The sequence below is a fragment of the Ruegeria sp. THAF57 genome (assembly GCF_903914075.1).
Taxonomy (GTDB): domain Bacteria; phylum Pseudomonadota; class Alphaproteobacteria; order Rhodobacterales; family Rhodobacteraceae; genus Ruegeria.
The window spans coordinates 57,672-115,006 of the sequence record NZ_CAIWNQ010000010.1 but is presented as its reverse complement, the minus strand read 5'-3'; the positions used below and the strand labels follow the sequence as shown (position 1 = coordinate 115,006).

Sequence of the window (57,335 nt, the reverse complement as noted above, 5' to 3'; positions counted from 1 at the left end):
CACGTGATCGACTTGATACCCTTTGCCGAGCAGGAATTCACATATGTTCTCGGCGAATTCCACATCGTCGTCACAGATTAGTATCCGTTCGTTCATGCCACCGAGCTCATCTGCGACATCGCTCATTCCGTCTACTCCAAAATACGGTGTTCTTCACGGTGATCAGCTTCACCTGAATGGACCAGTCTGATTGTTAGTACATGACCGGCCTTTGGTCTATCAGGATGGGCTCTGTCGCAAACTTCTTTGAAAGCTGTAGAGACTAAACTTGAGAGGCGACTATCCCGCCAGTTGGATAAACTGTCGGAACGGGCCAGGGGGCACTGAAGCAACACTATCAGCGTCTGCAATATGGCGGGTACCTCGTTTTTGTGGAATCTTTTGCAAAAAGCTTCAAAATTGTGTACATATGCTGAGGCAGATGCAAGTGTTTGTGGATTGATGGCGGATTCTGGAAATGGCGGCTCAGAAAAAGGTAATCTCTCCAAGAGAATTGCAGCTAACAGGCGCGTTGCGCCAGTTGGGTGGTCACGCACGCAACATCGAGTTGGCAGAAATGCTGAGTGTTTCGGAAGAAACCATTCGACGCACCATTAAGTCGCTTTCCAAGTTGGGCATCGTAGAACGAAATCATGGGGTGGTACGCTTACTGGAAGAACAGGGTGAAATCGGTTTCTTCCAGCGCTTAGGCGCTTTCACCAATGAAAAACTCAAGGTTGCAAAGACGCTTTCCGCCCTGGTGCCGAACGGCGCAACTGTGTTTCTGGACGTCGGCAGCACAACGGTCTTCGTGGCCGAAGCCCTGAGAGGCAAAAGAAACCTGCTGGTTGTCACGAATTCGATGAATGTCGCGCACAAACTTCTCGAGCATAACGGGAATCGTGTGTTCGTGCTTGGCGGTGAAATGAGAAAAGACGAAATGGGGACCTTCGGCTTTGTTGCTGAAGCTCAGGCGCGTCGCTATACCTATGACAACGCCATCCTGAGCCCGGATGGATTGGACTCCAAATTTGGGTTTCAGTACCAAAGCGCGGTCGAAAGCGAGCTGGCTTCGGTTGTTGTCGAGCGGAGCAGTTCGACGACAGTCGCCATGGTCCACCAGAAATTCGAAACAACTGGACCACATCAGAGTTTTGAGCCGCAATCCGTGGACCAATTGGTGACGGATGCTGCGCCTGGAAAGAAACTGGCAGCAAGTCTTGCGCGCTGGGAAATCAAAACTTTCGTAGACCCGGAATGACATCCCCCTCAGCAAGGCGCGGGCCTAAACTGAGGATGCTTTGCAACGTACAAGCCAAATGAATGCGTGGACTGAAGAATGGCAATACTGACTTTCATAATGCAACTTGCGGGCGCGACGATGCTTTTGCTTTTTGCGGTTCGGATGGTCCGCACAGGGATCGAGCGAAGCTATGGCGCCTCGTTCCAAAGAGTTCTTACACGCAACAATGGTGTTTTGGGTGCAAGCTTTACCGGCATAGTACTTGCAGTGGTTTTGCAAAGCTCAGCGGCTGTCGCGCTGCTGGCTTCCGGTTTCGCCGCCGGTGGGTACCTTTCGTTTTCCGCTGGTCTGGCCATCGTGCTGGGCGGGGATTTGGGCTCGGCGCTTGTTATTCAGATTCTGTCTTTTCGGCTGGACTGGCTGGTCCCGCTTTTGCTGGCCGTCGGGGGGTGGCTGTTTGTCAAGACAGAACGCAAGAAACCGCGCCAGATCGGGCGCATCCTTATGGGGGTTGCGTTCATACTGATTTCTCTGCGCTTTCTCCGCGAGGCGATGGACCCGATCCGCGACAGTGCCTTCCTGCCTGCAATCGCTGATTACCTTGTCCGCGACTACGTGACAGCCTTTTTGGTCGGTGGTGCGTTGGCATTTGTCATGCACAGTTCGGTGGCGGCAATCCTGATGTGTGTGACACTGGTTCAGATCGGAGCGCTGCCATTTGCTGCTGGTTTGTCGCTGGTCTTGGGGGCCAATCTCGGCAGCGCGCTCATCCCGGTTTGGTTGACCCGAGGGATGGAGATCAGCGCCAGGCGCATTCCTTTTGCCAATCTGCTGTTGCGCGGGGTCTGGGCCGTTCTATGCCTGTTTGCCGCCAACCTGGCGATACGATCGGGTTTGCTGGGTTCAGATTACCATGGTCAGATGTTGGTTGGGGCGCACCTGGCCTTTAATGCCGTATTGCTTGTTTTGGCGCTGCCGTTTTGCCGGGCGCTTCAGGCGCCTTTCGAAAGACTGCTCCCCGAGCCCAGACCCATGGTCGAGGCGGACCCGATGGGTCGACCAATCAGCGCACTTGACGCTTCGGCCTCAGAGAATCCCATGCTGGCCGTTTCCGCTTTGAAGCGGGAACTGCTGAGGATGACAGACCTGGTGCAAATGATGTTCACCCCTTTGCTTGAACTCTATCGTTCCGGGACTGAGGAACAGATCAAGGCTGTTCAGGATGTCGATTTGGATGTCAATCAATGCCTGACAGACATCCGCGCTTTCGTGGCCGCTCTTCCTGCTGACAAGATGAATTCCAAAAGCTCGGATATTGCTAGGGATGTTCTGGAATACGCGGTTCGTCTGGAAACTGCCGGAGATGTGGTTGCAAAACGGCTTGCGGTCCTTGCGCTGGAACTCCGGGAATCCGGGAAACAGTTTTCGCGTGAAGGCTGGGCGGAACTGCAGGCAATGCACGAAAAGATTCTGGCAAACATAAAGCTGGCGAGCAATGTGATCATCTCGGAAGATCTGGAAAGTGCGCGTTTGTTGAATTCTGAAAAGACCGAGATCAAGCGCGCCGAACGAGATAGCCGAAAACGTCATTTTCGACGTTTGCAGAACGGTGCGGTTGACAGTTTTGAAACCAGTGACGTGCATCTGGAGACCTTGCGGGCCTTGCGCGAATTCAACAGTCACGTCGCCGCCATATCGACGCCAATTCTTTATTCCAGCGGACAGCTTCTGGAAACGCGCTTGATCGAAACTCTGCCCGCACGCGACCACAAAACGAGTGTTTGAACACAGTTTTTAGAACCAAAGTTCTGAACCCGCGACTGCCGCGCGCCTAAGGCGCGCGAGCCTTTGAGCACATCTCGAAAAACGGCCGTCGATAATACGGCATACGCTGCTTGGATGGGGCGTTTTTTTAGGTGCCCAGACGGTTGAATGACATATTTGCCTAAATTTTCGGCGGAATGGCCAGATGCCGCTGCATTTCCCGCGCGCTTGAAATGTATAAATACAGTTTATGATGTAGTAGAAATTATCGACTTTTCTTGTTCTAGATTTCTGTCAACATTATCCGCGCCGAGAACAGGTAAAGGAAGCGCCACGCAAGAATGGTGCCTACGTCAAAATCTACACAACAGAGGAAGACATGAAAAAAAATACGTCCAAGTTCGTCGCCACTGTCGCGGGCGCCCTGATGGCTACCGCTGCCGCTGCCGAAACTGAATTGACTGTCTATACCGCGGTTGAAGCCGAAGATCTGGCCCGCTATGCCGAAGAATTCAACGCGGTTCACCCAGATATCAAAATCAATTGGGTGCGGGATTCCACAGGCATCATTACCGCCAAGTTGCTGGCCGAGCGCGACAACCCGCAGGCTGATGTGGTTTGGGGTTTGGCCGCGACATCGCTGCTGCTGTTGAAATCCGAAGACATGCTGGAACCGTATGCACCGGTTGGTGTTGAAAAGCTGGATCCCAAATTCGTCGACAGCGGCGATGTTCCCAGTTGGGTGGGTATGGACGCTTGGGTCGCCTCGGTCTGCTACAATACGGTCGAGGCCGAAAAGGCGGGCCTAACGCCGCCGACATCGTGGAAAGACTTGACCGACGCACAGTATCAGGGTCATGTCATCATGCCGAACCCGAACTCGTCTGGGACCGGATTCCTCGACGTTTCAAGCTGGTTGCAGTTGTTCGGTGAAGAAGGTGGCTGGGAATACATGGACGCGCTGCATGGGAACATTGCGCGTTATACCCACTCTGGTTCAAAGCCGTGCAAGCTGGCCGCCGCCGGTGAGATCCCGATCGGGATTTCGTTTGCGTTCCGCGGTGCCAAATCCAAGGCCGCGGGCGCGCCACTGGAAATCATCGTGCCAAGCGAAGGCGTCGGCTGGGATATGGAAGCGACCGCGATTGTTGCCGGGACGGCCAATCAGGAAGCGGCACAGAAACTTGTTGATTTCTCGGTCACAAAAGAAGCCAACGAAATGTACAACGTGGGCTATGCCGTTGTCGCTATGCCGGGCGTTGCCAAGCCGGTTGAACATTTCCCCGACGGTTTGTTGGACGCGATGATCGAGAATGACTTTGAGTTCGCAGCCAATAATCGCGCCGCTATCCTGAAAGAATGGCAGTCGCGCTATGATGGTAAATCCGAGCCCAAAGAATAACCACTCAAGCCGGAGGGGCTTAATGCCCCTCCAACCGCTGGATACGCCTCCCCTAATAATTCATATGACCGACGCGGCGAATTTCTGGCCATTCTTGCGTCATGGCTGCTGCGCAAAGCTCAAGGACCACTCCCCGTGCTCAAGAAAACCTCTCCCGGTGATCTCTATCTGAGTATCCAAGACCTCTGGAAAGCGTTTGGCGAATTTCTGGCCCTCCGGGATATCTCGCTGGACATCAACGAAGGCGAATTCATCTGTTTTCTGGGCCCTTCCGGTTGCGGCAAGACAACCCTTCTGAGGGCGATCGCAGGTCTGGACCTGCAAACCAAGGGTACTGTGATGCAGGATGGCAAGGATGTCTCGAACCTGCCCCCGTCCGAGCGCGATTTTGGCATTGTGTTCCAGTCTTACGCGCTGTTTCCGAACCTGACGATCGAAAAGAACATTGCATTTGGGCTTGAAAACACTGGCCGCAGCAAATCCGAGATTGCTGTGCGCGTGGCCGAGCTGCTGAACCTCGTGGGTCTGCCGGATCAAGGCAGCAAATACCCAGCCCAGCTTTCGGGCGGACAGCAACAGCGGATCGCGCTTGCGCGCGCCATTGCCACCAACCCCGGTCTGTTGCTGCTGGATGAGCCGCTGTCGGCGCTCGATGCCAAGGTCCGTGTACATTTGCGGCACGAGATCAAGGAATTGCAGCGTAAGCTGGGCGTGACCACCGTGATGGTGACACACGACCAGGAAGAGGCACTGGCCATGGCTGACCGGATCGTTGTCATGAACCATGGCGTGATCGAGCAGGTTGGCACCCCGACCGAGATCTACCGCCACCCGTCGAACTTATTCGTGGCCGATTTTATTGGTGCGATGAACCAGCTACCCGCCGTCGCAGGCGATGCCGAGACGTTGGAATTGGGCGGTTCAATCCTGAAATGCGAGCCGCACAGCCTGCAGAAAGGCAACCGGATCGTCGCGGCCGTTCGCCCCGAGGATATCATTCCGCATGGCGAAGGCGCGCGTTCACCGGACGCGCCGGACGTCATCACGACGCCAGAAAATGCGTTTGAGGTGTTGATCACTGAAATGGAGTTCCTCGGTTCGTTCTGGCGCTGCCGCCTGTCGCATCAGATTTTCGGTGCGAAAGAACTGATCGGTGACTTCTCGATCAATGCGGTCCGTCGTCTGGGTCTTGAAGCGGGCGGGCAGATGATGATCGAACTGCCCCGCAACCGTTTGATGGCCTTCACCCCGGCGGAGGAGGGCTGATGACTGACACCACCTCTCTCCCCGCTGGTCCGCTGATCAAGGGCAAGCTGAGCCGCGACGACCTCATCATGCGCGGTGGCATGATGGTCATCGCCCTGTACCTGGTCGTGACGCTGGCGTTTCCACTTTGGGCGATGCTGTCCAAGTCCTTCTCGACCTATCGGATAGAGCTGTCGCAATACGAGTTTCAGGTCAGCGACGACAATGGTGTGTTCAGTGGAACCATCCTGAATGGCACCCAATTGAATACGGAAACCGGGGCCTATACCGATCAGGAACTTTCGACCGGTTCTGACGGGCGGCTCTCGGTTACGCCATTCTTCCCCGATTTCAGTTTCCGCAGTCCGGTGATGTATAAAATCCGAAACACGGTGCCCGATGGTCGGTTCCTGATCGGGTCGAACCTGCAGAAAGGCACGGACTGGGTCGAGCTGGATTCGAATACCTTCCGGCGCGTGCAACTGCGCCCGATAAAAGCGACGGGTGTAGAAAACTTCGCCAACTATTTCTCGACTCCGGCGTTGTTCAACTCGGTCAAGAACTCGATATGGATTGCGATCGTCAGCACGATCATAACCGTCACGCTGGCCTTCTGGTTTGCTTATGCACTGAACCGCAGTTGTATGCGGTTCACGGGCATGTTCCGGCTGGTCGCCATGGCTCCGATCCTTGTTCCCTCGCTGTTGCCTGGCATTGCACTGGTTTATCTGTTTGGCAATCAGGGGATGCTGAAAGAGCTGTTGTTTGGAGCAAGCATCTACGGCCCCATCGGCATCGTCATCGGCTCGGTCTTTTTCACTTTCCCACATGCCTTCCTGATCATATCAACGGCTTTGGCAATCTCGGATGCTCGACTATATGAGGCCGCGTCGAGTCTTCGCTCAACCCCCTGGCGTACCTTCTGGACAGTGACCATTCCGGGCGCGCGCTATGGCCTGATCTCGGCGGCTTTTGTTGTGTTCAACCTTGTGATCACCGACTTTGGCCTGCCGAAGGTAATCGGGGGTCAGTTCAACGTTCTGGCGGTGGATATCTACAAGCAGGTAATCGGCCAACAAAACTTTGAAATGGGCGCTGTCGTCTCGGTTGTTCTGGTGGTTCCGGCGATTCTGGCATTTGCCATCGACCGTCTGGTGCAGTCGAAACAGGTGGCGCTGCTGTCGGCGCGTTCGGTGCCGTATCGGCCGAAACCGCACCCGAAAACCGATCGCATCATGCTGATCTATTGCAGCATGGTTGCCCTGTTTATCGTCGGAATGCTGGCGGTTTGCCAATTCGCCGCGCTGATCAAGTTCTGGCCATATGACCTGAGCCTGAGCCTGAACAACTATCAGTTCGACAAGATGGATGGCGGTGGCTGGGGGTCGTACTTCAATTCGATCAAGATGGCGCTGTTGACGGCGGTGATCGGCACCTCGATCATTTTCTTCGGGGCTTATCTGGTTGAAAAGTCTAACGGCTTCAAAACCGGGCGGGCGCTGTTCCAGATGTTTGCCATGTTGCCGATGGCGATCCCCGGAATGGTGCTGGGTTTGGCTTATATCTTCTTCTTCAACAACCCCTCAAACCCGCTAAACGCAATCTACGGTACGATGGCCATCCTTGTAATCTGCTCGGTAACCCACTTCTATACCGTGTCGCACCTGACGGCGGTGACCGCTCTCAAGCAGATGGATACAGAGTTTGAATCTGTTTCGGCTTCGCTCAAGCAGCCAACAATGAAGCTGTTCGCGCGGGTGACGGTGCCGGTATGTCTGCCTGCGATCCTGGATATCTCGATCTATCTGTTCGTCAACGCGATGACGACGGTTTCGGCGGTGGTGTTCCTGTATTCACCCAAGACGACGCTGGCCTCGATTGCGGTGTTGAATATGGATGATGCGGGCGACATCGCACCTGCGGCCGCGATGGGAATGATGATCTTCTACACCAATGCGGCGGCCCGAATTCTGCACCTGATTGCATCAAAAGGCATTCTGAGCCGCACTCAAGCCTGGCGCAGCCGCTGATGCCGGGCCTGATTTGCCAACCTCCGGGGCTGCTTACACCGCTTCGGAGTTTGGCTTTGTCGCCTGTACCCGCTTGACGAAATCCATAAACGTACGGATGACTTTGACCTCTTGGCGTTGTGAGAGGTAGATCATACTTTCACCCATACGCAGGTCCACGTCCTTAAGTTCAATCTGTCTGAGGCGATCATCGCGGCCAAATTCAGCTTGGGAGACAAATCCGATCCCGGCGCCAGATGCGACCAGTTCGCGCACCGCCTCGCGTCCTTCGGCCACAATAGCCGGATTGAGTTTTGTCTTTCTTCTTTCAGCCTCGTCTTCCAGCTTCTGGCGGGTTTTTGAGCCGCTTTCTCGAAACACCAATGGCAATGTGCCCAACTCGTTGAACCTTAGACTGGTCGTGGCCTTTGGTAACAATTCACTGTTTGCGAAGGCTATGATGCTCGACTCACCCAAATTCAAAAGCGTCATGTCATTGCCAGGAGAGGGGCTGCCAACGATACCGATTTCGGCGTTATAGGCCCTAAGCTCGTCCAGGACTTCGTTGGTATTGCCTGATCTCACAGTAAGCTTGATCAGAGGAAATGCGGCCCGAAAAGGACCAAGGAAATCAGTTAGATGGTGCGCCGAGTCCGCGATGATACGAAGCTCACCTTCTACAGCGGCCTTGGATTCCGACAGGTAATCTTCGATCTGAGCTTCTATCTCAAAATACTGTTTGGTGTATCGGAACAAACGTTCGCCCTGAGGCGTTAGAAAAACGCGTTTGCGTTCACGTTGGAACAGCAACAGGTCGTGTTCCTGCTCCAACCTGCGTACCTGTTCCGAAACAGCCGGCTGGGTCAGAAACAGGACTTCGGCTGCACGGGAAAACCCACCGTGCAAGGCCACATAATGAAACGCTCTCAGCTGGCTATGTCGCATTTTTTCCTTCCTGATTTTCCATAAGTTCTGCCTATGATCAGATTGATTTTAGCGATTTTACATATGGAAATTCGTGATGCAAATGTAGTCCTAAGATGACCTCCCGGAGCGCCAAAATGATCCAATCAGATCCAAAAATCCTGTCGCCGAAACTGGGCGAACCATTTCTTCTGACGCCAGGTCCATTGACGACATCTTATGCTGTAAAACAAGCGATGCTGCGCGATTGGGGAAGCTGGGATGATGATTTCCGCGCCATGACCCGTGACATGCGCACCCGGTTGCTTGCCTTGCTTGGCGAAGGCGGTGACGCCTATGATTGTGTGCCGATGCAAGGCAGTGGCAGTTTTTCAGTCGAGGCAATGCTGGCATCGTTCATTCCGCGGGAAAGCAAGACACTGGTTCTTGCGAACGGGGCCTATGGTCAGCGCTCGGCGCAGACGCTGGAATACCTCGGACGCGATCATCTGGTTCTGGACAAGGGTGATTACCTGCCGCCACGCGGTTCGGAAGTGGCCGAAATCCTCGCCAACGATCCGGCAATCACCCACGTGGTCGCGATCCATTGCGAGACTTCCTCGGGCATTCTAAACCCGGTCGAAGAGATTTCCGAGGCGGTCTATGCGGCGGGCCGGAAGCTGCTGATCGATTCGATGTCTGCCTTTGGCGCTATTGAACTGAAGCCGTCAGAAATCCGGTATGAGGCGATGGTGTCCTCGGCTAACAAATGCATCGAAGGCGTGCCCGGCTTTGGCTTTATCATCGCCCGCAAGGATGAGCTGAAGGCCGCCAAGGGCAACAGCCACTCGCTGTCGCTGGATGTACATGCGCAATGGGCGCATATGGAAAAGACCGGCCAGTGGCGGTTTACTCCGCCGACCCACGTGGTTGCGGCCTTCCTCGAAGCGCTTAGGGCGCATGAGGCCGAAGGTGGGGTTGCAGGACGCGGTGCGCGCTATGCGAATAACCGCGACGTGATTGTCGCAGGGATGCGCGAGCTTGGGTTCGAGACGCTGCTGCAGAACCGCTGGCTAAGCCCGATCATCGTGACGTTTTTCTGCCCTGCGGACGAAAAGTTCGTGTTCTCGCGCTTCTACGATCTGATGAAGGACAAAGGCTTTATCATCTATCCGGGCAAGTTGACTGTTGTGGACAGTTTCCGCGTCGGCTGCATCGGGCAGATGGATGAGCATGTGATGCGGCAGGTTGTTGCTGCTGCTAAGGAAACTCTGGCCGAGATGGGGGTCGCCAGCGCGGCTCCTCCGGCACTCGCACTTAAAGAACGCGCCAAGCTGGCCGCATAAGAAACAAGGACACCCCTAAATGACTATTCAAACCCCCGTGACGGCGAACGAGCGCGTTTATCCTGCCCCCAAAGTCCCCGCCATTGCCATCTGTCTGGACGGGTGCGAGCCGGATTATCTGGATGTGGCTATCGCCAAAGGGCTGATGCCGACGCTCAAGCGTATCCGCGAAACCGGCACCGACCGGCTGGCGCATTCTGTGATCCCGTCCTTCACCAACCCCAACAACCTGTCGATCGCCACCGGTCGCCCGCCGATCGTGCATGGGATTTGCGGTAATTTCCTTTACGACCCGGAAACCGGTGAGGAGGTGATGATGAACGATGTGCGCTTCCTGCGTGCGCCAACCATCTTCTCGCAATTCTATGAGGCGGGTTATCGCGTCGCAATGGTTACTGCCAAGGACAAACTGCGGGCACTGCTGGGCGCAGGCCTGAAATTCGACGACGACCGCGCGGTTGCCTTTTCTGCTGAACGCTCGGGCGAAACCACCAAGGCAGAACACGGCATCGACAATGCTAGCGCCTGGCTGGGGATGCCGGTTCCGGAAGTGTATTCCGCCGAGTTGTCGGAATTTGTCTTTGCCGCCGGTGTGAAGCTGCTGAAAGAGATGCGCCCGGACGTGATGTACCTGTCGACCACCGACTATGTGCAGCACAAGTTCGCCCCGGAAGAGCAGGGCGCGCTGGATTTCTACGCCATGTTTGACAAGTATCTGGCGCAGTTGGATGAAATGGGTGCCGCCATTGTTGTGACCGCCGACCACGGCATGAAGGCCAAGCACGAACCGACCTCGAAAGAGCCGTCGGTCATCTATATGCAGGACGTGTTTGACGACTGGCTGGGTGAGGGCAAGGCCCGTGTAATCCTGCCGATCACCGACCCGTATGTGGTCCATCACGGTGCGCTGGGATCGTTTGCCACGGTCTACCTGCCCGAAGGTGCCGAACGTGCCGAGGTCAAGGCCAAGGTGGCTGCACTTCCTGAGATGATGGAAGTGCTGACCAAGGAAGAGGCGGTTGCCAAATACGAACTGCCCGCCGACCGCATCGGGGATCTGACCATGGTCTGCACCGGAGGGATGACCATCGGCACCTCGGCGGACCGGCACGATCTGGCGGCCCTGGGCGAGCCGCTGCGCAGCCATGGCGGCTTGACCGAGCAGGAAGTGCCCTTCATCGTCAACCGCGTGATTGATCTGGGCAACGCGCCCGATCTGCGCAACTTTGATGCGTTTTTCTACGCCACGACAGCGGCGGCCCAGTAAGCCATGAAAGATCAACCGATGACAGAGATCAGAAATGAGGGGATGCGCATCGGCGGCGAGATCGTCTTTACCGACGAGACGGTGCCCGTTCTCTATCCTTACACCAACGAAGTGATCGGCCATGTCCCCGCGGGCAAGGCCGAGCACGCCCGCAAGGCGTTCGAAATTGCGGCGAATTACGAATCCAAGCTCACCCGGTACGAACGCAGTCAGATCCTGCAACGCGCCGGAGAGTTGATCGGCGAGCGGCGCGAATACCTGGCCAAATGGCTGGTGCTGGAGCTGGGCATTTGCCACCAGCACGCGATCTACGAGACCAAACGCGCGCAGGATGTCTATCAGTTCGCCGCCGCCGAGGCGCTGAAGGATGATGGCGAGATCTTCTCGTGCGACCTGACCCACAATGGCAAGGATCGCAAGATCTTCACCACGCGCGAACCCGTGGGCGCGATCAGTGCGATCACGCCCTTTAACCACCCGCTGAATATGGTCAGCCACAAGATCGCGCCGTCGATTGCCACCAACAACTGTATGGTCTGCAAACCGACGGAACTGACACCGATGACCTGTCTGACATTGGCGGATATTCTGTACGAGGCCGGTCTGCCGCCCGAGATGTTCCAGGTGGTCACCGGCTGGCCGCAGGATATCGGCGACGAGATGATCACCAATGACAAGATCGACATCATCACCTTCACCGGCGGTGTTCCGGTCGGCAAGATGATCGCGGCCAAGGCGGTCTACAAACGCCAGGCGCTGGAACTTGGGGGTAATGATCCCCTGATTGTGCTCAACGATCTGACCGATGCCGATCTGGATAAGGCTGCGACCATTGCCGTGGCCGGTGCCACCGGCAATTCGGGCCAGCGCTGCACCGCGATCAAGCGCATTCTGGTTCAGGACAGTGTGGCGGACAAGTTTGTTCCGCTGGTGTTGGAAAAGGCCAAGAAGATCAAGTTCGGCGACCCCCAGGACCCCGAGACTGAGCTGGGCTGCGTGATCCATGACAAGGCGGCGGAACTATTTGAGAACCGCGTCTACATGGCCGAAAAAGAGGGTGCTGAAATCCTTTATCACCCCGGTCGTCAGGGCGCGCTGCTGCCGCCCATCGTGGTCGATAAAGTGCCCCATGACAGCGAGCTGGTGATGGAGGAAACCTTCGGCCCCATTATCCCCATCGTCCGCGTGCCCGACGATGATGATCAGGTGATGGCGATCTCGAACTCGACCGAGTTCGGCTTGTCCTCGGGTGTCTGTACCAACGACTTGAACCGTGCGATTGCCTATATCAACGGCCTCGACGTTGGCACTTGCAATATCTGGGAGCAACCCGGCTACCGCATCGAAATGTCCCCCTTCGGCGGCATCAAGGACAGTGGCAACGGCGTGAAAGAAGGCGTGATCGAAGCGATGAAGTTCTTCACCAACGTCAAAACCTATTCGCTGCCGTGGCCAAGGTAAGGGAATTAGAGAAACCAGAATTTCTACCCAGCTCGCGGGGCTCCAAACGGGGCCTCGCGCATTTGACTTCACCGGATGCGAGCCAGAATCGAGGACCATATGTCAGTCAGCATTACCCACACCGAAGGTGAGTCCAACACCTCGGATGCGCGTAGGTCTTGGTTAAAGTCGTCGATTGGCCCTCGGTCCGCGCCGTTGCTGAAACGGGATTCCGATGCGTTTTTGCATCAAAGCCTGTCCAGCCCCTGCGTCAGCACCATCGCCAAGGCAGAAGGTATCTGGATCGAAGATTTGGATGGCCGCCGATACATGGATTTCCATGGCAACTCGGTCCATCACATCGGCTATGGCCATCCGCGTCTGGTCAAGGCGATCAAGGCACAGTTGGATGACCTGCCCTTTGCCCCGCGCCGATTTACCAATGATCCTGCGGTGGAACTGGCGGAGAAGTTGGCCGAGATCGCGCCCAGTGATCTGGGCAAAATCCTGTTCACAACCGGCGGATCGGACGCCAATGAGGTGGCGCTAAAAATCGCGCGGGCTGCGACGGGCCGGTTCAAGACCGTCAGCTTTTGGGACGCTTTTCACGGTGCAGGTTTTGGTGCGGCCTCAGTCGGCGGAGAGGCCACGTTTCGCAGCCATATCGCAGGCCCTTTGATGCCGGGGGCCGAACACGTCGCACCCTTCGCCTGCTATCGCTGTCCGTATAACCACGCCGGGCCTGAAACCTGCGGTCTGGCCTGCGCCAAGATGGTTGAATTCGCCTTGGAACGCGAAGGCGATGTTGCCGCCGTGATCGCGGAACCCATGCGCGCGGTGCCCTATGTGCCCCCGGTGGGGTTCTGGAAATCGGTGCGCGAGGCTTGCAACCGGCATGGCGCGCTGCTGATCATGGATGAGATTCCGACCGGCCTGGGCAAGACCGGTAAGATGTTCGCCTTCGAACATGATGAGATCGTGCCCGACATCGTGACCCTTGGCAAAGCCCTTGGCGGAGGCATCCTGCCCATCGCCGCTTGCATCGCCCGCCGCGATCTGGACGTGTGCGGAGACTTTGCGATCGGGCATTACACGCATGAAAAAAACCCGGTCACCGCGCGTGCCGCTTTGACCACGATCCAGATCATCGAAGATGAGGGCCTGGTCGACCGGTCGGCCGAACTGGGGGCCCACGCGATGGGGCGGCTGGAATCCGAGCTGGCTCAGGTTGAGATCGTAGGGGATATCCGGGGCCGTGGCTTGATGTTCGGGGTCGAGATTGTCAAAAGCCGCAGCACCCGCGAGGCAGACAACGCCAATGCCGAACGCATCTATTATGATTGCCTCAACGGCGGTGTAAGCTTCAAGATCAGTCAAGGCTGCGTGCTGACGCTTTCTCCGCCGCTGACCATTTCGCGGAATGATTTGGATCGCGCGCTGGATACCGTCATTGCGGCGATAAAGGCGCAAGCTTGACTCTCTCGATTGTGCTGATCGTTTTGACGGCGGCAATTCTTCACGCGTCCTGGAACGCAATCGTCAAGGGCGCACCTGACAAAGCCATCGTTCTGGGGTTGGTGTCGCTGGGTCACGCTATTCCGGCGTTGTTTGCACTGCCTTTTCTGGGCTTTCCGGTCTGGGCGGCGGTTCCGTTTATCGTCGCCTCGACCCTGATCCACTGGGGGTATTATTGGTTTTTGAACGCCGCCTACAAACATGGCGACTTGTCGGTGGTCTATCCGATCTCACGCGGAATAACACCGATCCTGGTTGCACTGGGCGCGATCTTCTTCGCAAATGAGTTTCTTTCGATCGGGGCGTGGATCGGGATTCTTTGTATTTCTGTGGGTATTGGATTTCTGGCTCTTGCCGGATTGGGTAAACATACCAACTGGATCGCAATAGCGGCAGCGCTCGGCACCGGGCTGATGATTGCGTCTTATTCAATTGTTGATGGAATAGGCATAAGATTGTCCGAAAACACACTGGGCTATATCGCGTTACTGTTTGTTGCAGAAATATTCGTTGCCTGCTTCGTCTTTACGACTCGTTGGCAAAGACTTGTAGCTATGCCCAGACACTTCGTTTGGGCTGGTCTGGCTGGCGGGGTAATATCGGGACTGGCGTATGGTCTTGTTTTATATGCCAAGACGTTTGCACCTTTGGGCATGGTTTCCGCACTGCGCGAGAGTTCTGTAGTCTTCGCCGCCATAATCGGCGTTATGTGGTTTGGCGAAGGGCCTAAATCCAATCGACTTTTTGCGGCGATCACCGTTGCCATTGGAATTGTCGTTTTGGCGTTTTCGCGGTGATGGTCAAAGGTCTGTTGACCGTGCCTTTGGATCATAACATGGCGGCAAAGATCGACTGGCGCTCGATTTCGGCGCCAAGGTGTTCGGATATGATCAGTCCGGCATGCGCGTCACTGTGCTGAAGAGTTGTTTGTTAAAATAACGTAAGGGATTTGCCGGTCCGCCCAACGATTAAACGCAGCCACGGCTGGCTCTATCGGGTCGTCTCCTCTGTAAGGGACGCCATCCAAATCGCTAATAATACCGGTTATCTTTGTCTTGGCGGCCATATGGGGACTTCCGTATCTCGGTGCTGTACTGGGAAAAGACGTCACTTTTTCATAACCAGAGCATAGATCGAGACAGCGACCGTGATCGTAAGACCATAGATCAGTTGGGTGTAGAAGCCTTGCACGCCCATTGCGACGATACCGGCCTCAAGCGATCCGATGATCAGGATACCCACGAAGGTTCCATACATCGACCCGCGCCCGCCAAAGACCGATGTGCCTCCGATAAACACCGCCGCTAGCGCGGGTAACAGGAAGCCATCGCCGGTGGTGGGCCAGAAATAAGTGACTTCGGACAGCAGGAAGACTGCGGACAGGCCCGACATCGCCCCCATCAGTATATAACAGGTCATGCGGGTTCGATAGACCCGGATGCCCATCATCTGAGCCGAGCTTTTGTTGTCGCCGACAAACAGTACATGGCTGCCGAACACATGGCGTTTGTAGATTGCGATCATCAAAATGGCGATAAGGCAAAACCAGACGAACTGCATCGGGATCTGCCCGAACAGGCGGCCGACCAGGACATCGTAGAACACGCTGTCACGCATCTCGACCAGCGGGATGCCCTTGCCTTGCGCAAGAACATTCACCAGACCGCGCCACAAGAACATGGTGCCGATGGTGGCCACAATCGAAGGTACGCCGATGCGCGTAATCAACAGGCCGTTCAGCGCACCACAGATCATCCCGGTTCCGATGCAAGCCAGAAAGCTGATTGGAATGCTGCCGGTCATCGTAAAGACAGTTGCAAAGACCCAAGCCGCTACGCCCATGACCGAAGGGAAGGACAGGTCAATCTCACCCAAAGTTACGATGAAGGTCGCGCCGAGCGCCAGCAGACCCATGTATGGCAGGGTCGACATGAACGAGCGGTAGATGTCGAAGTGCAGATAGACCTCGGGCGCGCCGATCAGGTACATGCCGAACAGCAGCATGGCGATGACCGTGATCGCCACGTCGATGGGATTGCGCGCCATAGCGACCGACAGGCCGGACTTTTCCGGGGTCGCCGCAGGATTGTGCATTGAACTGTCCATGAACTGCGCGCTCCTTCAGTGTGTTTTGATCTGGCCGGTCTGGTGCAGGTCCACCATGATGTCGATCAGTTGTTCGCGACTAATCTGATCTTTGGTAAACTGTCCCGCGATCTTGCCCCGATCCAAAATCACGAACCGGTCCGCGACCGAATAGACATGCAGGATGTTGTGGTCGATCAGGATGGCCGATTTGCCCTGTTCGCGGATATTGCGCACGAATTTCAGAACCTTATCGGTCTCTTTCAGGCTGAGCCCCATGGTGGGTTCATCAAGGATGATCAAGTCAGCCTCGAAAAACAGCGCGCGCGCAATGGCCACGCCCTGTTTCTCACCCCCCGACAAACCGGCCACCTCACTGTCCGTAGTGATGGCGCGCGACGTGAATCCCATCCGCTCGCGCAGCAACTGCGCGGCTTCGGCGCGCTGGCGTTTGACATCCATAAACCCCAAGCGATTCCGGATCTCGCGCCCGGCAAAGACGTTCCGCCAGATTTCCTGCTGATCGGCGAGGGCGCGTTCCTGATACACGGTTTCCACGCCACGGGTCCGCGAATCCTGGACCGAGCGCATGTTCACATGTTCGCCCTTGATATACACCTTGCCTTTTGTGGGGTGGTGGACACCGGTCATGACCTTAATGATTGTTGATTTCCCGGCCCCGTTATCCCCGACCAGGGCGACAACCTCGCCCCGGTTTATGGTCAGGTCGATGCCTTTCAACACATCCACACGGCGAAAGGACATGTGGATGTTCTCAAGGCTCAGCAAACTGTTCGATAGGTCCATCTCTGTCGTTATTCCACTAATGGCCGGAGGCGCGGCATACGCACCTCCGGCATTTTTCAGGGATCAGCGAATTGCGGCTGCCGCCAGTTCCGAAACCGGTCCGACATTGGTTTTGGTGATCATTGCAGCGCCAGTGTCGATATTCATGCCCGCGAAGCCGAATTTCTTGGACAAGAACATCTGAACGATAGGCAAATACCCCTGTAGGAACGGCTGTTGGTCCAGCACCATAGTGATGTAGCCGTCTTCGATACCTTGCGCGGTAGCGGCAGAGAGGTCAAAGCCTGCCATACAGATCGAGCCAGCGTCTTTCCCCGCCGCTTTCATATAGGTCGGAACCAGGGCGGTTAGCGCACCATGATCTACCACAACGCCTTTCAGATCGGGATTCGCCGCCGCATATGCCGCAAAAACTGGAATTCCTTGCGAGGCATCCTTTGAAATATCGGGGTTAATTTCAAGGTAATCCACATCGACCCCGGCCTCTTCGAGAACCTCGATCGAGCCTCGGGTACGTAGCCCGCGCTGTTCCATGCTCAGAAGGCCCCAGACCAAGACCTTGTCACCAGCGCCAACACCACATTCGCGGATCATTCCCGAAGCCAGATTCTGACCTGAGCTGTAATTTTTCGAACCCACATAGCCAAACCCATCAGCGGTATATTTGGCTTCGATGTTGGGCAGGTCGACATTCTGCGTTGTAACCAGAATACCCGCTTCGCGCGCCTGCTCTATGAGCGGAGACAGGGCAGATTCGCCGGGATGTCCCATGACCGCGATGCCGTCCGGGCGGCGTGCGACGGCTTCTGAAAACTGCCGGACCATTTTTTCCGAGTTCCAGTCGGACCAGACATATTCGACATCGCATCCAGTGTGTTCAGAGGCCATGACAGCGCCGTTATACACCACAGACGCAAAGGTTCCTCCTTCTGGACCTCCGGGAAAGAAAACGAAATTCAATCCTTCACATTCTTCAGCAGCAGAGGAAGAAGTCGCCGCAAGAGTCGCCAGTGTTAGTCCGAAAGCCGGTGCCAAAAATCTGTTCATAGTTATCCTCCCAGATACCTCGTGCGGCACTTTTGGCGCAGTTTCGATCGCACCTCGCCGACACGAATATTCGACCGAGCGTGCAAAATAGGAATTGGTGGGTCAAAGCATATCTGAATTTATTACGTATTGTGAAATATTTTTCAAAAGAGCATTGTTGATCCCTGACGTCCTACGTGGGTTTAAGCCAGCCTTAATGGTGACGGTACTCCTCTTGAGTATGATTGAAAAAAAATTCAGCAAAAACAAAAAATTTCATAAAGCTGTTGACGAGCGTTTCGGCTGCCCTCTAAAACGACATTACTGCAATAACACGCAATTAATGAAATTTCTTGCAATTGCCGCGTAATGGAGGAAGACTACGAGGCAGGTGCAGGGACACGCTCTTGGGAGGAGTTCTATGAAGTACAAGAAAATCAATGGGTTTGTTGCATCTGCCGCAATTGCAGTTGCTGGTGTAGCGGCGGCTCCGGCACAGGCCGAAGGCATCATGTGTGAGCCGGGCGAGACCTATATCATGAACGTCATGGTTTCGGGTCACCCCTATTGGGTGCCGGTCTATCAGGGCTTCAAGCAGGCCGCCGAAGCCTTCGGATGCGAGACCGTTTTCTCGGGAACCCCGGATTACGACATCACCAAGCAGATCGCCTCGTTCGAGCAGGATCTGGTGAAATCGCCTGCGGGAATTCTGCTGCACCCGATGCAATCTGACCCGTTCATCGAGCCGATTGACCGCGCCATCGACAACGGCACCGAGATCGTGACCTTTGCCGCCGATAGCCCGAATTCCAAGCGGACCGGTTACATCACTTCGGACAACCATGCCGAGGCAAAATTCGCAGCGGAAGAAATCGTCAAGCAGGTAGGCGACAGCGCCGAGTATGCGGTTCTGGAGAACCCCGGCCAGTCGAACCATGACCTGCGCGTCACCGCGCTGATTGCGTATATGGAGGCCAACTATCCGAACATGAAACTGGTGGGCCGTCAGGCGACCAATCAGGACAGCAACGCGGCTTACCGTGCGACGGCTTCGATCATTCAGGCCAATCCGAATGTCGCGGCGATCTGGATCCCCGAAGCGGGTTCTGCCGAAGGCGCCGTGGCCGTCAAACTGGAAGCTGAATCGGACATCCTGATCATGCATGCGGACGTCACACCCACCACGTTGGAGCATATTCGCGCGGGCAACATCCACATGTCGCTGAACCCCAACCAGGGTGTGCAGGGCTTCATGGGCTTCATGGCGGTGCACCTGGCAAACCGGGCGGACATCTTTGATCCGTTCAACGACTGGCAGACCAGCGGATTCAATCCGGTTCAGATCCCGTTCATGGACAATGGCTTTGCGGTCATCACCAAGGACAATGCCGACAGCTTTGATCTGAACGTCTACATGGAAGGCCGCGACCCGGCCTGATTGGGAATAAGCTTCTCCCCGAGGACCGCTTGCCGCCCAAAGATTTCTTCTAAGGTGAGCGGTCCTCAACTCTAAGACTTAGTTAGCCAAGAAATGAACATCGTGATGCAGGATGTGATCCTCAAAATCGAAAACCTCAGCAAGTCCTTTGGCCCGGTCAAGGCGCTGCGCGGGGTAAATTTCGAACTAAAAAAGGGTGAGATTCACGCGATTGCAGGCGAGAATGGCGCGGGCAAGTCGACACTAATGAATGTGATCGACGGGATTTTGCAACCGGACAGCGGGGATATTGTGCTGGACGGTAAAGCGGTCAAAATCTCGTCGCCCACAATGGCACAGCAACTGGGCATTGGTTTCGTCCATCAGGAAATCGCCCTGTGCCCGGATGTGTCGGTGGCCGAGAATATATTTATGGCCACCACGAATGTCAGCCGGTCGTGGCTGATGGACTACAAGAAACTGGAACGCGAGGCGGTGGATGTATTTCGCCAACTCAGCGATATCGATCCTTCGGTTCTGGTGAAAAACCTATCTATCTCGAACCAGCAACTGGTCGAGATTGCCAAGGCCCTGACGCTGGATTGCCGCATTCTAATTTTGGATGAGCCTACAGCCGCACTCACGGAAACCGAGGCACAGACCCTGTTTGGGATCATGCGCAATCTGGCGGATCAGGGAATTTCGATCATCTACATCTCGCACCGGATGGTCGAAATTTTCGACAATTGCGACCGCGTGTCGGTGTTCCGCGATGGGCAGCACATTGTCACAAATGATGTGGCCGACATTCAGCCCAGCGATGTCGTCAATGCGATGGTCGGCCGGGTGATCGATAACCTGTATCCCGAGAAGGCCGCCGAGGGCGCGATTTCGGAGGAAACCGTCCTCAAAGTTAAAGGTCTATCCGAAGTGACGCGGTTTCACGACGTCAGCTTTGAGCTGAAGAAAGGCGAGATTCTGGGCATCGCGGGATTGATTGGTGCCGGACGAAGCGAGATCGTCAAAGGTATTTGCCAGCTTGAAGGGGATGTTACAGGGGACGTTTGGCTCAATGGTGAAAAGTTAGCGCTGCGCAACTATCAAGACAGCATCGCCAAGGGAATGGTGTACCTGTCAGAAGATCGAAAAGGCGATGGCGTATTCCTCGATATGTCGATTGCGTCGAATGTGTCAGCCTTGAAGGTGGAACAAGTGGCGGGGCCGCTCGGGTTGATTCAGACCGGCGCCGAAGAGGCTCAGGCCGAGGCTTTGGGGCGTAAACTGAACCTGAAATGCGGATCGTTGAGTGATCCTGTTTCGTCCCTGTCTGGGGGGAACCAGCAAAAGGTGGCAATCGCCAAGATGCTCTCGGTCAATCCGCGGCTGATCTTTCTGGATGAGCCGACCCGAGGTGTCGACGTGGGCGCGAAATCGGAAATTCACAAGATTCTGAGAGACTTGGCAAACGATGGTGTCGGGATCGTGGTGATCTCGTCCGAGTTGCCCGAACTGATTGGTGTCTGTGACCGGGTGCTGGTGGTGCGCGAAGGGCGTATCAGCGGTCAGGTTACGGGTGAAGAAATGACAGAAGAAAACATCATGCATCTGGCTTCGGTCACGGACGCGCAGGCCTCGGTCGCATGAGTGGAGAAATCAAAATGGACAACACCGTAAATCTGGCCCAAGCGGATTCGGCCGACAATACGCCGTTTCTGAAACGGCTGTTTCGGATGCGCGAAACCGGGTTGATCGTGATCATTCTGGCGTTGTTCCTGATCATGTCCTTTGCCTCACCGTACTTTCTGACCTGGGCTAATATGCGGGCAATGTCGATGGCCTTTGCCGTGGATGGCCTGCTGGTGATCGGGATGACGATCCTGCTGATATCCGGAGGCATTGACCTTTCGGTGGGCTCGGTCACGGCGCTGGCCATGGTGATCGCGGGCTGGCTGTTTCTGAGTGGGGTAAACCCATGGGTGGCCTCGGCTATGGCAATTGCACTCTGTACGGGTATTGGCGCGTTCATGGGGTTCTTCGTGACGCGCGTAGGGCTGCATCATTTCATCGTATCGTTGGCGATCATGGTGATCGCGCGGGGCGCATGCCTGCTGTTCACTGGTGGGCGGCCTCTGGGCCTTTATACCCTGCCGCCCGAGTTCAAGTTCATCGGGCAGGGCACCATTGGGCCGATCCCGATCGTGATCGTCATCTTTCTGGTCTTCGTGATCGCCTTTGACTTCATGCTCCGGCGCACGACCATGTTCCGAAAAGTGTTCTACACTGGCAGTAACGAGAAGGCCGCCGCCTATTCGGGTATCCGCACCAAGAAGGTGATCTTCCTGACCACCACGCTTTGTTCAACTCTGTGCGGCATCGCTGGCATCATCTACATGGCGCGGTTCGGCTCCGCCCAACCGACCTTCGGGTTGGGGTTGGAGCTGACCATCATCGCCGCCGCCGTTATTGGCGGGGCCAGCCTGAATGGCGGGTCGGGGTCGATCCTTGGCGCAATCCTTGGCGTGATCCTTTTGTCGCTGGTCTCCAGTTCCCTGGCGTTGCTGGATGTGTCGGTCTACTGGCAGGACATCATTCGCGGCTCGATCCTGTTGGCGGCGGTGACCATCGACCATTACCTGAACAAAAGGCGAGGGTGATGGTCGACAAGAAGAAAGACTTTGAACTGATCCGGCAGATTCACACCGTTCTGGTCCTGCATTATCTGGAAGGCCAGAAACAGGCCGATATCGCGCGGGCGCTGAACCTGTCGAACTCGAAGGTCAACCGTCTGATTACACAGGGCCGCAAGATGGGCATGGTCAAGATCGACATTGAAAGCCCGTTTGAGACGCTGATGGATATTGAACGGGATTTGACAAAGTCGTCAGGTCTGTCTGAGGCCATCGTCACCCCTTCGGTTGTGGGTAGCGAAGAAACAACTCTGCAACAGGTCGGGCGCGCCGCTGCCAACCATTTGATTGAAAACCTGAGCGATGGGGATGTCATTGCGATCACTGGCGGAAAGGCCGTCAGCGCCACGGTCGAAGCGTTGGAGGTCGAACGCGCAGTCGATGTTACTGTAGTGCCCCTGACCGGTGGCATTCAGGGCAAATACTATACAGATGTGAACCACTTGGCGACGCAGATGGCAGAGCGGCTGGGCGGCAGAACAATGTTGTTGCACGCGCCGCTTTTTGCCGAGAGCCGCGAACAGCGGGACATGCTGGAACAGGTCTCTTCGATCCGCGAGGTGCTGGATCTGGCCCGGCATGCCAATGTGGCGCTTGTAGGGGTTGGGTCGATCGAGCCGGAAGGCTCCAGCTATTACGACCTTCACCCGGTGCCCGAAGCAGATCGCAAGATGCTGATGGGCATGGGCGTGATCGGAGAGTTTCTGGCCCACTTGATCCATATCGACGGCTCGGTCTCGAACTATGCGCTGAACTCGCGGCTGGTCTCGGTGTCACCAGACGATCTTGCGCACTGCAAGCGGGTGATCGGGGTGACCGCCGGAGCACAGAAAGTACTGCCGATCAAGGCGGTACTGAACGGAAAGTTTCTCAATTCGCTGATCTTGGACGAAAGCACAGCGACTGCAGTCTTACAGGAAATGGAAGGAGCACGAAATGTCGCATGAAATGTTGACGCGGGAAATCGGAAACTCTGGAATCGAAGCCTCTGTCGTTGGCCTTGGAACCTGGGCCATCGGCGGGTGGATGTGGGGCGGAACGGATGAGGCGAAATCCATTGCTGCAATCCAGGCCTCGGTCGATGCGGGGATTACGTTGATCGACACGGCCCCTGCCTATGGGCAGGGCGTAGCCGAAGATATTGTTGGCAAGGCGTTGAAAGGGCGCCGCGACAAGGTGGTGTTGGCCACCAAATGCGGGTTGGTTTGGCATACCCAGAAGGGCAACCATTTCTTCGACTATGACGGCAAGCCGGTGCATCGCTATCTGGGCAAGGATGCGATCATCTATGAGGTCGAACAGAGCCTGACCCGACTGGGTACCGATTACATCGACCACTACATCACCCATTGGCAGGACCCGACCACCCCCATCGCCGAGACGATGGAGGCGTTAGAGACCCTGAAACAGCAGGGCAAAATCCGCTCGATCGGGGCCAGCAATACGTCGGTCGATGAGGTCAAGGCTTATGTCGCCGCCGGTCAGTTGGACGCCATTCAGGAAGAATACTCGATGGTCAAGCGCGACATCGAAGGCACGCTGCTGCCTGTGTGCCGCGAGAATGGTGTGTCGGTCCTTAGCTATTCCTCGCTGGCGCTGGGGCTGCTCAGTGGCAAGATCGGGCCGGATCGTGAGTTCACCGGCGATGATCAGCGCAAGGACAATCCGCGTTTCTCGATGGCGAACCGCCAGAAGGTTGCCAATCTGATGGAGACCATCGCGCCCATTGCCGAGGCACATGGCGCAACGCTGGCGCAGACGGTCATCGCTTGGACCGTGCAACAACCCGGTATCACCTTCTCGCTTTGCGGTGCGCGTGACGCGGCACAGGCGGCCGAGAATGCCAAGGCGGGCCAATTGCGCCTGACCGAAGCTGAAATCGCTGACATCAGTGCGCAAGCTATCGCGCACCTGAGCGATCTCGACAGCTAAGACCCCAAGGCCCCCGCAACGAACAGGACCACCATGTCAGAACAAAGACAACAAAACCTGACAAAGCTGCACGAGAACGCTGCGTTTGACGCTGTGGTTATCGGCGGGGGCGTAAACGGGATTGGAGTGTATCGGGATTTGGCCTTGCAGGGGCTGCGGGTCTTGCTGGTTGAGCGCAACGACTTTGCCTCGGGGTGCAGCGCCGCGCCGTCGCGGATGATCCATGGTGGATTGCGTTACCTAGAGAATGGCGAATTCGATCTGGTGCAGGAGTCGCTGCGCGAACGCGACGCGCTGCTGTTGAACGCTCCTCATATGGTGCGGCCTTTGCCGACGGTTATTCCGATCACTTCGGTGTTTTCGGGTATGTTAAACGCGGTGGCCAGCTTTGTGGGCTGGCAGGGTAAGCCGTCAAGCAGGGGTGCGGTGCCGATCAAGCTGGGGTTGTCACTGTATGATTGGGTGACGCGCAAGCGGCGTATCCTGCCAAAGCATCATTTCAACAGCGCAGGGCGAACGCGCAACGACTGGTCTGCGCTAACGCCCAAGGCTACTCGATCAGCCGTGTATTATGACGCGCAGATCACGCATCCGGAACGTCTGTGTGTTGAAATGATCCGCGATGTTCAGATCGCCGCGCCTGATTGCATAGCTCTGAACTATGCCGAGATGACGCGGGACGGTGAAGATTATGCTGTGACAGACCGGCGCAGCGGTCAGGAATTGCCAGTCCAGCCCAAGGTGATCGTGAATGCCACTGGTGCCTGGCTGGATGATACAGTCCGCAGCCTGGGCGGTGAAGCCAATCAGCAAATGGTCTCGGGCACCAAGGGCTCACACCTGATCATCGACAACCCGGCGCTGTTGCAGGCGCTTGGCGGTCATATGATCTATTTCGAAAATACCGACGGGCGGGTCTGTATCGTATTCCCCTATCAGGGCAAGGTGCTGGCGGGTTCAACCGATATTCGCGTCGACAAGGCGACGCGCGTGCGATGTGAGCCGGAAGAGTTTGACTATATCCTCGGTTCTCTGCGGTTGGTATTTCCAGAGATTCAGATCGTCCCCGAACAGGTTGTGTTCAGCTATAGCGGGATCCGCCCGCTGCCGCACAGTGATCAGGATTTCACCGGTCGGATTTCGCGTGGTCACTACACAAAGCGGCTGGACGGATTGGTGCCGCAGTTCTGCATGGTTGGTGGCAAATGGACCACCTTCCGTGCCTTTGGGGAACAGACCACGGATGAGGTTCTGGCCGAGCTAGAAAAACCGCGCAAGACATCGACCCTTGGATTGTCTATCGGGGGCGGAGCACAGTTCCCCGATGATGCGAAAACGCTGCAAGAAAGGCTGGTCGAGGACTTTCACATATCGTCCGACCGCGCGCTGCACCTGATGGAACATTACGGCACGCACGCCGACGATGTGGCCCAGTTCTGCCAATCGGTTAAGGATACGCCACTGTTGGCTGGCTGCCCCTATACCGAGGCCGAGATTATTTGGCTGCTGCGCACGGAATTTGTCGAAACCCTGTCTGATATAGTCCTGCGCCGGACCGCTTTGGCGATCACAGGGCAGATTTCGGACGCGCTGCTGGGCCAGTTGGGAACTGTTGTGGCCACCGAACGCGGTATCAGCCCGCAGGAAATCACTGATCAGACCCAAGCGCTAATCCATGAATTGTCCGAGTATTACGGCGTGTCAGCCGAGACTCTGACTGCACGAAACAAGGAACGGAGAACAGAATGCGTGTAAGTACCAAAGCCCGAATGAACCGGATGTTTACCAACGGGGGCTGTCTGGACGTGGCGATCGACCACGGGGTCTGCAATGAGCCCAGCTTTATGGTCGGGCTTGAGGATATGGCGAGTGTCATGGACACGCTGATCGGTGCCAAGCCGGATGCCATTCAGTGTGCCTATGGGCAAGCCGACCTGCTGCAATCGCGCCCCGAAAAGGACAAACCCGCGCTGGTGATGCGGATCGACATGGGTAACCCCTATAACGATCAGCGCCACCGGGTGATGTGGTCGATGCTGCAAAACGCAGACGAGCCGATTATCGGCGCACTGGAAATGGACGCCGCCGCCGTTGTCGTGAACCTGTTCATGCTGCCGGACGAGCCTGAACTGTTTCGTCAGTGTGTCGAGAACATCAGCAAGGTGCGCGCGGCTTGTCACAAATACGGGATGCCGCTGATGATCGAACCTTTGGTCATGCTGCCCAACGATGTGCGCGGCGGCTATCAGGTGGATGGTGACGCAGAAAAGATCGTGACGCTGGTGCGTCTGGCCTCGGAAATGGGGGCTGACATCATCAAGGCAGACCCGACCGAAAACCCCGAGGACTTCCACCGCGTGATTGAGGCTGCGCGCGTGCCCGTTCTGGTGCGCGGCGGTGGTAAGGAAGACCTGAAGAACGTTCTGATGAAATCGGCGGCTCTGATGGCGCAGGGTGCGCAAGGGATGGTTTATGGCCGCAACATCTATCAGCACGACAATCCCAAGGCAGTTGTGGCAGCTTTGATGGCGATGATCCATGAGAAGGCCAGCGGCGAAGAAGCGTGGGATATCTATAACCGTGGCTAACAACCAATACATATTGGGGCTGGATGCGGGGAACACGGTCATCAAGGCCGTGCTCTTCGACCTAAATGGGCGGCCCGTCGCGATGGAGGTGCTGGACGGTCAGTCGTCGACCCCGCAGCCGGGGCACGTGGAGCGCGACCTGAATGAGCTTTGGGCCAATGCACGGCAGGTGATCTCTGGTTGCATCGACAAGGCCGGGATCACGTCGGATCAGATTATTGGCGTGGGTTGTGCCGGGCATGGCAACGGGCTGTACCTGCTGGACAAGGCGGGTGAACCGCTAGTGGGTATTCAGTCGCTGGACACACGTGCTGCTGGCCTGGCTGAGGAATTGTCAGAAGCCGCAGGGGATGCCCTGCACGCGCTGTGTTTGCAAAAGCCGTGGCCGTCGCAAACCCCGGTTCTGCTGGCTTGGATCAAACGCCACCAGCCCGAGATTTATGCGCAGACCGGCACTGTGCTTCTGTGCAAGGATTTCATTACGTACAAGCTAACCGATGAGTGGGTCAGCGAGATCTCGGACATGTCGGGCGGTGGTCTGACCCGGATGCCCGAGTGTGCCTATGATGACGGATTGCTGTCGCTTTACGGTTTGGATGATGCGCGCGAGATGCTGCCACGCCTGATCGACCCAGCGGATATCGCCGGAACCGTCAGCGCCGAGGCTGCCGCAGCGACCGGCCTGGCCGAAGGCACGCCGGTGATCGGCGGCTATTTCGACGTGGTGTCCAGTGCCATGGGCTCGGGCGTCGTGCGCGCGGGCGAGGCGTCGATTATAGCAGGAACCTGGAGCATCAATCAGGTGTTTTCCGACAAACCTGCCGTCAACGATGATCTGTTCATGGTATCGGGCTTTGGCCCCAACCGGTTTGTGAATATCGAAGCAAGTGCGACGTCGGCGGCCAATCTTGAATGGTATGTGCGTGAATTCGTCGAACGTGGCGCGCATCACGACGATCCATTTGGGTTCTGCAATGACAAGGTGGCCGAGGTCACCCCTGCGGCGGATGATCCGTTCTTTCATCCGTTCCTTTATGGTTCAGGGCAGGGGGCGTCGTTCCGAGGTGGGTTTTATGGTGTTGCGGGCTGGCACGGCGAAAGCCACATGCTGCGCGCCTTGTTCGAGGGTGTTTTGTTCGAGCACCGCCGCCATATCGAGGTTCTCAAAACCGCAGGCGTCCGCTTTGATCAGGCGGTTCTGTCTGGCGGTGGCTCGCGTAGCCCTGTCTGGCCGCAGATGTTCGCCGATTGCCTTGGTGTACCGATCTATGTGGCCGAAGCGCAGGAAACTGGTGCTTTGGGTGCGGCGATTGGTGTGTCGGTGGCGACAGGCGCGTATGGCTCCTACGAAGAGGCCATCGGTCAGATGACCCGTCGCAAGGCCGAGTTCCAGCCGAATGCGGACATGAAAGCCCACTATGATACCCGCTACGCGCAGTACCTCGCGCTTATCGAAGCCATGCGCGGGTTTTGGGACAGTGCTCAAACTTCAACCGAAAGGTAATCAGCATGAAAGCCGTGGGATTTCTGAAATCACTTCCAATTGACGCGCCTGACAGCTTGATGGATGTCGACCTGCCAGAGCCGGTTCTGCGACCCAACGATCTGCTGGTCGAGGTCGAGGCAATCTCGGTCAATCCCGCAGATGCCAAGCGCCGCATCCGAACAGCAGCCGAGCAGGATCATGCCGAGCCGTTCATTCTGGGATATGACGCCGTAGGTATTGTGCTTGATATGGGCTCCGAGGTCACAGGATTCACCAAAGATGACCGGGTGTGGTATGCTGGCGATGCCGATCGCCCAGGGTCTTATGCTGAGTTACAGGCGGTCGATCATCGCATCACATCACTTGCTCCGAAGACGGTGGGCCCCGCTGCGGCTGCCTCTTTGCCCTTGGTGTCGTTGACCGCGTGGGAAATGCTGTTTGACCGGTTGCAAGTTCCCACAAATGAAACGCCGGCCAGCCTGCTGGTTATCGGCGGGGCCGGAGGGGTGGGTTCGATTACCCTGCAACTTGCACGTAAGCTGACTGGATTGAATCTGATCGCCACTGCATCTCGCCCTGAAACGGTCGATTGGTGCAAGGACATGGGTGCGCATCAGGTGGTTAACCATCGCGATCTGATCGCCGAGGTGCAGGCCGCAGGGCATGAAACCGCGGACTACATCACGCAATACGCCGACACCGCACAGCATTGGGATGCCATGTGTGAACTGATCGCGCCGCAGGGCCGCATCGGAACCATCGTCGAAACGCCGGAAAAGCTGGATATCTCGGCATTGCAGGGCAAGTCCGCCGCGCTGATGTGGGAACTGATGTTCACCCGTTCGCTGTTTGGAACGGCAGATATGGCTCGGCAGGGGCAGATTTTGGCTCGTGTTGCCAGCATGGTTGATGACGGGATCATCCGAACGACCGAACAGAAAACACTGAACGGCTTGTCAGCGGAAACGCTGAAAGAGGCCCACGCGATCATCGAAACCGGTCGTATGATCGGCAAACTTGTCGTCGCATTCTAACCAGAAAGACCAGAATTCCATGACAGACGCCCGGAAACTTGATGGCGAATATGACTATATCATCGTCGGCGCAGGCACGGCGGGCTGTGTTCTGGCCAACCGCCTGACCGAAGACCCCAAGACGCGGGTGTTGCTTCTAGAGGCGGGCGGATCGGACAATTACCACTGGGTGCATATCCCCGTTGGCTATCTCTATTGCATCGGCAATCCGCGCACTGACTGGATGATGAAAACCGCTGCTGAACCGGGGCTGAACGGGCGTTCCCTGGTCTATCCGCGCGGCAAGGTTCTGGGCGGCTGCACCTCGGTCAATGGCATGATTTATATGCGGGGGCAGGCGGCGGACTACGATCATTGGCGCCAACTGGGCAATGCCGGTTGGGGATGGGATGACGTGCTGCCCTATTTTCTGAAGTCCGAGGATCACCATGCGGGCGACAGCGAGATGCACCGCTCAGGTGGTGAGTGGAAGGTCTCAAAACAACGGTTGGAGTGGGATATCCTGAAGGCTGTGCAGGAAGGGGCAAAGGAATTTGGCATTCAGCCACGCGCGGATTTCAACGATGGCAGTAACGAAGGCACCGGGTTCTTCGAGGTCAACCAACGCAATGGCGTGCGCTGGAATACAGCGAAAGGTTTTCTGCGCCCAGCGATGAAACGCCCGAACCTGCGTGTAATGACCCATGCCGAAACACAGGAGTTGTTGTTCGACGGTAAGCGAGTGACAGGTGTCCGCTTTCTGCAAAAAGGCGTTCGCTATGATGCCTTCGCTGGGGCCGAGGTTTTGCTGGCCGCTGGGGCGATCAACTCTCCCAAAATTCTGGAACTCTCGGGTGTTGGTCGAGGTGCTGTGTTGGCCGAACATGGCATTGCTGTGCATCACGTAAGCACAGGCGTGGGTGAGAACCTTCAGGATCATCTGCAAATCCGCACCGTGTTCAAAGTACAGAACGCGAAAACGCTGAATACGATGGCTAACTCGTTGGTCGGCAAGGCGAAGATCGCTCTGCAATACGGGTTAACGCAATCGGGGCCGATGTCCATGGCCCCCAGTCAATTCGGGATGTTCACCAAATCCAACCCTGATCTGGCAACGCCCGATCTGGAGTATCACGTTCAACCCTTGTCCACCGACAAACTGGGCGATCCGTTGCATCCGTTTCCGGCCATTACCGTTTCGGTCTGCAACCTGCGCCCCGAGAGTATTGGAACCTGCCATATTCAGGGGGCGGATACCACGACCCAGCCCGATATCCGTTTGAACTATCTGTCCACGGACAATGACAAGCGTGTTGCCGCGAAATCAGTGCGCCAAGCGCGGATGATCATGACGGCGAATGCCCTCAAGCCTTATCAGCCCGAGGAAATTCTGCCGGGTCCAGCCATGGAAACCGAAGAGGATCTTGTGAAAGGTGTTGGTGACATTGCCACCACGATCTTCCACCCAGTCGGGACATGTAAGATGGGGTCTGATGCATCGGCGGTAGTGGGTACGGATCTCAGAGTGCATGGCCTTGGGGGGATACGGGTTGTTGATGCGTCAATCATGCCGAAAATCGTTTCGGGCAACACTGCATCTCCTGTTGTTATGATCGCTGAGAAAGCGGCCGACATGATCCGCAACAGGGCCTGAGAGATGACGGAGATTGTGATCATCGCGCGCATCGAGCCGGAAGATGGCCAGTCAGAAGTGGTGCGCACCGCAATCGAAGATCTCGCAAATGCCAGTCGTCAAGAGGCAGGTAACCGGGGCTATGATGTGTTCTTATCACTCGACAAAAAGACCGAATTTCTGATCCACGAGGTTTGGTCCGGGGCTGAGGTGATTACCAGTCACGCGCGCATGCCGCACATGGTCCGGTTCAAAGAAATCGTGAAGGGAAAGGCGCGAATTTCCGTTCAGAAGCTGGCGAAGCTGTAAGCTCGGCGGGATTCTTTTCACCAAAATCTAACAGTGATTTAGAGCATTTTTCTTTTCGGTCAGCATTGTGCTGACGAGGATACGTCTGTGCTGCAAAACCCTTCAAAAGAGAATGAATTTTATGTGTTTATATTCAAATTGTTAAGGGCTTTTTTCAAAAGCGGATCCACAAAATTCTCGAGCTTATCGGCCGCCAAAAACAGTTGACTAGGCAAGCAAAATGAGAATAATAACATACACTGTAATATATTTCAGTATCGATTCCTGAGGAGAGGTTCGGGCTGGAATTGCGGCTCTGATGCCTATTGTTTCAGATCAGCCGCGCTCTGGAGGAAACAAAAAGGGAAGAGATGAAAATGCAGCGGAGGAATGTACTCAAGGCGGGTCTGCTGGCCACGACACTGACTTTTGTTGGTGGGGCCGCGGCTTTTGCTGATGATGGGAAGCGGATCGCATTCTTTGTGTCCGACTTGTCGAACGTTTTTCACCAATCTCAGGCGGCTGAGGCCGAGCGCTATGCTAAAGAAAAATATGGTGCTGAGGTTGTGGTCTTTGATGGGCAGGCAGACTCTGCTGTTATGACTCAGAATGTCGACCAGATCGCCGCCGGTGGTTTTGATGCAGCCACTCTGCACATCTGGGATGCCGAGGCCGCGACGCCAGGCGTCGAAGACGCGTTGGCCGACGATATCGTAATGACCTCGTTCTTCAGCCCGATCACCGACACGGGTATCCCGACCGCACGCAGCGATGAAGCCGCTGTGTCGTTCGAAATGGGCGCGCAGATGGCCAAAGCGTGGAAAGAGGCACATCCCGACAAGCCGATCGTCATGGTGCAACTGGGTTGGCCGAACCATACCGAGGTGAACTCGGGTAGAACGGCACCTTTTGCCGAAGGTGTGCTTTCGGTTGATCCTGACGCTGAAAACCTGGGCGCGCTGGATTCCAGCAAGGGTCAGGAAGCGGCCAAGCAGATCATTGTCGACCTGCTGACCCAACGGCCCGAGGTGAACTTGATCTATTCCGAAGCCTCTAACCTGACCGTCGGCACTATGGCCGGCCTGGCGCAACTGGGCCGCGGCAAGTTCGACAACGGCAAACCGCTGACTGAAATCGTGGCAAGCGTCGATTTTGACTCGGTCGAATTCGAGCAGGTCTATGATCCGAATTCCAGTCTGAAAGTATCGATGGGCCTGCCGCCGGTTGAAACCGCACAAGGCCGTATCGACCTGATCATGGATGTTCTGGATGGCAAGGTCGCACCAACCTCAGACACAGCGGAAGAGTTCTTCTATAAGGCCTACACTGTATCTTACTGGTCGATGCCGAAAGATGAGGCAGAACAGTGGCTTAAGGACCAGTTCGGCGGCTAACCAGCCCTGAGCGAACCTGTCGTTGCGATCAGGCCTAATACCCGACTTTTGACCTGATCAGCCCGGTTGGTTCTTTAATTGCTGCCAACGTCGTAACCTCGTCCTCCCTACTGAGGCCGGCGTTGGTAGCAACCTATTCAAAATCAGATAAGCTTGGCCCATGGAAGCGACTAGTTCGCTGCCACTGTTGTCTTGCGAAAATAAAGGGAATGATCGTGCAGACTGCCTTTGCCGACAATGCACAGGAAAAAGCTCTGTCCGTCAGGGATCTGACCAAGGACTACCCCGGTGTACGCGCCGTGGACACCGTGTCGTTCGATATTGACCGGAATACGGTGCATTGCCTGGTCGGCGAGAATGGGGCGGGGAAGTCAACTATCGTCAAGATGCTGACAGGCGCGCTTGCCCCGACAAGCGGATCAATGGCCATTCTGGGTCGTGATTATGCGCCCAGCAGCACGCAGGATGCACGCGAAAGCGGTATCGGCACGCTGTTTCAGGAACTGCACGTTGTTGATCAACTGACTGTCTTGGAAAACCTGACCCTCGGGATGGAGGCCAGTCGGCTTGGTTTCCTGGTCAAGTCCGATCTAGAGGAGCGGGTGACTAAAACCCTCGCAGCAATTGAACCGACGATCGACCCCAGTGCGCGCGTTTCATCGCTGAGCGTAGCGCAAAAACAGATTGTCGAGATTGCCCGCGCGGCCTCATCAGGGGCCAGTATTATCATCATGGATGAACCCACCGCCGCCTTGTCAGAACGCGAGGTCGAGCGCCTGTTCGGAGTAATCCGCAGGCTTCGGGACTCGGACGTGACGGTCATCTATATCTCGCACAAGCTGGATGAGATTTTTGAGCTGGGCGACAACGTCACGGTCATGCGTGACGGTAAGCATATTGCCACCAAACCTCTGGCGGACGTGAACGGTCGGCCCGAGTTGATAGAGATGATGGTGGGTCGCGCGATCACCCATGACTACGAATCGCGTGGTGAAATTGCCGACAAACCGGTGCTGACGGTCAAAGGGCTGAGTAACTACCTTCTGAAGGACGTTTCATTTCATGTGAATGAGGGCGAAATCGTTGGTTTTTATGGCCTTGTTGGTGCGGGTAAGACCGAAGTCGCACGCGCCATTTACGGGGCCGACAAAGCGGACGGGCAGATTGATTTTCTAGGCCGTAAACGCCCCTCCTCGCCGAAAGAGGCCATTGAGGCAGGGATCGCCCTGGTCCCCGAAGAGCGGCGCACGCAAGGTCTGTTCACGGAACTGACGATCCGGCGCAACATTCCGATCATGAACATCCGCAAGCTTGCCAGCTTCGGTGTGTTTAAGGATGAGCGCGAAAAGGAAGTTGCCCGGGAATATGTCGGCAAACTGGGCATCGCGACCAATTCGATTGAGAAGTATGCCGAAAAGCTTTCGGGTGGGAACCAGCAGAAGGTCGTTTTGTCCAAGTGTCTGTTTGCGGATGCAGATATGCTGCTGCTGGACGAACCAACACGCGGCGTAGATGTTGGGGCAAAATCCGAGATTTATGATCTGATCCGCGATCTGGCCAATAATGGCCGGGCAATCTGTATCTTTTCATCCGAACTGGAAGAGGTGTTGGGCATCTGCGACCGGGTGTTCCTGATGTATGACGGGCGGGTTGAGGCCGAGATTCAAAACGGGGCAGAGGTCGACATTCCTCAGATTCTGAATGTCGTAACCGGCGGAGGCAGAGAGAATCCATGACCGACCAAGCAATTGCGGGCCGCAGGTTGGCCGAACGGGACAACAGGCTAAGTGATGAGATGTTCATCACGTCGCTTGTCGCCGGAGCTGCTGTGGCGTTGTTCCTATTGGCCTCCATTCTGGTGCCAAATTTCTTTCAGTTTCAGAACGTTGTGAACCTGGTGACGAACAACTGGGCGGTGATCTCATTGGGGGTCGGTGTGACGTTCCTGTTGGTTTCGGGAAACTTTGACCTGTCAGTCGGAGGCATCGTCGCACTGTCGGGTGTTTTGGCCGTGTGGTTTGCGCAGTCGACCGAAGGTGCGAATGCTCTGTCCTCGGGCTGGGGCATGCCGACTTGGCTGGCGATGGTCTGCGCCCTGATCGGCGCGATGCTGATCGGGGCAATCAATGCGGTATTTGTTGTTGCGCTGCGGGTGCCGTCAATCATCGTCACGCTTGGCACGATGATGCTGGCGCGGGGGATCGCGCAGGTGGTCACGCAAGGCTCGCAGCGCAATACCAACCTGCCGTCAGATTTTGGTGTGTTGGGGAACATGACCATGTTCGGCACTTCGATCAAACTGCCGGTTGTGCTGATGGCGGTCCTGATCCTTGTGGCCGTTTTTGTCGAACGCAAGACGGTGTTTGGCCGGTTGACCTATCTGATCGGAGCCAACCCTGTCGCATCGCGGCTTTCGGGGGTCGATAACGCGCGGCATGTCATCAAGCTGTATCTCTTCAGCGCGGCCATGGCCGGAGCTGTTGGCATTTTGCTGGCTTCGGAATTCAAATCCGGGTTCTCAAACCGTGGCATGCTGATGGAGTTTGACGCGCTGGTCATCTCGCTGCTGGGCGGGGTCGCTATTGCAGGCGGGTTTGGGTCAGTAATTGGGATGTTCTTCGGGGCAATCATATTGGCGACCGTGACGTCTGCGGCCACCGGGTTGGTTCTTTCGCCTGACTGGCAATTCACCCTCAAGGCCATCGCGGTGTTCATCGCAATCATGGCTCAGACTTGGGCTCTGGCCCGGAGACACGCATAATGACCGATCTGACCCAAAACCCCACATCCGGCGACCGTGTGAAACGGTTCCTCAAGGACTATTACATCTATCTGGTCCTGATCCTTGTGGTCGTGGTGCTCAGCACGGCCAACCTGGACAAGTTTCCCCTGTTCGAGCGTGGCAACTTCCTGAGTGAGCGCAATATCATCAACATCCTGCGTATTTCGGCACCGATCCTGACGCTGGCCGGGGCGTTCACGTTGTTGATGATCTCGGGCTATATCGACTTGTCCGTGGGCAGCGCCATGAGCCTGAGCGCAGTTGTCTATGCTATGCTCGTAATCAACGGGGTACCGTTCTTGCCGGCTTTTGTTGCGACCGTTCTATTGGGCGTTCTGCTGGGGGCTATTAACGGGTTTCTTGTGATCCGATTAAAGATCACGCCGGTCATCGCCACGCTGATCACCCTAAGCCTTTATAAAGGCATCGCATTGTTGCTGGTTGAGGATGGTGTTTCGGCGATCAAATCCGGTGGCGACCTGAAAATGCCCGGTTGGTTCAACGATTATGGGCGAGATGGTGTGCTGTTTGGTCTGCCCTGGGCCTTTTGGGTGGCCATACTGGTTACGATTGCAATGATCATCGCGCAGGATCGGATGAAACTAGGCAAATACGCCGCCGCAACCGGGGGCAATCCGACGGCTGCGAAATTGTCAGGAATCAACACCGCGCGGACGGTTATCCTTCTTTATGTGCTGGTCGGTGTTTGTGCGGCGCTGGCGGGCATTGCGCGGTCCAGCTTTATGTCGCTGGGCGACCCGCTGTCGGGCGACGGGATGGAACTAACCGCTATACTTGTGGTTCTGTTGGGTGGTACAGCCTTCAGCGGCGGCGAGGGGCGGGTTCTGAAATCCTTTATCGGGGCGCTGATCATCATGTCTTTGACTGTGGGCATGTTGACACTGGTGCCCGCCTATTTCCAAACTCTGGTCGTTGGCACCGCGTTGTTGCTGGCGGCGGCATCGAACCATTTGGTGAGCAGAAGGGACAGTGAAAATTGAACGCATCCGGACCCGATCCCGACACGCTGCGCCTGATCGCCCGTGTCCTGACCCTGCATTTTCAAGAGGGGCTGCTTCAGGCTGACATTGCCAACAGCCTGAAACTGTCGACGGCCAAGGTGAACCGGCTGATCAAGCAGGGCCGCGAGATGGGCATGGTCGAATTTCGCATCCACAGCCCGTTCCAACGTCTGTTCGAGCTGGAACGCCAGATGAAGGAGCGCTGGCCGCTGTCCGCGTGCCTTGTGGTCAACACCGTAACCGAAAACGCTGAAATCACGCTGGATCAGGTCGGAAAATCGGCGGCGCAGCATCTGCAGCATATTCTTGGACCCACCGACGTTTTGGCAATATCGGGCGGCAAAACGCTCAGCGCCGTCGCGGACCATTTGAAGCCGGGCGGCGCAACGTCGAATGTCGTGGTGCCAATGACTGGAGGGGTGCAAGGGCAGCATTATACCGATGTGAACCACATCGCGACCCGTATCGCGGACGGTTTGGGCGGTTCGGCAACCCTAATCCACGCGCCCTTGCATGCCGATACGCAGGATGAACGCGATGTTCTGCTGTCAGTGCGTGCTGTGAGCGATGTGCTCACCCAAGCGCGGAACGCTAATGTCTCTCTCTTGGGACTGGGCGCTGTAACCGAAGAGGATGCGACTTATTACAAAGCGCACCCCCTGTCCGAAGAGGACCGGTCGCAGCTCTACGATAGCGGGGTCAGGGCGGAACTGCTTGGGCACCTGGTCGATTGCGAAGGTGAGCTGTGCAGCACCGCGCTTAACTCCAGACTTGTTAGCCTGCCGCTGAAGGACGCCAAATTGGTTCCGATCCGCATTGGTGTTGCCTCCGGCATCGATAAGGCTGAACCGGTACGTGCTGCGCTAAATGGGGGCCATATCAGCACTTTGGTCATTGATGATGTTACAGCGCAGGCGGTATTGAACGAGGCAAGCGAAAATGCCGTGTGAGAAAACACTGATTTTGTCTGATTTTGCTGCCAAAGACTGAAAATCTGGCTTAAGTCACCGACTGACCTTTGTGCCGTCGCTGACCCTGTGGCCGCCGGATCTGACTAATGCTGGGATGCGAATCTTTCGCTAGATCAGCAACGGTCAATTCACGTAAAGACTCCGCCCGTTACAGCAGTTCACGCAGGATGCAGGAAAATTGTTCTCCTGCTCAACCTGCTTTGCCTTCAAAGAAATTTGCGACAAAACCCTATTGATTTGTCACTGGGACATCTCCTGACATGAGGGACGCGACAGGTGCGATCTGCGCGGCGATTTGAGTTCTGAGCTGAGCGAGTGTGATGTCATCCTGTTTGACGAATTCAATGAACGCCTGATTTAAAGCACCGAAAATTAGTGTGCCAAGGTCTGTGGCGACCAGGTTTTGGCGCACCAGCTTCCGGCCCTGCAGAACCCTGATCAATTCGGTCACCTGTGCTGCAAGCCGACGATCCTGTTCCGCGTAACGCCGACCACTTGGTGTGTTGGGGTGTTCGATGGAATGGGCAATCGCCGCGCGCCACATTTCCTTCGACAGGTACTCGAGCGAGTGATCATAATATTGATAAATCAACGCCAGTAGCGCGTCATCAACGCGCTGCGGTGGGTTCTCCAGAATCGGCGCGCCTGCGGCGATGACCTCTTCGACCTCCATGGCGACGGTGGCAATCAGAATGTCGCCCTTGGTCTCATAATAGTTGTAGACCGTGCCGACCGACACTTCGGCCATTTCTGCCAAGTCTTCGATTTTCACCGACCGATAGCCGTGTGACCGGAATTTCGCGGATGCGGCTTCCAGAATGCGACGCTCGCGCGCTGCTTTTTGCCGCTCTCGTAATCCTGCCATGTGGAAAAACGACCCCGTGTAACACAAATCCAAATTTAGAGTTGACTTAAAAGATGAGGCTGTTCAAGTTTTTTCGGACAGACCCACACAAAAACCGGGCGAACCGTAATCAACAGGAGATGAACGAATGCAAACCGGACGTAAAATCCTTGGCGCGTCGGCGCTGGCCTTGATGGCTGGTACTGCCTGGGCCGAGGGCGAGTTGAATGCGTTGGTGTGGTGCGACCATACTGATCCCGAACTGATCGCGCCGTTTGAGGCGGAACATAACGTCAAGGTCAACCTTCGCGAATACGAAGGAACCGGCGCGGCGCTGGCATTGCTGGAGCAATCCAGACCTGGCGACTGGGATGTGCTTGTGGTGGACGGGATCGACGTGTTCCGCGCAGTCGAAGCCGGTGTTCTGGCCCCGCTGCCCGAGGGCGCGATCTCGACTGCGGATTACTTCCCCGAAGTGGTCATGGCCGAAAATAACTCAGTCGACGGCGTGACCTATGCCGTGACCGAGAAATTTGGCTACAACACGATCTCGTACAACTCGGCCAAGGTCGATCCCGCGGATATGGAAAGCCTGACCAGTGTCTGGTCCGAGAAATATGACGGGCGGATTTCGATCTATGACTACTACCTGCCCGTAATGGGGCTGGCTGCTATTGCCGAAGGCATTGCAACGGATGCGATTGGTGCGGGAGATCTGGCAAAGATCGATGGTGTGTTGTCAACCATGCGAAGCCGAGCGGCCTCGGTCGCGGGGGTTGTTGCGGCGCAAACGGCGCTGGCGACAGGAGAGGTGGATATCGTTGTCGGTGGGGGTGAGTGGCTGACGGCCGTGCTGGCCTCGGAACAGCCGGAACTGACATGGACCATCCCCAAGGAAGGCGCGGTTCGCTGGGCGCAATCCATTGGCGTGGTTGAGGGGGCCAGTAACCCCGATCTGGCGGTTGAGTTCATCAAATATATCACCAGCCCCGAAGGGCAGGCTCGTCTGGCGACGTCTTCGTGCTTTTGGGGAATGCCCGCAAATGCCAAAGCCGGAGACGTTCTGACCGATGCGCAGAAAGACATCCTGCGCTGGGATCAGCAGCCTGACTATTTGGCGCTGACACAGCTATATCCTGCACCGGATGCGGATCTGGATATCGAAATGCAGGATCTGTGGCTGGAAACTCTGCAGCAGTGAGCATGTCCAAGGACCAGATCCGGGGCTGGGGCTTTGTCACTCCGGCCCTGCTGTGGACCATCGCTTTTTTCATCGTGCCTTTCGTCGTGATGGGCGCGATGAGCCTTGCTTCGCTTGAAGGGCGCACGCTTGTCTGGGACCTGTCGCTGGCCAACTATGCCGAGCTGCTTGAAAAGAAGTATCTGTGGCGCGCCGTTCTGGTTTCGCTTGAAATCACGCTGACGGTGACGGTGATCTCGGTCGTGCTGGCTTATCCGCTGGCCTGGATCATTGCCTTTCGTGTGTCGCCGCGCTGGCAGCGCCTGGCCCTGCTGCTGGCGATCCTGCCATTCTGGACCTCCTATGTGGTGCGGTCCTATGCGTGGCTGCTGGTTCTGGCGCGCGAAGGCGTAGTGAACGAGACTCTGATGTGGATCGGCGCCATCGCCGAGCCGATCACGCTGGCCAATACGCGCTTTGCGACGGTGACGGGCTTTGTGCATTTCTTTGTGATGCTTCTGACCCTGACGATTTATGCCAACCTGATCCAGCTATCCCCGAACTATCGCCGGGCGGCAATGGACCTTGGCGCCAACGCCTTTCAAACCTTCCGGCACGTGATCTTGCCGCTCACGCTGCCCGGTATTGTCACCGGAGCATTCCTGACCTTTGTCCTGTGTATCGGCGATTACGTCACGCCGCAGATTCTGGGCGGCAATACCGAACTATCCGTGCCACAGGTCATCATGGTGCAATTGGGACGACGTGCGGATTTCCCGCTGGCCTCGGCGCTGGCCATCGTCTTGATGAGCATCGTCGCGCTGGCCTACCTGCTATCTGCCCGCTGGTTAAGGCTTGACCGGTTATGATGCGTTTTCTGCCGTGGGCTTACCTGATTGCCGCTTTTGTCTTTATCTACCTGCCGGTGGGTGTGCTGGTCCTGTTCTCGTTTCAGGAAGGATCGCTGCCGGTGCCGCCGTTCAACGGGCCATCTGTGCAATGGTACCAGACCATTCTGGGGGACGAGGATTTGATGGCAGCGCTGCGCAACTCGATCCTTGTTGCCTTCGGGTCGTCTGCGGTTGCCGTAACGCTTGGATTTCTGGCCGCATACGGTTTGGCGCGGCACGTTCTGCCGGGATCGACCCTGATCCGAGGGCTGCTGATCGCCCCCCTGACTGTCAGCTACCTGATCGTCGGGCTGGGTCTGCTGATCGTTCTGACGCGGTCGGGCTTTGGCGTTTCGCTATGGACCGCCGCCATCGGACACGTGGTTATCAACCTGCCGCTGGCTTTTGCCATCATCTACGCCTCGATGGGGGCGCAACAGCAAAATGCCGAACGAGCGGCCCGTGATCTGGGCGCGTCTGAGCCCAAGGTGATCATGCTGGTGACGGTTCCGATGTTGCTGCCGTCGATTGCGGCGGCCTTTTTCCTGTCGGTCACGCTCAGTTGGGACGAGTTTATCATCTCCTTCCTGCTGACCCGCTTTGACGTCACCTTGCCGGTTGAAATCTGGTCGCTGCTCAGGTCTGGCCTGTCGCCGCAACTGAATGCAATCGGCAGCTTCGTCTTCCTGATCTCGGTGGCGGTTGTGCTGCTGCTGGAACTCACCATCTTTCGGAAAGGCCGCCAATGACCGCGTCTGTCACGTTTTCGGGTCTCAATCACTGGTTCGGTCAGTTTCAGGCGCTGTCCGGGATCGACCTGCAGATCGAGGCCGGTGAATACGTAACCCTGCTGGGGCCATCCGGCTGCGGCAAGACCACCCTTTTGTCTATCCTTGGCGGGTTTCTGGAACCCACCGAAGGCCGCGTGCTGATTGGCGGTCAGGATATGACCCGTGTCGCGCCAGTTAAACGCCCCACGACCACGGTGTTTCAGGACTATGCCCTGTTTCCGCACATGTCCCTGCGGGACAACGTGGGCTTTGGCCTGCGTATGAGCGGTATGGGCCGGAAAGACCGCCACGCCCGCGCCGAACAGATGTTGGACCTGGTCGGTCTGAAGGATGCGGCGCTCAAACGTCCCCATGCCTTGTCCGGTGGTCAGCGTCAGCGCGTAGCGCTTGCGCGGGCATTGGCCGTAAACCCGGACGTTCTACTGCTGGACGAACCGCTGGGCGCGTTGGACCTCAAGCTGCGGCGATCCATGCAGGATGAACTGAAATCCATTCAGCAACAGATCGGCACAACCTTTGTGCATGTCACTCATGATCAGGAAGAGGCTATGGCCATTGCTGACCGGATCGTGGTCATGAGTAAGGGCCGGATCGAAGATCATGGCACACCCGACCGGGTTTACCGTCACCCCGCAACACTGTTCACGGCGGATTTCATGGGTGAAAACAACCATATAGAAGGTGTGAAATCTGGAGCTGGTGTAGAAACACCCTTTGGGCTTCTTCCCGCACAGAATGCTCTGGCGTCTGCGGCGGCCGCAATCTGCCTCCGCCCCGAGGATATCCGCGCGGACGATCAGGGCTCGTTCCCGATGGGGCAGGCCACCGTGACTGCAGCGGCGTTTTTCGGAACCTATTGCCGGGCGCATCTGTCACCGGCCTGTGCCCCGGACCTGAGCCTTACGGCCTATCTGGCGCCCGACCGCGCGTGGGCGCAGGGGGATGTGCTATCGTTATCCGCAGATGTCGAGAATTTTCGTCTGTTCGAACCGGAGACCCCCTGATGCAACGCGCGCAACCGCAGGATTGGTACCGCACCACCCGCAAAGGCGAAGACGTCACCCTGATCGATGAGCCTTTCATCACGCCGTTCTATCGCTGCAACATGTGGCATGTGCGTGGGCGTGACCGCGATATGCTGGTCGACAGCGGTATGGGTGTTGTGTCGCTGCGAACATGGGTGCCTCTGGTGACCGAACGTGCGTTGACGGCGGTCGCAAGCCACACACATTTCGACCATATCGGCTGTCATCACGAGTTTGAGGACCGCGCAGTTCACAGGGCCGAGGCCGATATTCTGGCGAACCCAACCCGCAGGGCGACGTTGGCCGACCCCTATGTGACGGACGAGATTTTCGACTGCCTACCGCCCTTGCCCTACCGATCCGATACATATGCAGTCAGCGGCGCGCAGGCAACGCGCCTGCTGGACGATGGCGATATCGTCGATCTTGGGGACAGGCATTTCGAGGTGATCCATACACCGGGCCATTCGCCGGGCGGAATTGCCTTGTGGGAGGCCGCGACAGGCATCTTGTTTTCGGGCGATATTGTCTATGATGGCGAGTTGATCGAAGACACTTATCATAGCAATGCGGACGATTATTACCGCTCGATGGTACGTCTCTATGATCTACCTGTACAAACTGTGCATGGGGGTCACTTCCCAAGCTTTGGGCGTGATCGCCACCGCGCAATCATTCGCTCGTGGTTGGATGGAAAGAACACGGCGCGATGACGGCAATTCCCGCAAAGATGAAAGCAGCGATCAGCACGGGGCCAGGCGCGCCTTTGGTCGTAACTGAGGTGCCAGTGCCGCAGGTCGGGCATGGGCAGGTTCTGGTCAAACTGGAAAGCTGCGGTGTTTGCCACAGCGATCTGCATCTGCGGGATGAAGCCCTGCCAGACGACGCCTACCCCAGAATTTTCGGCCATGAAGGGATCGGTCGAGTTGTGGCTGTGGGCCCAGACACGCGGAATGCACCAGCCATCGGCGCTCGCGTCGGGTTGCCATGGCTTTACGATACCTGTCTTGCCTGCAAACCTTGTAGGTCCGGGCTTGAGAACTATTGCCCAACGCAACAGGCGCGGGGCGTCGAACAGAATGGTGCTTTTGCCGAATATGCGGTGCTTGAGGCCCGCTTTGCCTGCGAAATCCCGGATCAGATCGACCCGATAACAGGGGCGCCGCTGCTATGCGCGGGACTTACTGCATGGAGCGCGCTGAAACGATCCAAGCTGGAGGCAGGTCAAAATGTTCTGATCATCGGGGCAGGGGGGTTGGGGCAATACGCCGTCCTGATCGCCAAAGCCCGTGGTGCGCGGGTGATTGTTGTGGATCAGGACGCCGCCAAGTTGCAGACGGCGCAAAGTCTGGGGGCGGATTGGGGTATCCTCGCCGGGCCTGAGGCGGGCGCGGCCGTACGACGGGCGGGGGGTGCCGATGTGACGCTGAACTTCGCGCCAACCCCTCGGGTCTGGCAGACGATCAAGGACGCCGTGAATCCACTGAGCGATATTGTGGCTGTGGCGCTAGTGGATGATCCGGTTGATCTGTCGATGCTGTGGCTGATCGACGGGGGGCACAGGGTTTTCGGCTCTTCGGTTGGGACAAGGCAGGATTTGTTGGATTTTCTGGATTTTGCGTCACAGCGCCCTTTGGGAGTGGATGTGGAAACTGTACCGCTGGATCAGGTCAACTATGCGTTGGATCGCCTAAAGACAGGGGACGTGACCGGCAGGTTGTGTATCGATTTCAACCTGTAGCCATGTAAGTCACTACACCGTTGCAGATTGTCGCGGCGGCAGGTATAGACTCCTTCGCTTGGATAGGAGGCTAAGGTTTCTTAGAAGGCCAACCGCTTAATCTTTTGGTCCTCCGTTTTCTCAACCATAATGGCGGACCACTTCCAAGCGGGAGGATCAGATGAATATGTCATCAACAGGCGTAAATGGTGATCGACCGCGCGATACAGATTCATGGCGTGGCTGGTTTGTCGCAAGCTAAATGCTTAGGGCAGAATTGGCATACGCGCGTTCCATTCGTTTCGCTGATGGCCCGGATGAAGTACATCAAAAATGCTTTGGCGCAACGGTTGATCCGATGATTTGGACGTTCATAACGATCAAAAGCACTTTTTCCGAATACATTGAGGGTGTTGTTTCTTATCTCGCTTGTCTGAAGTCAGCACCATTGGGACAGCTTAGGTCGATTTGATAAGAGAGGGTTTCTGGCTCATCGTATTCGCCAGGGAGTGGAGATGAGACAGAAGCCCGGAACCAAGCAGCTCCTGGTGCCACAGCGACCAAGCCTGGTTCAGCCACAACGCCCTTCTTCGGCGTCGAACCGGTGATCCTCGATCCGCAAACGGGGGAAGAAATCACGCGCAGGGAAGCGGAAGGGGTTCTATGCATCAAGGATAGCTGGCCTGCGCAGATGCGCACCTGTTGGGGCGATCACGACCGCTTCGTGAAGACGTATTTTTCCGACTACAAAGGATACTACTTTACCGGCGACGGATGTCGTCGGGATGCGGATGGGTATTACTGGAACAAAGGTCGCGTCGACGATGTGATCAATGTGTCCGGGCATCGGATGGGTACTGCCGAAGTGGAAAGCGCATTGGTGGCCCACGCCAAAGTGTCGGAAGCGGCTGTGGTCGGCTACCCTCACAATATCCAAGGACAAGGCATCTACGCATATGTCACGCTCATGACTGGAGAAGCCTACACCGATGAATTGCGCAGCGAGCTGTTGGATTGGGTCAGAAAGGAAATTGGCCCGATCGCGAAACCCGACCTAATCCAGTGGGCGCCAGGTCTGCCCAAAACCCGTTCGGATAAAATTATGCGGCGCGTTCTTCGCAAGATTGCTTGAGTTAGCGGCGCCAGAAATGCTGAAGGGTGTTGAGCATCGGTTTTGCGTTCTGATCCATCGCGTAGGACCTGTGGTGACAAGCGACTGTTAGGTTGGCGCGTCAGACTTGCGACTTGCCCGTGTAGAAATCGGTCAACTCTTCGGCCAGTGATTTGTAGAGTTGATGCACGTCTTCGATACCCGGAACTTCAAGCTGATCGATCCTTTCCAGGAAAGGACAGGTCACGACGCTGATTGCCTGCCCTTCATGGTCCAGCACGGGATAGGAGAGATTTGTCACCCCAACCGCTGTAGCTGACGGCATTCGTTCATATCCGCACTCACGAATGCGGGCGACATGTTCCTTGAATTCAACGGGGTCCTGTTCCGGCTCACCCTGTGCGAGCCTGTGATTGTCCAGCAGTTCATCAAGCTCGGCGTCACTGCGAAACGCTGCCAGAACGCGCCCGGTGCCAGTGTTCCCGAGCCCAATAACGGTCCCGGCCCGCATTGCCAAACCCCAGTTCCCGGGCGACGCAACCGACGCGACAACTACAATGTCTCCGTTGCTTTCCATCCCCATATGGCAAGACTGCCAGGCTTTTCGTGTAACGACCCGCATTTTGGGCGCCGCTAACTCAAGCAATCGTTCTACAGGCGGATAAGTCTGTGAAATCGCAAACATTTTCAGGCTAAGTGAATAAAGATCATCATCGGACGAGCGGATCACATAACCACGCTGCACCAGTGTGGACAGCATCCGATAGATTTCGCTTTGGGACCGATCCAGAGCGCGTGCAATGTCACCTTGCGCCAGCCCGTCGGCATGCAGCGATAGCAACTCGATGATGTCCAAACCCTTCTCAAGGGCAGGGGCACGATATTTCGTTGAAGTTACCGACACGTATTCCTCTCATTCCTCCCAATTCGCGCTTGCGGGCGAATGCGTGAGCAAAATGCCTTGAATGCGCCACAAAAGTCAATGTTGATTTATTTATGAATAAATGTTTTACATGCGAATATTGGCGATATGGGAGAGTCGCCAAACGCTAAATTTGGGGGAGAAGCACGTGATGAAATCGTCCAGAAAAACCAGCGGATTGCGTGCTAGCGGCGCCGTCATGGCCACAGGTGCTGTGCACGCCGAATCAGATTGGGAGTCGTTCCCTGGGGCTGTAGTCGAAGCCAAGCTGATCGGTGTTCAACAATATTGCGGCCTGTATGGCAGCGCATCGCTGCGTGGGACGAAGCCACAGGCGCCAAGGTCGATATCATCTCGAAGAAAAAACTACTTTGAGATCAACAAGTGCCACGTCTTCGACGCGGGCACCGGCGAGGGGCTGAGGGGGTAAGCGACCGTGGCCACCATCGCCCATATCGAACTGCGCATGATTGACCTGACCCCCAAAGTCAAACGGGTCGATGCGATTCAGTCCTTTGTCAGTCAGGAAACGCCCATCGTGACCGTGATCGATAGCGACGGGGCGAAGGGTGTGGGCTATTGCTATACCATCGGAACCGGTGGCCCGTCGGTGATGGCGCTGCTGGAAAAGACCCTCGCGCCGGCCCTGATCGGGCGCGATGCGGACCGGATCGAAGGCATCTGGCGCGACTTGCTGTTTCTGACCCATGCGACCGCGGTGGGGGCGATCACTTCGCTGGCATTGGCCGCAATTGATACCGCACTTTGGGACTTGCGCTGCCGCAAACAAGGGCTGCCGCTGTGGAAAGCCGCAGGTGGTTCGCGGGATCGCATCCCGCTTTATTCGACCGAGGGTGGCTGGTTGCAACTGGAGACACAAGCCTTGGTTGATGACGCGTTGGCGATGCAGGCGCAGGGTTTCCGGGGCTCGAAGATCAAGATCGGGCGCGAGCATCTGAGTGAAGATGCCGCCCGTCTGGCCGCTGTGCGCGAGGCCGTTGGGCCAGGTTATGAGATCCTGACCGACGGCAATCAGGGCTTTACCCTGTCCGAGGCAATCCGTCGGGCGCAGGTCTTGGAAGACTATAATATCGGCTGGCTCGAGGAACCTCTGCCCGCCGATGATGTCGCAGGTCATGCCGAACTGTCGCGCCGGACTTCGGTTCCGATTGCTGTCGGCGAAAGCATGTATTCACTGAGCCAGTTCAAGGACTATCTGCAAGCGGGCGCGGCCAGCATTGTGCAGGTCGACGTGGCCCGGATCGGGGGCATTACCCCGTGGCTGAAAGTGGCGCATCTGGCCGAGGCATATAACGTCATGGTCTGCCCTCATTTCCTGATGGAACTGCACCTGCCACTGGTCTGCGCAGTGCCAAATGCGAAGTGGCTGGAATACATCCCGCAGCTTGACAGCGTGACCACGCAGGCGATGCACATCGAGGATGGGTTTGCCATTCCGTCAGATGTGCCAGGGCTTGGCATCGCGTGGGATTGGCAGGCTATCGCCGCCCAGTCCAACCCGATTGAGATCGGGGCGCGCGCATAATGCAACGTATGGGCATGGTGATCGGGGTGAAGCCCGAAATACTGGGTGAATACAAGCGTCCGCACGCCGTTGTCTGGCCGGATGTGCTGGCGCAGATCGCCGAAAACAACATCTGCAACTACACGATCTTTTTGCGTGAACCCGAGAACCTGCTGTTTGGGTACCGGGAATATCACGGCACCGATTTCGAAGGGGACACGGCCCGGATGGCGCAAGACCCCAGAACGCAGGAATGGTGGACCTTCACCAACCCTTGCCAAAACCCGCTGCCCAGCCGCGCCGAAGGCGAAAAATGGGCGCCCATGATTGAAGTATTTCATACGGATTGAGAACGACATGACCAAACCGCAGGGCCGTCTGGCCGGAAAGAAAGCGCTGATAACTGCCGCAGGGCAAGGCATCGGCCGTGCCAGCGTCGAAAAATACGTGGCCGAAGGCGCGCAGGTGGTTGCCTGCGATATCAATGATGCGACGCTTGCCGAACTGGCCGCGATCGAAGGCGTGACAGCACTGAAGCTGGATGTGACCAATGCTGACGCTGTGGCTGAAGTCGTCGCAACCGCCGGAGCGCTGGATGTTTTGTTCAACTGCGCAGGGTTCGTTGGGGCCGGGTCCATTCTGGATTGCGACGATGACCAGTGGGATTTCAGCTTTGATCTGAACGTCAAGGCGATGTATCGGCTGGCGAAGATGGTTCTGCCCGGCATGCTGGAAAATGGCGGCGGCTCGATCATCAATATGTCTTCGGTTGCCTCGTCGATGAAAGGCGTGCCGAACCGCTTCTCATATTGCGCCTCGAAAGCGGCTGTGATTGGCCTGACTAAGTCCATCGCAGCCGACTTCATCACGCAGGGCGTCCGCTGCAACGCGATCTGCCCCGGCACCGTCGACAGCCCCAGCCTGCATGACCGCCTGCGCGCCACCGGCGACTATGAACAGGCGATGAACGACTTCATCGAGCGTCAGCCCATGGGCCGCATTGGCGACGCCAACGAGATCGCCGCACTGGCCGTGTATCTGGGCAGTGATGAGACCGCATTCACCACCGGACAGACTTTCGCCATCGATGGCGGTTGGACCGTTTGATCAGGGAGATTTGAGATGAAACTGCTGCGATACGGTCCGATTGGACAAGAAAAACCCGGTCTGATGGATGAAAGCGGTGCGATCCGCGATTTGTCTGGCAAAGTCAGCGATATTGCGGGCGAGGCGCTGTCGGATGCCGGGCTTGATGCCCTGCGGGCGTTGGATGTGAATGCGCTTCCCGTGGTCGAAGGCGCGCCGCGTATCGGCGCTTGCGTCGGGCAGGTGGGCAAGTTCATTTGCATTGGTCTGAACTATGCCGACCACGCCGCTGAATCCGGCATGGCGCTGCCCGAAGAACCGGTGATCTTCTTCAAAGCAACCTCGGCCATCATGGGCCCCGATGACACAGTGGAAATCCCACGTAACTCGGTCAAGACCGATTGGGAGGTCGAGCTGGGCGTCGTCATCGGCAAGCACACCAAATATGTCTCGGTCGAGGACGCGCTGGACCATGTGGCGGGCTACTGCGTAATCAATGACCTCAGTGAACGCGACTTTCAACTGCATCGCTCGGGCCAGTGGGTCAAGGGTAAGTCCGCTGACACGTTCGGCCCCATCGGCCCCTGGCTGGTGACACGGGATGAGGTGCCGGACCCTCAGAATCTGCCGATGTATCTTGAAGTGAACGGCCACCGGTATCAGGACGGCTCAACTAAAACCATGCATTTCGATGTCGCCACCGTGATCTCACATCTGTCGCAGTTCATGTCACTGCAGCCCGGCGATGTGATCTCGACCGGAACGCCTCCGGGCGTGGGTATGGGGCAGGACCCGCAGACCTATCTGAAACCCGGCGACACCATGGAGCTGGGGATCAAAGGGTTGGGTGTCCAGCGCCAAACCGTGGAGTCAAGCAAATGACCCGTATCACTGGCATTCGCACCGAAGACTTGCGCTTTCCGACCTCGGACAGTCTGGACGGGTCGGATGCCATGAACCCCGACCCCGACTACTCTGCCGCCTATGTGGTGCTGGAAACTGACGGCGCGCATGAGGGCCACGGCCTGACCTTCACCATCGGACGCGGTAATGAAATCTGCGTCGCGGCTATCGAGGCGCTTGGCGCACTGGTTGTCGGACTAGAGTTGGACTGGATCACCGAGGATATGGGCCGGTTCTGGCGCCACATCACGGGCGATAGCCAGCTGCGCTGGATTGGTCCCGACAAAGGCGCGATTCATCTGGCCACCGGCGCGGTCGTGAACGCGGCGTGGGATCTGTGGGCGAAAGAGGCGGGCAAGCCCGTCTGGCAACTGGTTGGCGAGATGAGCCCGGAAGAGATCGTGCGCCTGATCGATTTCCGTTACCTGACCGATGCAATCACGCCGGATGAAGCGCTGGCGCTGCTGCGCGCCGCCGAGCTCGGCAAACAGGAACGTGTCGCAAAGCTGAAGGCCGAGGGCTATCCTTGCTATACCACTTCGGCGGGTTGGCTGGGCTATTCCGACGACAAGCTGCGCCGCCTCTGCCGTGAGGCCAAGGAGGCTGGCTTTACCCATACCAAGTTCAAAGTGGGCCGGGATCTGGACGACGATATCCGTCGCCTGACCATAGCGCGTGATGTGCTGGGCGAAGACATGAACATCATGATCGACGCCAATCAGGTCTGGGAGGTTGATCAGGCGGTGGATTGGGTTAAGGCCCTGTCCTTTGCACGCCCCTTCTTCATCGAAGAACCCACCAGCCCCGACGATGTGTTCGGCCATAGGGCGATCCGCGAAGGGGTCGCTCCGGTCAAGGTGGCCACTGGCGAGATGTGTCAGAACCGGATCATCTTCAAGCAGTTCATCAAGGAAGGCGCGATAGACATCGTTCAGATCGACAGTTGCCGGATGGGTGGATTGAACGAGGTACTGGCGGTCATGCTGATGGCGGCGAAATTCGACTTGCCGGTTTGGCCCCATGCAGGCGGTGTGGGCCTGTGCGAATACGTTCAGCACATGTCGATGATCGACTACATCGCGATCTCGGGCGAGAAGGACAGCAAGAGGATCGAGTTCGTCGACCATCTGCATGAGCATTTCGTCGACCCCTGCGTGGTTAAGAACGGGGCTTATATGGCGCCGACGCAGCCGGGATTTTCCATCGAGATCAAACCCGAAACACTCAGAGATTTCCGTTTCCAGCCCAAACTGGCCGCGGAATAACCCCCGAAAGCTCGACCGGGGGAAGAAACCGGCGGGCATCTATCTGAAAACATGGAGGAGAAGAACATGTTCAACTTTGGTAAATCGGCCTTTGGGGCTGCTTGTATTGTCGCATTTGGCGCGACGGCTGGCTTGGCACAGGAAACCCTGCGTTTTGGCCACGTGTATGAGGCCTCGACGCCGTACCACGCCGCCGCTGTGAAAGCGGCCGAGCTGCTCGAGGAAAAGACCGACGGCCGCTACAAGATGGAGGTCTTCCCGGCTTCGCAGTTGGGCAAAGAGGCCGCGCTGAATGAGGCGCTGTCGCTGGGTACCGTCGACGCGATCTATACCGGCGTTGCCTTCCTGGGCCAGTCCTACGGCCCGATCAGCATCTCGGACTATCCGTTCACCATGCGGTCTTATGATCACTGGAAAGCCTATGTGAACTCGGACCTGTTCGATGAGATGGCCGGTGAATACAAGAACGTCTCGGGCAACACGATTGCGACAATGACCTATTATGGCGCGCGCCACGTCACCTCGAATAAGCCGATCCTTGAGCCCGGGGACATGGAAGGTCTGAAGATCCGTACGCCGAATGCGCCTGCTTACCAGATGTTCCCCGAGGCGACCGGAGCGAACCCGACACCCATGGCCTTTGCCGAAGTATATCTGGCCCTGCAGCAAGGTGTTGTGGACGCGCAGGAAAACCCTCTGCCTACCATCCAGTTCAAGAAGTTCTACGAGGTGCAGTCGAACATCAACCTGACCGGTCACATCACCAACTCGCTGGCCGTTGTGGTCTCGCCGGTGACGTTGGCGAAGATGGGTGACGATGGTCAGGCGCTGATTGATGCGCTGGCCGAGGCCGCATCGGCCACATCGGACGAAATCGTGCAATCCGAGGCCGAACTGGCCGATTGGTTCCGCGAGCAGGGCGTGAACGTGAACGAGGTAGATCGCGCGCCATTTATGGCAGCGGTTGCACCTTTGCTGAGCGGTGACACCGTGCCTTGGGATGCTGAGACCTTCGAACGTCTGCAGGCGATCCAGGAATAATACGCTGCGCCGGACCCGGTTTGCTCTGGGTCCGGCATTCAAGAACGAGGAATGTTCTGATGTCCGATGCCCCGCCTGAAATAGATTTTGACGCCCTTGCCGCCGAAGATGACGCGCATTTTCGGAACTATCGTATCACCGTTGCAGACTATGGCCTGCTGGCGCTGTTCGGTGCGTTGTTCGGAGTGGTCTTTCTGCAGTTCTTCACCCGCTATGTGCTGAACGATTCCATCGCTTGGACCGAAGAGGCAGCGCGGTATCTCCTGATCCTTCTGGGTTTTGCCGGCGCGATCCGGTGTCAGGCTGTCGGCAGCCATATCGTTCTGGAATTCGTCGATAAATACTATGGCCGCTTGCTGAGTTGGGTACATGTCTTTGCGTTGGCTGCGACCTTCGTTCTGTTCGCCGTCATTATCTGGTCGGCCTGGGAACTGATACAGCGCACCTCATTCCAGCAAATGGTGTCGCTGCCTTTCCCGAAATATTACCTGCACGTCGCGGTCATGATACTGGCCGTCGGAAATCTGGGGGTCGTAACCTATCAGATCGTCGCGCGCGTGAAGCAACTGAAGAAAGGCGTCGACAAATGGGCCTGATCATTCTTTTCGTATCCCTGTTCGGCCTGATGCTTATGCGCGTGCCGATTGCGTTTTCGCTGGCGCTGTCATCCTTTGCCTACATCCTTTATTCAGGGTTGCCGCCGGTGCTACTGATGCACAACATGGTCAACGGAATGGACAGCTTCCCGCTGTTGGCGATACCCTTCTTCATTCTGGCCGGAGCACTGATGAACTCGGCAGGGATCACCGCCCGCATCTTCGGCTTTGCCCGCGCCATCGTCGGATGGATGCATGGCGGTCTGGGTCATGTGAATGTCGGCGCCAGCATCATCTTTGCCGGCATGTCGGGTGCTGCGGTTGCTGATGCCGGGGGCCTTGGCGCGATTGAAATCAAGGCCATGCGCGAAGCGGGCTATGATGATGATTTCAGCGTCGGAGTGACAGCGGCATCGTCCACCATCGGGCCCATCATTCCGCCGTCTCTGCCTTTGGTGATTTTTGGCGTCATGGCCTCGGTTTCGATCGGCAAGCTGTTTGTCGCAGGGATTGTGCCGGGTCTTCTGATGGCATTGTCTCTGTCGGTCATGATTTGGTGGATGTCGCGCACGCGGAACTATCCGCGCGATGTGAACTTCAGCCCCTCGGTCATCGCCACCCGGTTCAAGGCGGCCTTCCTGCCGCTGATGACCCCGGTCATCATCGTAGGCGGCATCGTCTCGGGGGCCTTTACCCCGACCGAAGCGGCTATCGGCGCGGCAGCCTATGCGCTGATCCTGGGCACCGTCGTGTATCGCACGCTAACCGTTCGAAAATTGGCCGTGATTTCTTTGGAAACCATTGAAACAACGGCGGCGATCATGATGATTGTCGGCGCAGCTTCGGTCTTTGCCTGGATTCTGACTGCCAATCAGGTCGCGGCGCATTTTGCCGAATTCGTGCTGTCCTTCACCGACAGTAAGGCCGTTGTCCTTTTGCTGATCATGGCCGTCGTTCTGATTGTCGGCCTGTTCATGGAGACCATCGCCGCGATTTCGATCCTTGTCCCGGTGCTGATGCCGGTGGCCGCGCAGTTTGGCATCGACCCCGTGCATCTGGGCATTATCGTCATCCTGAACCTGATGCTGGGCCTGCTGACACCACCTGTCGGTATGGTTCTGTTCGTGCTTTCGCGTGTCTCGAAAGTTCCATTCGAACAATGCGTGCGCGCAACACTGCCGTTCTTGGTACCACTCTTGGGTGTCCTGCTGTTGCTGACCTTTGTTCCAGAACTGGTACTCTGGCTGCCCGAAAAACTCTATGGATCTTAATGTCGGGTGCTTTTCTTGGAAACAAAATGAAAACCAACCACGTCGGCAATACTGACCTCAAAGTGACCGAGCCGTCGTTTGGGTGTGCCAGTATCGGAGCCTTTTTTGGGAATCCTCGGATGCGGACGTGCGGGACGTTCTGAATGCCGCGCGGGAAGCCGGAATTGGATATTTCGACTTCTCTTCTACGAAGATCAGCTGACAACAAATCGTAGCTTACGTCAGTGTCCGAAATTCAGGGGGTAGCTCAAGATGGACAGTTTGGCCCTGCTATCTTCTACGGTGATGAACTCCCGGAATTCCGAGCAGCTTTCTGTATTTCGCGACGGTCCGACGAGACACCGTGAATCCCGCTGTTTCCAACTGACGCATAAGCTGCTGGTCTGAGTTCGGCTTTTTTGCATTCTCTGATTTGACTAAAATAGACAATCGACGGAGCGCCTGCTCGCGTGTTCTCTCACCGTCATGATCTGGTGAAACACCACGCGCCAGAAATTGCCGAGCAGGGAATGTGCCGAGATCGGTCATTATGCTACACGATTTCAAAGCACGACTGACCGTGCTCTTATTTACTCCAACCTCGGACGCAAGCTGTTCGATGGTCAGCGGAACTTTGTTCCGATCACGCCCTGTTCTAACGAACTTCTCTTGCCGGCGAACAATTGCATTCCCGGTTTCAAGAAGTGTGTTGGCGCGTTTCTGCATTGCCCGCACCATATTCGCGGCACCCCGGTAACAATCCCTGTAGTAGCTTTGAGCATGCCCGTCGGTTTCTGCCTTCAACGTTGCAGAGAAAAGCCCATCATCCGTTAGCACCTTGGGCAATGCGGCTTCGTTCAGCTCTGCACGCAATTTGCCATCTGCGTTCTCCCGGATAATGAGCTCGGGCACACCCTGCGCCTGAGGTAACGCCAGATGAATTCAAGGCGTTGGAACGCATGGCAGAGTCAAAGGGGTTCGCCATGGTCTCCTCCAGTCCGCTAACAAGATCAAGCTATCACGCAGAGGAAGATTTCGCACAGCTCAAGATCGCTCGCCAAAATAATAGAGTCGCTGGCCCAAAATAGGAAAAACTATGTCTAAAGACCTATTCGAACCGTGCCCTAGTTTTGCCGCCAATGCGCACGCGGACAAGGCAACTTATGATGCCATGTACAGAGCCTCCACTTCTGATCCAGAAAATTTCTGGGCCGAGCACGGCAAACGCATCGACTGGATCAAACCCTATTCAAAGGTCAAAGACGTTTCCTATGGGCACCCGGACGTGTCTATAAAGTGGTTTGAGGATGGCACCTTGAACGTCAGTGCCAATTGCATCGACCGACATATTGAAACACGCGGTGATCAAACGGCTATCATTTGGGAGCCCGACGATCCCTGTGAGGCAGCGAAACACATCAGCTATCGGGAACTGCACGCCGAAACCTGCCGCATGGCAAATATCATGGAGGAGATCGGCATCCGGCGGGGCGACCGTGTTGTGCTTTATTTGCCGATGATCCCGGAAGCAGCCTATGCAATGCTTGCCTGCACCCGGATCGGCGCAATCCATTCGATTGTGTTTGCAGGTTTCTCTCCGGATGCATTGGCAGCCCGGATCAATGGCTGCGACGCAAAACTGGTCGTCACAGCGGATGAGGCACCTAGGGGTGGTCTCAAAACAGCACTTAAGACCAATGCCGATCATGCCCTCAACCATGTTATTCAAGATTGCAAGTGCCTTGTTGTAAAGCGAACCGGGGGCCAGATCACATGGGTCAATGGACGCGACTTTGACTATAACGAGATGCGGCTTGAGGCGTCAGACATCTGCGCGCCCGTAGAGATGAATGCGGAAGACCCGCTGTTCATCCTCTACACCTCCGGTTCGACCGGTCAGCCTAAGGGTGTGGTCCACACAACGGGCGGCTATATCGTCTACGCGTCGATAACGCACCAATATACGTTCGACTACCATGATGGTGATGTCTTTTGGTGCACGGCGGATGTAGGCTGGGTCACGGGCCACAGCTATATAATTTATGGTCCGCTCGCCAATGGCGCGACGACGCTTATGTTCGAAGGTGTGCCAACTTATCCTGACGCAGGCCTATTCTGGGCTGTGTGCGAGAAATACAAGGTGAACCAGTTCTATACCGCACCAACGGCGATCCGTGCGTTGATGGGACAGGGCGATGAGTTCGTCACCAAGTTTGACTTGTCCGCAATTAAGGTATTGGGCACCGTGGGCGAGCCAATCAATCCCGAAGCCTGGAATTGGTACAACGAAGTTGTCGGTAAGGGCAACGCGCCGATTGTCGACACCTGGTGGCAAACCGAAACTGGCGGGCATATTTTGACACCTTTACCTGGTGCCACAGCGACCAAGCCTGGTTCAGCCACAACGCCCTTCTTCGGCGTCGAACCGGTGATCCTCGATCCGCAAACGGGGGAAGAAATCACGCGCAGGGAAGCGGAAGGGGTTCTATGCATCAAGGATAGCTGGCCTGCGCAGATGCGCACCTGTTGGGGCGATCACGACCGCTTCGTGAAGACGTATTTTTCCGACTACAAAGGATACTACTTTACCGGCGACGGATGCCGTCGGGATGCGGATGGGTATTACTGGAACAAAGGTCGCGTCGACGATGTGATCAATGTGTCCGGGCATCGGATGGGTACTGCCGAAGTGGAAAGCGCATTGGTGGCCCACGCCAAAGTGTCGGAAGCGGCTGTGGTCGGCTACCCTCACAATATCCAAGGACAAGGCATCTACGCATATGTCACGCTCATGACTGGAGAAGCCTACACCGATGAATTGCGCAGCGAGCTGTTGGATTGGGTCAGAAAGGAAATTGGCCCGATCGCGAAACCCGACCTAATCCAGTGGGCGCCAGGTCTGCCCAAAACCCGTTCGGATAAAATTATGCGGCGCGTTCTTCGTAAGATTGCAGAAAATGACTACGGATCGCTTGGCGATACTTCAACACTCGCAGAGCCGGCCGTCGTTGATGATCTGATCGAAAATCGCATGAACAGGAAAGGAGGCGAAAATGCCATAGACGCAATTTGCCGTGCAAATGGGTATGGGCACTGATCTCAAAGGACATAATCACACCAAGGCTGCGGCCCGGGTCGTACACGATGCGCTGCACCGGAATTTCCTTGTCGCAGGCATGGCTTTTGATCTGCCGCTAGACGCAATGATCGTTGATATTCGCGTGGGCGTCACCGATCCGGACGCCGTTGATCTGGACGTGGTCAAGGCTGAAGCCCCGGTAGGAGTGGTTTCAGCCGAAGCAGTCAAAGGCGGGCTGGAAGTGAACATGATGGGCCATAAAACACTGATTGCCAATGCAATCGTTACCGTTTCCTATAATGTGGAGATGCAGTCATGAAACCTTTGATTTGTGAACTTGGCATGGGCGCGGATGTTCATGGCCATGACTACACCAAAACCGCACTGCGCGGTGTTTCTGATGCCATCCGACATAGCTCGCTAACGATCTTCTAAAGCTACAAACACCCGTCAGAGATGCGTGTCGATGTCACCGTTGGCGTACCAGAACCGGACAAAGTGGACAAAGACGCCGTAGCAGCGGCTCTTCCTTTTGGTGATGTGCGCGTGACGGTTGTCAAGGGCGGGTTGGACGACAAAGGAATGGGCGGCGCCGAAGATATCACGCTCGCTGCAGTCGCCGTGAAAGCCTGGTTAGACACTGCAGGCCATGGGTTCGTACTCTCAGACAGTTGAGCGATCCTGACGGATGTGTCGCAAATATTCGGAACGGCCAACGCCAGCGACCTACCAGGCACGGCCAGTTGTACAGATCGTATGAGGGATTCACTGTTTGAATCCAGTGGGGTAGCAATACGGCATAAGTAGTTGGTCCCCTACGAACTACAAGACCAGGAACTGTCCTTCGTACAACACAGCACTGA

At 56.4% G+C, this 57,335-nt stretch carries 52 protein-coding genes and 3 pseudogenes (2 of these 55 cut by a window edge); 46 read left to right on the top strand and 9 right to left on the bottom strand.

Translation table 11 applies throughout. From position 1 onward, the window contains the following. On the bottom strand, positions 1–126 hold the 5' portion of the coding sequence (locus RUESEDTHA_RS19210; protein WP_180888278.1) for a response regulator. The gene continues 597 nt to the left of window position 1, outside the view; the window shows 126 of its 723 coding nt (coding positions 1–126); the start codon lies at positions 124–126; the stop codon falls past the left edge of the window. A gap of 331 nt (positions 127–457) precedes the next feature. On the opposite strand from RUESEDTHA_RS19210, the gene RUESEDTHA_RS19205 reads away from it, so the two are divergent. The 5 genes from RUESEDTHA_RS19205 to RUESEDTHA_RS19185 all read left to right on the top strand — a co-directional run bounded on the left by RUESEDTHA_RS19205 (position 458) and on the right by RUESEDTHA_RS19185 (position 7,663). Beyond that, positions 458–1,240, top strand: coding sequence for a DeoR/GlpR family DNA-binding transcription regulator (locus RUESEDTHA_RS19205; protein ID WP_180888277.1), 783 nt, complete (start codon positions 458–460; stop codon positions 1,238–1,240). 78 nt (positions 1,241–1,318) lie between these two features. Then, positions 1,319–3,007: a Na/Pi cotransporter family protein gene (locus RUESEDTHA_RS19200; RefSeq protein ID WP_180888276.1), complete on the top strand. Its 1,689-nt coding sequence runs from the start codon at positions 1,319–1,321 to the stop codon at positions 3,005–3,007. 358 nt (positions 3,008–3,365) lie between these two features. Next, positions 3,366–4,388 carry a putative 2-aminoethylphosphonate ABC transporter substrate-binding protein gene (locus RUESEDTHA_RS19195; protein WP_180888275.1) on the top strand — a complete coding sequence of 341 codons (1,023 nt, stop codon included), beginning with the start codon at positions 3,366–3,368 and terminating at the stop codon, positions 4,386–4,388. Positions 4,389–4,523: 135 nt separating this feature from the next. Then, positions 4,524–5,654 (top strand): putative 2-aminoethylphosphonate ABC transporter ATP-binding protein, encoded by a 1,131-nt coding sequence (locus RUESEDTHA_RS19190; protein ID WP_219635909.1) that lies wholly within the window; start codon positions 4,524–4,526, stop codon positions 5,652–5,654. After that, positions 5,654–7,663: a putative 2-aminoethylphosphonate ABC transporter permease subunit gene (locus tag RUESEDTHA_RS19185; RefSeq protein ID WP_180888274.1), complete on the top strand. Its 2,010-nt coding sequence runs from the start codon at positions 5,654–5,656 to the stop codon at positions 7,661–7,663. Before RUESEDTHA_RS19190 ends, RUESEDTHA_RS19185 begins: the two co-directional genes overlap by 1 nt. Before the next feature lie 33 nt (positions 7,664–7,696). Here the strand turns inward: RUESEDTHA_RS19185 and RUESEDTHA_RS19180 are convergent, their stop codons facing one another. Then, entirely contained in the window at positions 7,697–8,587 is an 891-nt protein-coding gene (locus RUESEDTHA_RS19180) for a LysR substrate-binding domain-containing protein (RefSeq protein WP_180888273.1), read from the bottom strand. A gap of 116 nt (positions 8,588–8,703) precedes the next feature. Here RUESEDTHA_RS19180 and RUESEDTHA_RS19175 point away from each other — a divergent pair, with 116 nt between their 5' ends. The 5 genes from RUESEDTHA_RS19175 (at position 8,704) to RUESEDTHA_RS19155 (ending at position 14,910) form a co-directional block, all read left to right on the top strand. Beyond that, complete coding sequence (locus RUESEDTHA_RS19175; RefSeq protein WP_180888272.1) at positions 8,704–9,891, top strand: 2-aminoethylphosphonate--pyruvate transaminase; 1,188 nt, start codon at positions 8,704–8,706, stop codon at positions 9,889–9,891. A 19-nt stretch (positions 9,892–9,910) separates the two neighbouring features. After that, entirely contained in the window at positions 9,911–11,158 is a 1,248-nt protein-coding gene (phnA, locus tag RUESEDTHA_RS19170; protein WP_180888271.1) for a phosphonoacetate hydrolase, read from the top strand. 18 nt (positions 11,159–11,176) lie between these two features. Beyond that, positions 11,177–12,619: a phosphonoacetaldehyde dehydrogenase gene (gene phnY / locus RUESEDTHA_RS19165; protein WP_254449275.1), complete on the top strand. Its 1,443-nt coding sequence runs from the start codon at positions 11,177–11,179 to the stop codon at positions 12,617–12,619. 99 nt (positions 12,620–12,718) lie between these two features. Then, complete coding sequence (locus RUESEDTHA_RS19160; RefSeq protein ID WP_180888270.1) at positions 12,719–14,074, top strand: aspartate aminotransferase family protein; 1,356 nt, start codon at positions 12,719–12,721, stop codon at positions 14,072–14,074. Next, positions 14,071–14,910 (top strand): EamA family transporter, encoded by an 840-nt coding sequence (locus tag RUESEDTHA_RS19155; protein ID WP_180888269.1) that lies wholly within the window; start codon positions 14,071–14,073, stop codon positions 14,908–14,910. Before RUESEDTHA_RS19160 ends, RUESEDTHA_RS19155 begins: the two co-directional genes overlap by 4 nt. A gap of 110 nt (positions 14,911–15,020) precedes the next feature. Here RUESEDTHA_RS19155 and RUESEDTHA_RS21075 read toward each other — a convergent pair whose 3' ends face one another. The 4 genes from RUESEDTHA_RS21075 to RUESEDTHA_RS19135 all read right to left on the bottom strand — a co-directional run bounded on the left by RUESEDTHA_RS21075 (position 15,021) and on the right by RUESEDTHA_RS19135 (position 18,052). After that, entirely contained in the window at positions 15,021–15,179 is a 159-nt protein-coding gene (locus tag RUESEDTHA_RS21075; protein WP_180888268.1) for a hypothetical protein, read from the bottom strand. 41 nt (positions 15,180–15,220) lie between these two features. Further along, a complete protein-coding gene (locus tag RUESEDTHA_RS19145) occupies positions 15,221–16,219 on the bottom strand; it encodes an ABC transporter permease (RefSeq protein ID WP_180888267.1) in 999 nt (332 codons plus the stop codon). 15 nt (positions 16,220–16,234) lie between these two features. Continuing rightward, a complete protein-coding gene (locus RUESEDTHA_RS19140) occupies positions 16,235–17,005 on the bottom strand; it encodes an ATP-binding cassette domain-containing protein (protein ID WP_180888266.1) in 771 nt (256 codons plus the stop codon). 63 nt (positions 17,006–17,068) lie between these two features. Then, entirely contained in the window at positions 17,069–18,052 is a 984-nt protein-coding gene (locus tag RUESEDTHA_RS19135; RefSeq protein ID WP_180888265.1) for a substrate-binding domain-containing protein, read from the bottom strand. Between the two features lie 400 nt (positions 18,053–18,452). Between RUESEDTHA_RS19135 and RUESEDTHA_RS19130 the strand changes: the two genes are divergently transcribed. The 16 genes from RUESEDTHA_RS19130 to RUESEDTHA_RS19055 all read left to right on the top strand — a co-directional run bounded on the left by RUESEDTHA_RS19130 (position 18,453) and on the right by RUESEDTHA_RS19055 (position 37,223). After that, a complete protein-coding gene (locus tag RUESEDTHA_RS19130) occupies positions 18,453–19,469 on the top strand; it encodes a substrate-binding domain-containing protein (RefSeq protein ID WP_180888264.1) in 1,017 nt (338 codons plus the stop codon). A 105-nt stretch (positions 19,470–19,574) separates the two neighbouring features. Then, positions 19,575–21,092 carry a sugar ABC transporter ATP-binding protein gene (locus RUESEDTHA_RS19125; RefSeq protein ID WP_180888263.1) on the top strand — a complete coding sequence of 506 codons (1,518 nt, stop codon included), beginning with the start codon at positions 19,575–19,577 and terminating at the stop codon, positions 21,090–21,092. 14 nt (positions 21,093–21,106) lie between these two features. After that, positions 21,107–22,102 carry an ABC transporter permease gene (locus RUESEDTHA_RS19120; protein WP_180888262.1) on the top strand — a complete coding sequence of 332 codons (996 nt, stop codon included), beginning with the start codon at positions 21,107–21,109 and terminating at the stop codon, positions 22,100–22,102. Beyond that, complete coding sequence (locus tag RUESEDTHA_RS19115; protein WP_180888261.1) at positions 22,102–23,082, top strand: sugar-binding transcriptional regulator; 981 nt, start codon at positions 22,102–22,104, stop codon at positions 23,080–23,082. Before RUESEDTHA_RS19120 ends, RUESEDTHA_RS19115 begins: the two co-directional genes overlap by 1 nt. Beyond that, entirely contained in the window at positions 23,072–24,067 is a 996-nt protein-coding gene (locus RUESEDTHA_RS19110; RefSeq protein WP_180888260.1) for an aldo/keto reductase, read from the top strand. The genes RUESEDTHA_RS19115 and RUESEDTHA_RS19110 overlap by 11 nt, the downstream gene beginning before the upstream one ends. A gap of 33 nt (positions 24,068–24,100) precedes the next feature. Further along, the gene (locus tag RUESEDTHA_RS19105; protein WP_180888259.1) at positions 24,101–25,822 is read left to right on the top strand and encodes a glycerol-3-phosphate dehydrogenase/oxidase; all 1,722 of its coding nucleotides are present in this window, start codon (positions 24,101–24,103) and stop codon (positions 25,820–25,822) included. Further along, the gene (locus tag RUESEDTHA_RS19100; RefSeq protein ID WP_180888258.1) at positions 25,813–26,655 is read left to right on the top strand and encodes a class I fructose-bisphosphate aldolase; all 843 of its coding nucleotides are present in this window, start codon (positions 25,813–25,815) and stop codon (positions 26,653–26,655) included. Before RUESEDTHA_RS19105 ends, RUESEDTHA_RS19100 begins: the two co-directional genes overlap by 10 nt. Continuing rightward, positions 26,648–28,159 (top strand): FGGY-family carbohydrate kinase, encoded by a 1,512-nt coding sequence (locus RUESEDTHA_RS19095; protein ID WP_255431825.1) that lies wholly within the window; start codon positions 26,648–26,650, stop codon positions 28,157–28,159. The genes RUESEDTHA_RS19100 and RUESEDTHA_RS19095 overlap by 8 nt, the downstream gene beginning before the upstream one ends. Positions 28,160–28,164: 5 nt before the next feature. Then, positions 28,165–29,175, top strand: a complete 1,011-nt coding sequence (locus RUESEDTHA_RS19090) for a zinc-binding alcohol dehydrogenase family protein (RefSeq protein ID WP_180888256.1) — start codon at positions 28,165–28,167, stop codon at positions 29,173–29,175. 19 nt (positions 29,176–29,194) lie between these two features. Next, positions 29,195–30,808, top strand: coding sequence for a GMC family oxidoreductase (locus RUESEDTHA_RS19085; protein WP_180888255.1), 1,614 nt, complete (start codon positions 29,195–29,197; stop codon positions 30,806–30,808). A gap of 3 nt (positions 30,809–30,811) precedes the next feature. Beyond that, entirely contained in the window at positions 30,812–31,096 is a 285-nt protein-coding gene (locus tag RUESEDTHA_RS19080; RefSeq protein WP_180888254.1) for a putative quinol monooxygenase, read from the top strand. 356 nt (positions 31,097–31,452) lie between these two features. After that, a complete protein-coding gene (locus tag RUESEDTHA_RS19075; protein WP_219635907.1) occupies positions 31,453–32,469 on the top strand; it encodes a substrate-binding domain-containing protein in 1,017 nt (338 codons plus the stop codon). Between the two features lie 209 nt (positions 32,470–32,678). After that, positions 32,679–34,205: a sugar ABC transporter ATP-binding protein gene (locus tag RUESEDTHA_RS19070; protein ID WP_180888252.1), complete on the top strand. Its 1,527-nt coding sequence runs from the start codon at positions 32,679–32,681 to the stop codon at positions 34,203–34,205. Then, positions 34,202–35,230 carry an ABC transporter permease gene (locus RUESEDTHA_RS19065; RefSeq protein ID WP_180888251.1) on the top strand — a complete coding sequence of 343 codons (1,029 nt, stop codon included), beginning with the start codon at positions 34,202–34,204 and terminating at the stop codon, positions 35,228–35,230. The genes RUESEDTHA_RS19070 and RUESEDTHA_RS19065 overlap by 4 nt, the downstream gene beginning before the upstream one ends. Then, on the top strand, positions 35,230–36,252 hold the full coding sequence (locus tag RUESEDTHA_RS19060; protein ID WP_180888250.1) for an ABC transporter permease: 1,023 nt from the start codon (positions 35,230–35,232) through the stop codon (positions 36,250–36,252). The genes RUESEDTHA_RS19065 and RUESEDTHA_RS19060 overlap by 1 nt, the downstream gene beginning before the upstream one ends. Continuing rightward, positions 36,249–37,223, top strand: coding sequence for a sugar-binding transcriptional regulator (locus RUESEDTHA_RS19055; RefSeq protein WP_180888249.1), 975 nt, complete (start codon positions 36,249–36,251; stop codon positions 37,221–37,223). Before RUESEDTHA_RS19060 ends, RUESEDTHA_RS19055 begins: the two co-directional genes overlap by 4 nt. Positions 37,224–37,473: 250 nt before the next feature. Here RUESEDTHA_RS19055 and RUESEDTHA_RS19050 read toward each other — a convergent pair whose 3' ends face one another. Beyond that, positions 37,474–38,109, bottom strand: coding sequence for a TetR/AcrR family transcriptional regulator (locus RUESEDTHA_RS19050; protein ID WP_180888248.1), 636 nt, complete (start codon positions 38,107–38,109; stop codon positions 37,474–37,476). Positions 38,110–38,236: 127 nt separating this feature from the next. On the opposite strand from RUESEDTHA_RS19050, the gene RUESEDTHA_RS19045 reads away from it, so the two are divergent. From RUESEDTHA_RS19045 to RUESEDTHA_RS19015, 7 genes and pseudogenes are all read left to right on the top strand, one after another. Continuing rightward, positions 38,237–39,289, top strand: coding sequence for an extracellular solute-binding protein (locus RUESEDTHA_RS19045; protein ID WP_180888247.1), 1,053 nt, complete (start codon positions 38,237–38,239; stop codon positions 39,287–39,289). 2 nt (positions 39,290–39,291) lie between these two features. Further along, positions 39,292–40,137 (top strand): ABC transporter permease, encoded by an 846-nt coding sequence (locus RUESEDTHA_RS19040; protein ID WP_180888246.1) that lies wholly within the window; start codon positions 39,292–39,294, stop codon positions 40,135–40,137. Continuing rightward, positions 40,134–40,907 carry an ABC transporter permease gene (locus RUESEDTHA_RS19035; protein ID WP_180888245.1) on the top strand — a complete coding sequence of 258 codons (774 nt, stop codon included), beginning with the start codon at positions 40,134–40,136 and terminating at the stop codon, positions 40,905–40,907. The genes RUESEDTHA_RS19040 and RUESEDTHA_RS19035 overlap by 4 nt, the downstream gene beginning before the upstream one ends. Beyond that, a complete protein-coding gene (locus RUESEDTHA_RS21070; RefSeq protein WP_180888244.1) occupies positions 40,904–41,953 on the top strand; it encodes an ABC transporter ATP-binding protein in 1,050 nt (349 codons plus the stop codon). The genes RUESEDTHA_RS19035 and RUESEDTHA_RS21070 overlap by 4 nt, the downstream gene beginning before the upstream one ends. Continuing rightward, a complete protein-coding gene (locus RUESEDTHA_RS19025) occupies positions 41,953–42,687 on the top strand; it encodes an MBL fold metallo-hydrolase (protein ID WP_180888243.1) in 735 nt (244 codons plus the stop codon). Before RUESEDTHA_RS21070 ends, RUESEDTHA_RS19025 begins: the two co-directional genes overlap by 1 nt. Then, positions 42,684–43,715, top strand: coding sequence for an alcohol dehydrogenase catalytic domain-containing protein (locus tag RUESEDTHA_RS19020; protein ID WP_180888242.1), 1,032 nt, complete (start codon positions 42,684–42,686; stop codon positions 43,713–43,715). Before RUESEDTHA_RS19025 ends, RUESEDTHA_RS19020 begins: the two co-directional genes overlap by 4 nt. Positions 43,716–44,238: 523 nt before the next feature. Next, positions 44,239–44,823, top strand: a pseudogene (locus tag RUESEDTHA_RS19015) (acetyl-coenzyme A synthetase); the annotation flags it as partial. A gap of 103 nt (positions 44,824–44,926) precedes the next feature. On the opposite strand, the gene RUESEDTHA_RS19010 reads toward RUESEDTHA_RS19015, so the two are convergent. Continuing rightward, positions 44,927–45,709, bottom strand: coding sequence for an IclR family transcriptional regulator (locus RUESEDTHA_RS19010; RefSeq protein ID WP_180888241.1), 783 nt, complete (start codon positions 45,707–45,709; stop codon positions 44,927–44,929). A 166-nt stretch (positions 45,710–45,875) separates the two neighbouring features. Here RUESEDTHA_RS19010 and RUESEDTHA_RS19005 point away from each other — a divergent pair, with 166 nt between their 5' ends. The 9 genes from RUESEDTHA_RS19005 (at position 45,876) to RUESEDTHA_RS18965 (ending at position 53,414) form a co-directional block, all read left to right on the top strand. Beyond that, the gene (locus tag RUESEDTHA_RS19005) at positions 45,876–46,157 is read left to right on the top strand and encodes a hypothetical protein (protein WP_180888240.1); all 282 of its coding nucleotides are present in this window, start codon (positions 45,876–45,878) and stop codon (positions 46,155–46,157) included. A gap of 6 nt (positions 46,158–46,163) precedes the next feature. Next, positions 46,164–47,273 (top strand): mandelate racemase/muconate lactonizing enzyme family protein, encoded by a 1,110-nt coding sequence (locus RUESEDTHA_RS19000; RefSeq protein WP_180888239.1) that lies wholly within the window; start codon positions 46,164–46,166, stop codon positions 47,271–47,273. Then, positions 47,273–47,602, top strand: a complete 330-nt coding sequence (locus RUESEDTHA_RS18995; protein WP_180888238.1) for an L-rhamnose mutarotase — start codon at positions 47,273–47,275, stop codon at positions 47,600–47,602. The genes RUESEDTHA_RS19000 and RUESEDTHA_RS18995 overlap by 1 nt, the downstream gene beginning before the upstream one ends. A gap of 7 nt (positions 47,603–47,609) precedes the next feature. Continuing rightward, a complete protein-coding gene (locus RUESEDTHA_RS18990) occupies positions 47,610–48,359 on the top strand; it encodes an SDR family oxidoreductase (protein ID WP_180888237.1) in 750 nt (249 codons plus the stop codon). A gap of 15 nt (positions 48,360–48,374) precedes the next feature. Then, positions 48,375–49,220 carry a fumarylacetoacetate hydrolase family protein gene (locus RUESEDTHA_RS18985; protein WP_180888236.1) on the top strand — a complete coding sequence of 282 codons (846 nt, stop codon included), beginning with the start codon at positions 48,375–48,377 and terminating at the stop codon, positions 49,218–49,220. After that, a complete protein-coding gene (locus RUESEDTHA_RS18980) occupies positions 49,217–50,506 on the top strand; it encodes an L-fuconate dehydratase (RefSeq protein WP_180888235.1) in 1,290 nt (429 codons plus the stop codon). Before RUESEDTHA_RS18985 ends, RUESEDTHA_RS18980 begins: the two co-directional genes overlap by 4 nt. Before the next feature lie 66 nt (positions 50,507–50,572). Next, positions 50,573–51,547: a sialic acid TRAP transporter substrate-binding protein SiaP gene (locus RUESEDTHA_RS18975; protein ID WP_180888234.1), complete on the top strand. Its 975-nt coding sequence runs from the start codon at positions 50,573–50,575 to the stop codon at positions 51,545–51,547. A 59-nt stretch (positions 51,548–51,606) separates the two neighbouring features. Beyond that, positions 51,607–52,143 carry a TRAP transporter small permease gene (locus tag RUESEDTHA_RS18970; RefSeq protein ID WP_180888233.1) on the top strand — a complete coding sequence of 179 codons (537 nt, stop codon included), beginning with the start codon at positions 51,607–51,609 and terminating at the stop codon, positions 52,141–52,143. Further along, positions 52,134–53,414, top strand: coding sequence for a TRAP transporter large permease (locus RUESEDTHA_RS18965; RefSeq protein ID WP_180888232.1), 1,281 nt, complete (start codon positions 52,134–52,136; stop codon positions 53,412–53,414). Before RUESEDTHA_RS18970 ends, RUESEDTHA_RS18965 begins: the two co-directional genes overlap by 10 nt. A 270-nt stretch (positions 53,415–53,684) precedes the next feature. Here RUESEDTHA_RS18965 and RUESEDTHA_RS18960 read toward each other — a convergent pair whose 3' ends face one another. Then, complete coding sequence (locus tag RUESEDTHA_RS18960) at positions 53,685–54,305, bottom strand: hypothetical protein (RefSeq protein ID WP_180888231.1); 621 nt, start codon at positions 54,303–54,305, stop codon at positions 53,685–53,687. A 184-nt stretch (positions 54,306–54,489) separates the two neighbouring features. Between RUESEDTHA_RS18960 and acs the strand changes: the two genes are divergently transcribed. From acs to RUESEDTHA_RS18935, 4 genes and pseudogenes are all read left to right on the top strand, one after another. Next, entirely contained in the window at positions 54,490–56,490 is a 2,001-nt protein-coding gene (acs, locus tag RUESEDTHA_RS18950) for an acetate--CoA ligase (RefSeq protein WP_180888230.1), read from the top strand. Then, positions 56,480–56,791: a Lin0512 family protein gene (locus RUESEDTHA_RS18945; protein WP_180888229.1), complete on the top strand. Its 312-nt coding sequence runs from the start codon at positions 56,480–56,482 to the stop codon at positions 56,789–56,791. Before acs ends, RUESEDTHA_RS18945 begins: the two co-directional genes overlap by 11 nt. Then, positions 56,788–57,147 (top strand): annotated as a pseudogene (locus tag RUESEDTHA_RS18940) (Lin0512 family protein). The gene RUESEDTHA_RS18945 and the pseudogene RUESEDTHA_RS18940 overlap by 4 nt, the downstream one beginning before the upstream one ends. Before the next feature lie 124 nt (positions 57,148–57,271). Continuing rightward, positions 57,272–57,335, top strand: a pseudogene (locus RUESEDTHA_RS18935) (transposase) (its annotated part continues 422 nt past the right edge of the window); the annotation flags it as partial.

Coding starts and splice junctions, on each gene's coding strand:
- RUESEDTHA_RS19205 (WP_180888277.1), top strand. CDS start 458: ATGGCGGCTCAGAAAAAGGTAATCTCTCCAAGAGAATTGCAGCTAACA.
- RUESEDTHA_RS19200 (WP_180888276.1), top strand. CDS start 1,319: ATGGCAATACTGACTTTCATAATGCAACTTGCGGGCGCGACGATGCTT.
- RUESEDTHA_RS19195 (WP_180888275.1), top strand. CDS start 3,366: ATGAAAAAAAATACGTCCAAGTTCGTCGCCACTGTCGCGGGCGCCCTG.
- RUESEDTHA_RS19185 (WP_180888274.1), top strand. CDS start 5,654: ATGACTGACACCACCTCTCTCCCCGCTGGTCCGCTGATCAAGGGCAAG.
- RUESEDTHA_RS19180 (WP_180888273.1), bottom strand. CDS start 8,587: ATGCGACATAGCCAGCTGAGAGCGTTTCATTATGTGGCCTTGCACGGT.
- RUESEDTHA_RS19175 (WP_180888272.1), top strand. CDS start 8,704: ATGATCCAATCAGATCCAAAAATCCTGTCGCCGAAACTGGGCGAACCA.
- phnA (WP_180888271.1), top strand. CDS start 9,911: ATGACTATTCAAACCCCCGTGACGGCGAACGAGCGCGTTTATCCTGCC.
- phnY (WP_254449275.1), top strand. CDS start 11,177: ATGACAGAGATCAGAAATGAGGGGATGCGCATCGGCGGCGAGATCGTC.
- RUESEDTHA_RS19160 (WP_180888270.1), top strand. CDS start 12,719: ATGTCAGTCAGCATTACCCACACCGAAGGTGAGTCCAACACCTCGGAT.
- RUESEDTHA_RS21075 (WP_180888268.1), bottom strand. CDS start 15,179: ATGGCCGCCAAGACAAAGATAACCGGTATTATTAGCGATTTGGATGGC.
- RUESEDTHA_RS19145 (WP_180888267.1), bottom strand. CDS start 16,219: ATGGACAGTTCAATGCACAATCCTGCGGCGACCCCGGAAAAGTCCGGC.
- RUESEDTHA_RS19140 (WP_180888266.1), bottom strand. CDS start 17,005: ATGGACCTATCGAACAGTTTGCTGAGCCTTGAGAACATCCACATGTCC.
- RUESEDTHA_RS19135 (WP_180888265.1), bottom strand. CDS start 18,052: ATGAACAGATTTTTGGCACCGGCTTTCGGACTAACACTGGCGACTCTT.
- RUESEDTHA_RS19130 (WP_180888264.1), top strand. CDS start 18,453: ATGAAGTACAAGAAAATCAATGGGTTTGTTGCATCTGCCGCAATTGCA.
- RUESEDTHA_RS19125 (WP_180888263.1), top strand. CDS start 19,575: ATGCAGGATGTGATCCTCAAAATCGAAAACCTCAGCAAGTCCTTTGGC.
- RUESEDTHA_RS19120 (WP_180888262.1), top strand. CDS start 21,107: ATGGACAACACCGTAAATCTGGCCCAAGCGGATTCGGCCGACAATACG.
- RUESEDTHA_RS19115 (WP_180888261.1), top strand. CDS start 22,102: ATGGTCGACAAGAAGAAAGACTTTGAACTGATCCGGCAGATTCACACC.
- RUESEDTHA_RS19110 (WP_180888260.1), top strand. CDS start 23,072: ATGTCGCATGAAATGTTGACGCGGGAAATCGGAAACTCTGGAATCGAA.
- RUESEDTHA_RS19105 (WP_180888259.1), top strand. CDS start 24,101: ATGTCAGAACAAAGACAACAAAACCTGACAAAGCTGCACGAGAACGCT.
- RUESEDTHA_RS19100 (WP_180888258.1), top strand. CDS start 25,813: ATGCGTGTAAGTACCAAAGCCCGAATGAACCGGATGTTTACCAACGGG.
- RUESEDTHA_RS19090 (WP_180888256.1), top strand. CDS start 28,165: ATGAAAGCCGTGGGATTTCTGAAATCACTTCCAATTGACGCGCCTGAC.
- RUESEDTHA_RS19085 (WP_180888255.1), top strand. CDS start 29,195: ATGACAGACGCCCGGAAACTTGATGGCGAATATGACTATATCATCGTC.
- RUESEDTHA_RS19080 (WP_180888254.1), top strand. CDS start 30,812: ATGACGGAGATTGTGATCATCGCGCGCATCGAGCCGGAAGATGGCCAG.
- RUESEDTHA_RS19075 (WP_219635907.1), top strand. CDS start 31,453: ATGCAGCGGAGGAATGTACTCAAGGCGGGTCTGCTGGCCACGACACTG.
- RUESEDTHA_RS19070 (WP_180888252.1), top strand. CDS start 32,679: ATGATCGTGCAGACTGCCTTTGCCGACAATGCACAGGAAAAAGCTCTG.
- RUESEDTHA_RS19065 (WP_180888251.1), top strand. CDS start 34,202: ATGACCGACCAAGCAATTGCGGGCCGCAGGTTGGCCGAACGGGACAAC.
- RUESEDTHA_RS19060 (WP_180888250.1), top strand. CDS start 35,230: ATGACCGATCTGACCCAAAACCCCACATCCGGCGACCGTGTGAAACGG.
- RUESEDTHA_RS19050 (WP_180888248.1), bottom strand. CDS start 38,109: ATGGCAGGATTACGAGAGCGGCAAAAAGCAGCGCGCGAGCGTCGCATT.
- RUESEDTHA_RS19045 (WP_180888247.1), top strand. CDS start 38,237: ATGCAAACCGGACGTAAAATCCTTGGCGCGTCGGCGCTGGCCTTGATG.
- RUESEDTHA_RS19040 (WP_180888246.1), top strand. CDS start 39,292: ATGTCCAAGGACCAGATCCGGGGCTGGGGCTTTGTCACTCCGGCCCTG.
- RUESEDTHA_RS19035 (WP_180888245.1), top strand. CDS start 40,134: ATGATGCGTTTTCTGCCGTGGGCTTACCTGATTGCCGCTTTTGTCTTT.
- RUESEDTHA_RS21070 (WP_180888244.1), top strand. CDS start 40,904: ATGACCGCGTCTGTCACGTTTTCGGGTCTCAATCACTGGTTCGGTCAG.
- RUESEDTHA_RS19025 (WP_180888243.1), top strand. CDS start 41,953: ATGCAACGCGCGCAACCGCAGGATTGGTACCGCACCACCCGCAAAGGC.
- RUESEDTHA_RS19020 (WP_180888242.1), top strand. CDS start 42,684: ATGACGGCAATTCCCGCAAAGATGAAAGCAGCGATCAGCACGGGGCCA.
- RUESEDTHA_RS18995 (WP_180888238.1), top strand. CDS start 47,273: ATGCAACGTATGGGCATGGTGATCGGGGTGAAGCCCGAAATACTGGGT.
- RUESEDTHA_RS18990 (WP_180888237.1), top strand. CDS start 47,610: ATGACCAAACCGCAGGGCCGTCTGGCCGGAAAGAAAGCGCTGATAACT.
- RUESEDTHA_RS18985 (WP_180888236.1), top strand. CDS start 48,375: ATGAAACTGCTGCGATACGGTCCGATTGGACAAGAAAAACCCGGTCTG.
- RUESEDTHA_RS18980 (WP_180888235.1), top strand. CDS start 49,217: ATGACCCGTATCACTGGCATTCGCACCGAAGACTTGCGCTTTCCGACC.
- RUESEDTHA_RS18975 (WP_180888234.1), top strand. CDS start 50,573: ATGTTCAACTTTGGTAAATCGGCCTTTGGGGCTGCTTGTATTGTCGCA.
- RUESEDTHA_RS18970 (WP_180888233.1), top strand. CDS start 51,607: ATGTCCGATGCCCCGCCTGAAATAGATTTTGACGCCCTTGCCGCCGAA.
- RUESEDTHA_RS18965 (WP_180888232.1), top strand. CDS start 52,134: ATGGGCCTGATCATTCTTTTCGTATCCCTGTTCGGCCTGATGCTTATG.
- acs (WP_180888230.1), top strand. CDS start 54,490: ATGTCTAAAGACCTATTCGAACCGTGCCCTAGTTTTGCCGCCAATGCG.
- RUESEDTHA_RS18945 (WP_180888229.1), top strand. CDS start 56,480: ATGGGCACTGATCTCAAAGGACATAATCACACCAAGGCTGCGGCCCGG.